Source organism: Lactobacillus sp. YT155, from assembly GCF_030504545.1.
GTDB lineage: Bacteria > Bacillota > Bacilli > Lactobacillales > Lactobacillaceae > BQUT01.
Genome location: NZ_JAUKWP010000006.1, coordinates 1 through 57,671 on the forward strand (window position 1 = coordinate 1; position 57,671 = coordinate 57,671).

The following is a 57,671-nucleotide window of genomic DNA, read 5'->3' on the forward strand; positions in this document are numbered from 1 at the left end:
CACCAGTAGATCCAACAGAACCAACCAAGCCAACAAAACCAACAACTAAGACAATTGTGAATACAATCGTTAAGAAAGTATTACCAAAGACTGGTGAAAATAATGCCTTGAACATGGCACTATTAGCTAGTGGAGTAGTCTTATTATCAAGTGTAGTTGGTTATACAATCTACAAGAATAAGAAAAAAGTAAACTAATCCAAAAAAGCCTTTATTTAATTAAAGGCTTTTTTTATAAGCTTAAGCAATGTCATTAANTAATGCCTTGAACATGGCACTATTAGCTAGTGGAGTAGTCTTATTATCAAGTGTAGTTGGTTATACAATCTACAAGAATAAGAAAAAAGTAAACTAATCCAAAAAAGCCTTTATTTAATTAAAGGCTTTTTTTATAAGCTTAAGCAATGTCATTAAAAAATGAAAAGGAGAGAAGATATGAAAAAAACTCTACTATCTCTATTTATTCTTATCGCTGGAATATTTATTGGATTCTTTGGAAATAAAATATATCAACAAAGTACTGTTGATAAAAATAATTCTGATTATACAATAGTTAAAGGTCCAACCCGTAAAAAAACAATCACCTATAAAGAGGCTGATAAAGACACTTCTTTTTCTTTTCAAAATAAAGAAGGGCAGCTTTGCGTTGTTGTAAAACATAATAATACTTTTATGCTTTACCAACTAAAAGATCCTAATAACTAGTTTTGTAAAGAACAGCAAAAAGTATTCACCTCGTTGTGAATACTTTTTTGTTGCGTAAATTTAAGCAATCTAATTAAAAATATTCTAGTTAATGGTAAAATAAAAAGAATATAGGACTGGTAAATATGAAAACATTAGCTTTTGACACTTCAAACACACAATTATCAATTTCAATTGATGCAGACAATCAACAGTTGGCATCTTTTTTTAGTGATGAAAAAAAGACTCATAGTGTGACACTGTTACCAGCAATTAAACAGTGCTTACAAGAAGCTAATCTGGATATCAAAGATATTGACGAAATCATTGTTGCTCAAGGCCCAGGGTCATTTACCGGAGTGCGAATTGCTGTGACTACAGCTAAGACTCTTGCTTGGACACTTGATGTCGATTTAAAAGGTGTTTCTAGCCTGGCTCTAATTGCTTCAAATATTAAGGATGAAGATAAAATAATTGTGCCTTATTTTGATGCCAGAAGAAGTAATGTTTTTGCGGGAGCCTATCAGTTAGTCGATGGGAAATTGATAGAATGTGTGGCTGATGGTCATTATGTGATTGATGACCTGATTGAAAAATTACAAGAGTTAGAAAATGAAGTCGTCTTTGTTGGTCCAGAAATCGAAGAATTAACTACCAAGGCAAATACTAAATTAACAAAAGTTGAGTTTTCTAGTGATAACGATCCTGATGCTCATAATTTAGTGAAATTAGCTGAACAAGTACAACCGGTTGAAGATATTGACGCATTTATTCCAACTTACTTGCGATATACCAAGGCGGAATATGACTGGCTAAAAACTAAGCATAAGGCAGATGACGATGGTTATGTTCAACGAGTTTAAGAAGATATTTCAACGTCCCTTTAAATTAGCTGAACAGCAGATGATTATTGCTGATAATCAGTATCAAATACGGACAGCTAAGTTGATGGATTTAGCTAGGCTTTACGAACTGCAAAGGGCAGTATTTGCTGGCGAAGAGCCGTGGACCAAGCAAACTTATATTGCTGAACTTACCAATCGCCGTTCGCTATATTTAGTTGTGGAAATTCACGATGAAATTGTTGGTTTTGCTGGAATATCGAAAAGAAACAGACATGAAGTTCATATAACAAATATTGGAATTGACCCTGACTTTCAACATCAGGGTTTAGGGTGCTTTGTGCTAGATAAGTTTTTCAAAATGGCACGTGACGGTGACTATCAAAAAATCACCTTGGAAGTTGATATAAATAATCAACATGCTATTGATTTGTACAAAGCTTTAGATTTTTACGAAGTCAAACTCGAACGTAATTACTATGATAATGGCAACGATGCCTTAACGTTATGCAAGCAAATAAACAAGTAGGAGAGAATCTTGAAGGATACCTTGATTTTAGCTTTTGAATCCAGTTGCGATGAAACAAGTGTCGCAGTTATCAAAAACGGTAAAGAAATACTATCAAACATTATTGCAACTCAAATCAAAAGTCATCAAAGATTTGGCGGGGTTGTTCCTGAAGTGGCCAGTCGCCACCATGTTGAACAAATCACCGTCTGTACAGATTTGGCTCTTAAAGAAGCTAAAGTTACCTATGATGATTTAGATGCCGTAGCGGTGACGTATGGACCAGGATTGGTAGGATCATTATTAATCGGTATTATGGCAGCTAAAAGTATCGCTTTTGCCCATAGTTTACCTTTGATTAAGGTTAATCACTTAGCTGGACATATTTATGCCGCTAATTTGGTTAGTGACTTACAATATCCATTCATGAGTTTGATTGTCTCTGGTGGACACACTGAAATAGTTAAAGTCAGTGCTCCAGGAGAATTCGAACGCCTTGGTGATACTCGTGATGATGCTGTGGGCGAAGCTTTTGACAAAATCGGGCGGGTATTAGGTTTGAAATATCCTGCCGGTAAACAAATCGATGAAATGGCACAATTAGGAAAAGATACCTTCAATTTCCCCCGAGCAATGTTGCAAGAAGACAACTTAGACTTCAGTTTTAGTGGTCTAAAAAGTGCTTTTATTAATACAGTTCATCATGCTGATCAAATTGGCGAAGAACTAGATAAGAATGATTTGGCAACTAGTTTTCAAGAATGTGTGATTGATATTTTGACCGAGAAAACTTTTAGAGCTTTGAAAGATAATCCGGTTAAGCAATTAGTAGTTGCTGGTGGAGTGGCAGCTAATAGTGGACTTAAAAAAAGATTCACTGATGAAATTAAGAAGAGAAATCTGGACTTAGAATTAATTGTCCCACCAATTCGTTTGTGCGGCGATAATGCAGCGATGATTGGTGCAGCAGCACAAGTTGAATTTGAAAAAGGAAACTTTGCCGACTTGGACTTAAATGCCGACCCAAGTCTGGATTTATAAAAAGACTTAATCGATGAGATTGAGTCTTTTTTTATATATAATTGACGTAAATGGATAAGTTCGTGAGGAGGGATAAGAATGAAGAATAATATTGTTTCTGAAAAAGAGTTTCAAGCTGATTTTTCGAAGATATTAGAAGAATTGCCTAATAAAAACGCTCAGACTTTGTACTGGTCATTGGTAAAAACTAAGCTAGGCTCGATGGTTGTAATCAGTGACGATGAGAAGATTTTCCTATTAGAATTCGTCAATAATGAAAAGTTGACAAAAGAAATTCCTGCCTTTAAAAAACGACTAAATGCAAAGATAACTAAGCGAAAAACTGATGTAATTCAACAATTACAAAAAGAATTAGATGAATATTTTGCGGGTAAAAGAATAAACTTCGACTTACCAACTCAACTGGTAGGAACAGATTTTCAAGAAAGTGTCTGGAAGGAATTAACTAAGATTCCGAGTGGTCAAACAATTTCTTATAAAGATTTAGCAAGGGGAATTGGAAATCCCAATGCGACTAGAGCAGCTGCAAATGCCACCGGTAAGAATCCCGTTGCACTAATAGTTCCTTGTCATCGAGTCATCAGTAATGATGGTAGTATAGGTGGTTACGGTGGTGGACTTGATAGAAAAGAATGGTTACTTGAACATGAAAGAGAAGTAAAAAAATAGACAACCGAGGGGTTGTCTATTTTAATTTGTTGAAACACTTAATTCACTTAATTTTACTCAAACTATACGGTAATTCATCTTTACTATAATTTCTTGGATGAGGAACTATTCCTAATCGAAATTCTATATTTCCACCTCTCATCAAGTCATCGTGATTGAAATATAAATTTGTATATTTTTTATTATTCAAAGTTATATCATCGATAAAAAGTTGTTGTTCTTGATTTGGAGTAGAAGAGATTTTAAGGCTTTTTCCACTTGATAATTTGATAGTAACTTTATCAAATATCGGCATACCAACTACATATTGTTTGCTTCCAGGAGTTACAGGGTAAAAACCTAAAGAGCTAAATATAAACCAGCTTGCCATGCTTCCGTTGTCTTCGTCGCCAGGATAACCAGTTACTGAATCGTCGAAAAAAATAGTGGTTAATTGTTTTAGAAGTGGTTGAGCCATTTCTGGTTTTCCAATGTAATTAAAGAGATAGGGTATGTGGAAACTAGGTTGGTTAGAAATTGCTAGTTGTCCTAACTCAACAGCAGCCATTTCACTCATTTCGTGAATTTCTCGATTGTATTTACCAACGCCAAACACAGGTGATTGGTTACAAAGTTCTATTAATCTTTGAGAAAAGCTTTCTGTTCCACCAAATAGTTGTACTAACCCAGCAAAATCATGATATACAGAATAGCTATTTTGCCAGGCACTTCCTTCAGTATAGTCGGTGCCCCATTCGTAAGGGTTGAAATTATCTCTAAGCTGGTTCTTACGATTTTTTGCAACCATAAATTTAGATTCTGGATCGAAAATATTCCGGTAATTGAGAGACTGTGTTCTGTAATATTCAAAGTCTTTCATTTCATTAAGTATATATGCTACTTGAGAAATGCAAAAATCACTGTAACAGTAGTCTAAAGTGTGGTTAACTGATTCATCGTAATCCATCGGAACAAATCCGTATTTTAAATAATCTTTAGTTCCGCTTCTACCGTAGTTAGTTTTTTTGCTCTCGACAGTGGCGGTTTTTTTCATTGCTTTGAATAACTCTGGAAGAAATTTACGCCCTATATCCTTCGTAGCAGCGTCTGCAATAACAGCATCAACTAAAGTTCCTGGCATAAGCCCTCTTTCGTCTGGAGACAACCATTTAGGCAAAAATCCAGTTTCCTTATAACTGTTGAGTATTCCTTCTAAAATTTCCTCATATTGGTCTTGAGCAATTAATGAAAACAACGGATAAACGGTTTTATATGTATCCCAAAATCCATTGTTGGTATATAGCTTTCCTCTTCGAATTTTTCTGTTGAATGTATCAAAATGGATGGAATTACCATCTTTATCAACTTCATAAAACTTTTGAGGAAAAAGAAAGACTCTATATAGGTTATGGTAAAAAGTTGATACTTGAGTACTATCGTGATGATTAATAGTTATTTTATTTAATTGATCTTCCCATGCGTCTTCTCCATTCTTTAGATAGTCTTGCAAACTCCAATCTATTTCCTTACTTAAATTAAACTTTGCTTGTTCCTCAGATATATAAGAAGTTCCGAACTTTATAGTTTGATCATTGTAATTTTTAAAAATGATTTTGAATATTCCATATTCTTCTTGTGAAATATTTTCTATAGTGAATTCAGAGGAAAAAGAGAAATTAAAGAAGAATTTAAAATCAGGATCTTCAGACTCCTTGTAATTAGATAAGTATCCTGAGATGGATTTTTTACTATTTTTAGTTACTTGATACTTGCCAGGTATGTACATCAAGAGCCCAAGTTCTTGTGTTGAAGAGTTATCTAGATGTAAAAGCCCTCCATAACAACTAGGAATTAATTGTGAAGTTACTTGATATTTTGATTCGATTATCTTTAAGGTGTTTGGTTGAAAAACACTTTGCTTAGGATTGTAGGAAGTTTGGACAGATTCAAAATCATATTTATTTAAATCTCCACTAAAAGGGAGCAATAAAAAACTGGAAAAATCTTCCATCCATGGACTTGGTTGATGAGTCAATCTAAATCCTTGAAACATATTTTCTAGAGGGTTGAACCACCATTGGTTATCTGAATTTGTTTGTGGACAAAAGTAATTCATTCCAAAAGGAACTCCAGTGTAGGGGAGACAATTGCCATTTGAAAAATACATATTATTATTTGTCCCTTGCCGAGTATCAATTGAATTTATTAGCATGATAAAAAATCCCTTTTATTTATTTTGAAGAGCGAATTTAATTTATTTTCTTGGGAAAGATATTCCTTCCGATATTTTTGCCGGAATAAGAACTTTTTTCTCTGGAAGTGTTTTTTTAGCAATTAATTGCATCACCATTTCCACCGCTTTTTCACCAATTAATTTTTCATTTTGCTTAATATGTGTAAATTCTGGAAGTCCATATAAAGTAGGAGGAGAGTCAAAGCAAATAATTCTCACGTCACTTGGAATTTGTTTATTTAATGATTTGGCAGCATATTTAATGGTTTCTGCCACCTCATAACTTAGAGCAAAAAATGTTTTTACGGTAGGGTGTGCATTCATAAAGGTAGCAACATTATCTATATCGTCATCGGTTATACTAGTTGCTTTTGTATTGATATTGTTAATCCAGTTTTCTTGTGGAATGTTTATCATATTTTCTGCACTGTAATTTTTAATGGCTTGGAGTCTGTCATTTTGGACCGTATCATTGGTTGCACTATAGCAAACTGCAAGATTTGAACTGGAGGTGGCTGATATATAGTCCAAAGCCTTGTAGATTGCGTCAATATTGTCTGTACTGACTGAGTATTGATTATATATTTGAATATTCAAATCGATAAAAACCACTGGAAAATCATCAATAACTAATTGAACTAATTCATTATTTAAAAATTCTGACCTTGACGGAAGTATTATTATTCCGTCAACTTTACTTTTCTTAAAATTGTTAATTATTTTCTTTTCATTGTTAATGTCATCGTGGGACAAGCTGAATAATAGTTGAGCTTTGTCAGCTATGGTGTCTTCAATAGATTTAACTAAATCAATTCCATAATGAGGAAAGAAATCAGTGAAAACTAATCCTATTTTTCTTTTATTGTTTTCAACATTTTTTTCTTGTTGAATTATAGAAGCTCCGTTTGGATTTACAAAAGTTCCCTTTCCTTTTTGGCGCACAATAAGCTGCTCTTCAGTTAACGACTTAAGAGCGCTATTTATTGTTATTTTACTTACGGAATATATATTAACTAACTCTGCTTCGGTAGGTAATTGAGAGCCAATGCTATATTCATTGGTAAGGATCTTTTTTTTGATGTCCTCGGCAATTTTTTTATATAGTGGTTTGTTCATGAAATACCTCACAATTTTGGTAAAAGTATTAACGTAATTACTCTAATATACGTACTTTATTATTACATAAAAAATATATATTGGAATAATTTGTATATTTAACATATCACATATGTTAAATATTGTAAACATTAAAATCCCTTTGAAATAAGGATTTAAATAAAATTAAAAGAAATTTTGTATAATAAAAATTAATTTGACATGTTAAATATAGGGTGGTATTCTTACGGTGTAATTTTGGAAACGCATACAAAAAAGGGAGGATATATATTTTGAAAATCAAATACCTTGGTACAAGCGCTGCGGAAAGAGTTCCAGCTGTTTTTTGTAAGTGCAGAGTCTGTGAAAATGCAAGAAAGGTAAAGGGAAAAGAGTTAAGGACACAAACTCAGATTTTGTTAGATGATGGGGATTTGATGATAGATTTTCCGGGGGACACCTATCATCATCTAATGAAATATGATCTCGATATTACAGATATCGACTCACTCCTTTTAACACATTGGCATTCTGATCATCTCTACGCTGAAGACTTGGCGTATCGAATGGACGGATATGCTAATGGCATCACTAACAAGTTAGATATTTATGGAAATGAGTTTGTACATGGTTTTTACAACCGGGCTTTTGAATTAGAAGGAAGAACTGATAAAAGTAAAATTGAATATCACGAAATAAATCCTTATCAAAAGTTCCAAATTAAAGATTACACTATTTATTCTTTACCAGCTCAACACGGTAACTTTCAAGAAGATTGTTTTATATATGTAATTGAAAAAGATGGGAAACAAATGTTTTACACACATGATACTGGATATCCAACTGAAGAAATGTGGAATTTCTTGAAGAAAAATAATTTTAAATTTGATTTTGTTTCAATGGATTGTAATGAACAAGGAAAGAAAAACTATAGTGCTCATATGAACATTGAAAAGAATCAAGAAATGATTAGACAAATGAAAAAGCTCGGAATGTGTGACGAAAAGACTGTTTTTGTTGCCGATCATTTTTCCCATAATGGTGGCAGTACACATGAAGAGATGAAGCAACTATTCTCAGATAAAAATGTAATTATTGCATACGATGGTTTAGAAATTGAATTTTAAAGAAAACGCTTAGTTTGATAGGAGATGATGACTATGGATGAACCAAAAGTTAACTCTGTAAATGGATATATTAAAAATAAAATTAATAGTTGGAATTTTAGTAAGAAGCAGTTATTGGAATTCATGCTTATTACTGGTAGCGCAATTTTTATGTGGACACCTATTCAAGTTAAAGATGTCCTTTATGAACCTTTTAGAGCGCATTTAGGCATTACAAATACTCAATTTGGATTACTTTTTAGTATAAACGGATTTGTTCAGATTTTTGGATATTTATTACTTGGTTGGATCTTAGATAATGTAAATGTAAAAAAAGTAATTGCATTTGATATGACAATTTATGCTGCTATAGGAATGTTTTTAGCATTTTCAAAAAACTTACCATTTCCTCTGTTATTAGTAATTTTTGCGGTATTTGGACTTTTTGGAGATGCATTGTATTGGCCACTTATTCAAAAAGCTACAAAGCATATTGGAGGTAGAAATAATCAAGGAAAAGCCTTTAGTTTACAGGGATTGTTTCGAGCTTTAGGTGGGGCACTCATTAATAGTTTAAGTGTGTTGATATTTACCACAATTGGTGGAGTTTATTTTGGAATTGGCGTAGCTATGATGGTTAATTGTATAATGTCAATTTCTTTCGCTATTTTCCTATACATTAAAATGCCAAATGATTTTTTGAAAGATGATGAAATAATTGAAGAATCTGAAAATGAAGTAAATGATAAATCATCAATAAAAAAAGTCCTAATTGTATTGAAATATCCAGTTGTTTGGTTAACTGGATTAGGATCTGCTTGTATTTATGTAGTTGGTATTGGTGTATATACATACTACTTACCATTTCTTCAACATATTTACTCAGTACCTGTATCAGTAGTTGGAATGATAGGTTCTATCTCAGGTCTTTTAGGAATGGTAATTGGACCTATTTCGGGAATTGTGTCAGATAAATTCTTCAAGAATAGCGCTTCTTGGATGTCAATTTGCTACTTGATACTTATAGGAACTATTTTAGGTGTTATGGTTATGCCTAAAGGAAACAGCTTTGTTATGTATGGAGTAGTAGGATTAGTATCATCAATGATTGGTGTTATTTTAGTTAAGTCAATCTACTACTCCCCACTAGGAGAATATGGAATTGATGATAATATCTCGGCCACAGCTATGTCTGTTGCGTCTTTTATAGGTTATAGCCCTAACTTCTTCGCTTATCCGTTGATTGGAAGTATCCTAGATTCATATGCAACTGGAAAAGCTTATAGAATAATATTTATAGTTTTCTTAATTTCAGGAATTTTAGGATTTATTATTAATTTAATCAATTCATATCAAATTAAAAAACATATAAAAAAACAAGCTAATGCATAACATAGTAGGTGAATCAATATGGTAAATAAATACACTAAAGAACAAATTTCTAACCTTGTTAAAAGTAAATATGCAAAACATCCTAAAATAGTATCTATGTTTGAAAATTGTTTCAAAAACACACTAGAAAGTACGATTACTTTCAATAGTGACGGGACTACTGCTTTTATGATTACTGGGGACATACCAGCTATGTGGCTGAGGGACTCTACCAATCAATTAAGACCGTATTTATTTACAGCAACAACTGATGAGAATCTAAAGCTAACTATTTTAAAAGTACTAAAGAAGCAATTCGAATGTATTTTACTAGATCCATATGCAAATGCTTTTAATAATGAGGCTAATGGTAAAGGACATCAAACTGATTTTACTGAGATGAAGCCAAGTATTTGGGAGAGGAAGTATGAAATAGATTCACTTTGTTATCCTCTCCAACTTAGTTATTTATTGTGGAAAAACGTCGGTGTTACAAATCAATTTGATTCACAGTTTTTGGAAGTGCTAAAAAAAGTAATTGAAGTTTGGGAAATTGAACAAAATCATAAAAAAAATAGCAAATACACATTCGAACGTTTGAATGGAATTGAAAGTGATACATTAGCCTTTGACGGAAAAGGTACTGAAGTTGCTGAAACGGGTATGACCTGGTCGGGATTCAGACCAAGCGATGATGCTTGTAGATTCGGTTATTTAGTACCATCTAATATGTTTGCAGTCGTAGTTTTGAATTACTCAGTGGAAATACTGTATGATTTTTTTTCCGAACAGAAGGAACTAATTGCCAGAATATTACATCTTAAAGCTAAAATTGAAGTTGGTATTGATAAATATGGCAAGGTAAATACAGAAAAATTTGGAGATTTATATGCCTATGAAGTTGATGGACTAGGTAGATATAATTTAATGGATGATGCTAATGTTCCAAGCCTTCTATCAATTCCTTACTTAGGCTTTTCGGCAGATAAGAAAGTTTATGAAAATACTAGAAACTTCGTTTTAAGTAAAAACAACCCCTACTATTTTGAAGGGGAAATTGCTAAAGGAATTGGAAGTCAACACACACCCAAGAACTATATTTGGCATATAGCACTTGCAATTCAAGGGTTAACATCTAATAAGAATGATGAAATTGAAAGAATTATTAGTTATTTTGAAAACACAGATGCCGGAACTAACTTAGTTCATGAAGGGTTTAATAAAGATAATCCATCTTTATATACCAGAGAATGGTTTTCATGGTCTAATGCAGTATTTGTAGAATTCATACTTAGCACTATTGGAATTGAATTAACATATTGAACAATCATTTGGAGGAATATAAATGGTTTCAGAAATTTTATTAGGTGGTATAGAAGCAGGTGGAACAAAATTTGTCTGCGCTGTTGCTAATAAGGATTTAGAAATAATTGAAAAAAAGAGAATAGCTACAACGTCACCACAAGAAACACTTAAAAAAGTAAAGAATTTTTTTGATAGTTATAAGATAAGTGCTTTGGGTGTAGGTGCTTTTGGGCCAATCACGATTAATAAAAAAAGTACTGATTTTGGAAAAATTGGTTCTACTCCAAAAAAAGGATGGGAAAACTTTAATATAGTAGAAGCGCTCCAAAAAAATATAAAAGTACCCGTTTACTTAAGTACGGACGTAAATGCAGCTGCTTTAGGAGAAAAGACTCTAGGAGCTGGAAAAGATAAAGCAAACTGTATATACATTACAGTGGGAACTGGAATTGGTGCAGGAGTGATAGTTAATAATGAAATCTTCTCGGGTATGCATCATCCTGAGATGGGTCATATTTATATAAAAAGGCTGGAAAGAGATAGTTACGAAGGTAATTGCCCTTACCACAAAGATTGCTTCGAAGGAATTGCGGCTGGTCCAACCGTCGAAGCCAGAACTGGGATGAAAGGTCAGGATTTATCTGATGATAATCCAGTTTGGGAAATTATTTCTGAATATATTGCAGAAGGGTTAGTGAACTATACATTGTCATTCTCTCCAGAGATAATTATCTTAGGAGGAGGAGTGATGGGGAAAAAATTCTTAGTCGGGTTAATAAGACAAAAGTTTAATGAGTTGATGAATGACTATGCATTAACCCCTAAGATTAATGATTATATAGTTCCATGTGCTTTAGGAAATGATAGTGGTATATTAGGATCACTGATACTTGCTCAAGAAGGTGAGTAGATAAATAAAAAAACATCTACATTTTGTAGATGTTTTTTATATTTCTTCCAATTCTTCACTTTTTTCTGCCCATTTTGTTTCTAAATCGGGTAATTTATCCCGGAGTTCATCAAGTTCTTTTTTGAAATTAGACATTTTTTCGTAGTCATTAACCAGTTCTTCATCAAACATTGAATCATTTATTTCGTTGATGCGAGTTTCAATTTGATCAATTTGTTTTTCAAGCTCATCAACCTCTCGTTGGACTTTTCGAACTTGACTTTGCTTTTGTTTACTTTCTTCATAACTGAGTTTTTGTTCGGATTCTTGTTTATGGATAGAAACTTGAGCAGCAGAATCTGTTTCTTGATGTTTCTTTTCCAAATAATAATCGTAAGCACCAAGATAAATTTTGCTACCTTCTGGTGTGATTTCAACAATTTTAGTAGCAAGAGTATTAAGTAAATAACGGTCATGTGACACAAAAAGTAAGGTTCCGTCAAAATCAATTAGAGCATCTTCAAGTACTTCTTTACTGTCGATGTCCAAATGGTTAGTCGGCTCATCCATGATTAAGAAATTATCATGTTCCATATTGAGTTTAGTCAATGATAGCCGAGCGCGTTCACCACCAGAAAGTGACGATACAAGCTTAGTGACATCATCACCTCTGAATAGGAATGAACCGAGAATATTACGAACTTCTTGTTCAGACATTAGGGGATGTTCATCATGGATTTGTGAAAACACGGTTTTCTTATTATCTAGATTTTCAATATTTTGGTCATAATATCCAGTATCAACATTAGCACCAAAGAAAACTTCGCCGCGTAATGCAGGAATGATTTTCAAAATGGTCTTTAGAAGAGTAGATTTTCCCACACCATTTTTTCCAATAATTCCAATTCGTTCTTCTTTTTTTACATCAAAATTAATCGGCTCTGACATTATGTGTTCAGTATCATAACCGACAGCTAAGTCTTTAACTGCAAGAACTTCTTTTCCACTCGGCTTATTGGCAGAGAACCGGAATTTTGCGGAACTCATATCACCTTCAGGACGTTCTAGACGTTCCATTTTTTCTAATTGCTTACGACGACTTTGAGCGCGCTTGGTAGTGGAAGCACGAACGATATTCTTATCAACAAATTCTTGCAACTTCTTGATTTCTTCTTGTTGTTGTTGATAGTTCTTCCAAGCAAGTTCTTGATTCTTCTTTTTTTCTTGTAAATAAAAACTATAGTTACCAGAATAATGAGTACTCTTATGATGGTCGATCTCCACGACTTCATTAACAACTTTATCTAAGAAATATTGGTCATGAGACACAATTAGCAAGGCACCATCATAACCACGCAAATAATTCTCTAGCCATTCAAGGGTTTCAATGTCTAGATGGTTAGTCGGTTCGTCTAATAGTAATAAATCATGATGTTCTAATAACATTTTGGCGAGGGCCAAACGAGATTTTTCCCCACCGGATAAAGTAGAAATTTCTTTGTCATGAGTACTTTCTGGAAATGAAAATCCCGCTAAGACAGAACGGATTTCAGCTTCATAGCCGTAACCATTGTTATTCTTGAAGTCATTTTGAAGTTGATCATAATATTTTAGTTGTTCAGGATCATCAGTCATATTGGCTTCGAGTTCACGTAATTCTTTTTCTTGATCTTGTTGTTCTTTGAAGACAGACAACATTTCTTGATAAATGGTCTTAGAAGTATCTAGACCTGATGATTGTTCTAAATAGCCAATACTAAGATTCTTTCGCTTAGAAATTTCACCTTCATCGGTAGGATTAATTCCAGCAATTATTTTTAGGAGTGTGGACTTACCGACACCGTTACGACCAACCAAGCCAATACGAGAATTGTCTTGAATTGAGAAGGTTATATTAGAAAATAATTTTTCAACGCCGAAGAATCTAGCAGCATTATTTACTTGTAATAAAATCAAAATATTTTCTCCTGGAGTTTTATCTATGTATAATACTAACATCAATACACAAAAATTCACAAAGTTTATAGTATTGGATATTGTTTTTTTACTAAGGATTAGATAAGATGAGTTTGTGAATTAGTGAAAAAATAAATTAGTGAGGAGCATTAAGACTATGGAACAAAAAATCCCAAAAGCAACAATTCGTAGATTACCTCTTTATTATCGTTATTTTCAATATTTAGATGATGCAGATACTAAGAAGATCTCCTCAGCTCAATTAGCCGAGACCACTAAGATTGATAGTGCCACTATTCGCCGTGATTTTTCATACTTTGGAGAGTTGGGAAAACGTGGATATGGATATGATGTTAAAGAACTACTAGCGTTTTTTAAGAAACTACTTAATCAAGACAAGCGCACTAACGTTGCTCTAATTGGGGTGGGTAATTTGGGACATGCGCTTCTTAACTATAATTTTTCACAAACTAATAATGTGCGTATCGCTGCAGCGTTCGATATCGATCCAAAAATTGTCGATACAGTCCAGAGCGGTGTGCCAGTTTATCGCATGGAAGAACTACATAATCAATTGAGTTTACAACAAATAGACACTGTTATTTTGTCAGTTCCTGTTGAAACTGCACAAACAACGGCTGATGAATTAGTAGAATCTGGAGTCAAAGGAATTTTGAATTTCACGCCAATTCGTATTTCAGTGCCAGATGATGTTCGTGTTCATAACGTCGACTTAGCCAATGAATTACAAACATTGATTTTCTTCTTGGATAATATGAATCAAGAGTAGAATCTAGGAATTAATCGTTAAAATTTAAGCGGGGCAGAATTCATAGAATTCAGTTCCGTTTTTTATTGCAGTGGGGATGATTATTAATTGAAACCAATCTTAAAAAGGATGCGACCGCAACTTTTTTACCAGTGTGTAATTAAGTTGTCTGCGTTCATAAATAATTGCGAATGCTATGATTACATCTGTAAGGGGTTTCAGAGAAGGGAGGTAAAGGATTCTTGCCGAAAACTGAGTTAAAAATGGGGCAATATATTTTAAGTCATGAAAAAGTTCATTATTCTGACTTAACGACTGAATTTAATATTTCGCGACCAACTGTGACAAAGTATCTTAATCTATTGTCTGAGAGCATTGCTGATACCAATGTTAAGTTGGTTCGTGATAAAACTTCAGGAATCTATTTCGAGGGCGACACTACCGATTTACAAAATGTTTTGAATGAAGAAACAGAGTATATTGTTCCTGATACTCCGGATGATCGACAAATGTTTATCATTGCTAGGCTAATATTTAGAAAAAATCGTGTCACGATTAATCAGTTATGCCAGCAATTATACGTTAGTAAAAGAACGGTTGAATCCGATTTAACAAAAGTTAGAAACTTTATTGCTGATAATGGTGGGTCTTTGATTAATAACAATGGTTCACTAAGTGTTGTATTACCAGAAAAAATTAAGTATCCATTCTTAATCGATGTGATCCATAAGTTCTGGGGTAACAAGTTAATGACCAGTAACCATGAGAATGTCATTTTTCCACCGATGCTCAATCAATATTTTGAGCAAGGTCAGACCAAGCAAGTTTTTAAAATTGTTGATGAATTTATCAGTCAGCATGACTATAAATTAACGGATTATGAATACGAAACCCTGGTTATATATTTGATTCTGCAATTGTCGCTTTCAAAAAATAGCAACCAGAATCAAGATTCTCCAACACAATTAGAAACCGAGACACTCGAATTAAGTAAAAAATTTCATTACGTCTTTCATTATCATTTGAATATTGAGCAACTCACATATTTGAATAACTTTATTATTCTAATTAAATTGGAGAATCGTATTCCAATTATTCACAATGAAGACTTCTCCGATTTACGAGAGAACATTCAAGAATTGTTGGATGATGATTTTGATGAGCAATTATTGGAAGGACTTTACCAACATCTATCTGGTGCTTTAAGAAGATACAAGTTTGGTATGAAAGCCAGCAATCCTTATATAGAACAGATCAAGAGAAAATTTCCGCTGTCATTTGAAGAAGCCTTGAAACTAGTTTCAAAATTAGATCGGAAATTAGATACTGATTTGAGTGAAGATGAAGTGGCTTTTGTTGCTTTACATTTCGAATCACATTTTGAGCGAAAAAGAACACCTGATGCTCCAGTTACTGCTGTAATCGTATGCAATACCGGAATTGGTACATCAAGATTGTTAGAAGAAAAAATCAATCAAAATATGAGAGATCAAATTACTATTGAGCGAATTTTGCGAAGTTACGAAGTGGGCGATTCAAACATTAGTGAGGATTTGATAATCTCAACCGTACCACTAGAGAATATTGAAAAACCACATGTTCTGGTCTCGCCGTTTCTAACTGATCGTGACAAACAAGAAATTAAGCGAAATATTGATTTGATTAATTCTCAAACAGAAGCTTTTGGTTATTTCTTGTCATTGTTTAAAGATAATCTGATTTTTATTGAAGATGAGAAACTAGATTATCAAGAAGCAATTCAAAAGATGACTACTGCTGCGATTGAGAGTGATTTGGCAAATAATGATTTGACTAAAGCTGCAATTAGTAGAGAGAACATCTCAAGTACGGCGGTGGATAACATTGCCTTACCACATGCCGATACACAATTTGTTAAGCAGCCGTTCATCGCCATTATGATTTCCAAAAAAGGAATTAAGTGGATGAATGAGAATGTCAAAGTTGCCTTTTTCATGGGAATGAATGATCAAACAAGTTTATATATTCGAAAAATTTATCATTATCTCAATGAGATTATTGAAGATAAAGAAAGAATATACGAATTAGAGAATTCCCAAAGTACCACTGAAGTTTTAAAAATATTAACTGGAGATAAATAAATGTCTAACGAAGTATTATTAAAAGATTGCGTTCTAGTTGATTTGAACGTTAGTCCTGCAGAAAAAAATGCCGCTTTAAAAGAAATATCTAACCAATTAGGTAATGCTTTAAGTGTGCCAGCTACACAAATTGAAGAAGGATTGTTGAAACGTGAAGAAGAAGGAACCACTGGCTTCACTGATGGTTTCGCTATTCCTCATACTCAAGTTCCTGATTTAAAAGATGTCAGAATTGGTGTGGTTACTTTTGAGAACTCAATTGCTTGGGAATCATTAGATGGTCAAGATATTGAGATTGCTATTGTGTTATTAACACCTCAAGCAGAAGGTAATCAAGAACACTTGAAATTACTATCACTACTTTCAAGAAAACTTATGAACGAAGATTTCGTGAAAGAAATTAAGGAAAATAAACACAATCAAGACGCACTATTCGACTTAATCGCTGAAATAGTGAACAAATAAAAGGGAGAGACATTATGACAAAAAGTATTGTCGGTGTAACAAAATGTCCCGTAGGGATTGCCCATACATATATGGCAGCTGAGAAACTAGAACAAGCTGCAAAAAAAATGGGTTATGAAGTAAAAATGGAAACACAAGGTGCTTCCGGAACAGAAAATGAATTGACAGCAGAAGATATCAAAAACGCTGATTTCGTCGTTTTTGCAGCTGATGTTGCTGTTGATGGTATGGATCGTTTTGTTGGTAAGAAGGTCATCTTTGGTGACACACCAGCAGCTATTAAAGATTCAGAAGAGTTAATTAACAGAATTAAAGATACACCCGTTTATAACGGTGCTGGTTCAAGCAAGAGTGAAGATGACAGTGAAGAACCAACTCAAAAATCAGGTCAACAAAGACCAGCAGTTAAACAATTATTGAATGGTGTATCACACATGATTCCATTCGTTGTTGTTGGTGGATTGTTCATTGCTCTATCAATTGCTATTGGTGGACATGCTACAGCTCAAGGGATGGTAATTCCTGAAGGAACTATCTGGGCTAAGATGAACGCTATTGGTGTTTTTGGATTCACATTGATGATTCCAATTCTTGCTGGTTATATTGGTGATGCTATCGCCGGACGTGCTGCATTAGCACCAGTTATGATTTCAGCTATGGTTGCTAACTCACCAGATATTTTAGGAACAAAAGCTGGTACAGGATTCTTAGGTGCTATTCTTATCGGTTTCGCTGGTGGATATTTAGTTAAATGGATGAACAGTTGGAAAGTACCAAAGGACCTACGTCCAGTTATGCCAATCTTTGTTATTCCATTGTTGGGAACCGCTATTTTATCAGGATTATTCGTCTTCTTATTAGGTGGACCAATTTCTTGGTTGATGACAGCTCTACAAGATATGCTAACCGCACTTGCTAAGAACCCATCAACAAGTATTATTCTTGGAGCTATTATCGGTGTCATGGTTGCTTCAGATATGGGTGGCCCAATCAACAAAATTGCCTTCCTATTCGGTGTTGCTTCAATTACCGCTAACGCTCCACAAATCATGGGAATCGTTGCCTGTTGTGTTGCCGTACCACCATTGACAGTAGGTGTTGCTGCATCAACACGTGGTAAATTATTCAGTAAAGAAGAATCATCAGCATCAATCCCAGCTATCTTGATGGGACTAATCGGAATTACCGAAGGTGCAATTCCATTCGCTGCTGCAAATCCAAAACGTGTCTTCCCAAGTATCATGATTGGTAGTGCTGTTGCCGGAATTATGGGAGCAATCTTCAAGATTACTGACGTTGTACCTCATGGTGGACCAATTGTTGGTGTACTAGGTGCAACAAACAACTTAGGATTATTCCTATTATCAATTGTAATTGGTGTAGCTGTAGGATCACTATTGTTGATTTTTCTACAATCAAGAGCAGTTAAAAAAGCAAAATAAGAACGTGTAAAAAAGTGAATGCTAAGAAAAATGGCACTGAATTCTTTGAATTCAATGTCATTTTTATTTAGACGAAATTTTTGTTAACTTGAACGCGTTTCAAAAGTTCACTCTTTATTTTTATTTGTATTGTTTTTTACTAGTTCTTTTTCAAGTCTTTCAAAATCAGGACTTCCAAATTCGTGACCAATTGGTGGATAAAGATTAACTACTTTTTCGTTAATTACTCCACCGTGATAATCTTTGAATAATTCTTCTATAGTGATTTGATTTTTTTCAGTCATGCAGTTATCCTCCATAGAATGTGTGCTTATATGGTAACACATCAAAAAAGAGAAGACTCAATTTTTAACTTTCTAATAATTATTGGTAAACTATAGCTATTAAATAAATATAGGAAGCTGATATGACAAAAGACTTTGAATACGAACAAATGTTAAATGGTGAATTATACAAAGCCATGCAAATTAAACCTGAGAACCGTTCCGATGAGGGTAAGGCGATTGCACAACAAATTAATAATCTTCCCATCAACAACACAAAAGAAATTGTTGAGATGGAACGCAAGTTATTTAAGAGAACTGGTAAGAATCTCTATATTAATCCACCAGTGCAAGTCGACTATGGCCGTCATGTTGAAATTGGTGATAATTTTTATGCTAACATGGATTGTATTTTTCTCGACGTTAACAGCATTATTATTGGTGACAACGTTATGGTTGGACCAAGAACTAGTTTCTTAACAGCAGGACATCCGACTGATCCAGAAATTCGTGTTGATGGCTATGAGTTTGGTTACCCGATTAAAGTTGAAGACAATGTTTGGATAGGTGGTAATTGTACGATTATTGGTGGCGTGACAATTGGTAAAAATTCAATTGTTGGTGCTGGTGCAGTGGTGACAAAAGACGTTCCTGCTGATTCTATTGTCGGTGGCAATCCGGCACGAGTAATTCGCAAAGTTGGTATTGAAGATAAGAAAAAATGGGCAAGACAAGTTGAACAATATCATAAGAAATTAAATGCCATGAATGAACTTAATTAGTTCAATTTTTCTAGTTGTAGAACACTGTCACAATGGTAAACTAGAAAGGTAAATAATATAGAATAAGAGGATACAAATTTGGAACCTTTATTTTTAAAACCATATTTTCAACCCAAAATTTGGGGTGGACGTAAGTTAGAACAAATATTTAATTATGATTTGCCAGAAGGCGATATCGGTGAATGTTGGGCGATTTCTGGACACCAACATGGACAAAGTACTGTTATCAATGGTGAATACGCTGGAACAAAGTTGGGTGATTTGTGGAATGAACACCGCGAATTATTCGGCAATGCTCAAGGAGAGGTTTTCCCATTATTGACAAAAATTCTTGACGCTGAAGATAGCTTATCAGTTCAAGTTCATCCTGATAATGTCTATGCTAAAGAACATGAAGGTGAACTAGGAAAGACAGAATGTTGGTACATTATCGATGCTGACGAAGGTGCAGAATTAATCTTCGGTCACAATGCTAAGACTCATGAAGAGTTGAATGAAATGCTAGAAAGTGGCGACTGGGATGACTTATTGAGATACGTACCAGTTAAAAAAGGCGACTTCTTCTATGTGCCATCAGGAACCGTACATGCTTTGAACAAAGGTATCATGGTACTTGAAACCCAACAAAGTTCAGATACAACTTATAGAATGTACGATTACGACCGTGTTGATAAGAAGACTGGTGAAAAACGTGAATTGCACATCAAGCAATCAGAAGACACAATTACAGTTCCACATGTTGATCCAAAAATTAACATTGAAACAGAAAAAGTTGGTGCTAGCACAATCAATACGTTCGTCCGCGCACCACAATCACCATTCTTTGCAGTCTATGAATGGCTGGTAAAAGACGAATTGAACTTGCAACACAAAGATGGTAAATATACTTTGGCATCAGTAATTACTGGTTCAGGTAAGCTAACTGCTGATGGTAAAGACTATGATTTGAAAAAAGGTGACCACTTCCTAATTCCAGCCCAAATCAGTGACTGGACAATCAGTGGTGACTTGCAGTTGATTGCAAGTGAAAGTGAAGAAAAATAAGGGAAAATAGTATGCGGTACGAAGACCTAATCTTTAATGATTAGGTCTTTTTATTTTCAATTTAATTTTTTAGTTATTAAAATTGTAAGAGTGTTCAATTAAATTCTAATATGATAATAAATTATTTGGTCTTCTTGGAATGTGAAAGCAGAAATATAATTTCATTGGATGGTGATAAATGTGAATAAAAATGAATTAAGTAGTAAAGAGAGAAGAATAGTTATTTTAATAAGGCTATTTAATCATGAACATTTAAGCTATCAGCAATTGTCGGAAGAATATTATGTTTCCAGAAGTAGTATTGCCAATGATATTTCTTTTATAAAAGAAATATTAAGTCAGGAAAATTTGAAATTGAATTTTGATAATTCTGGAACATTTTTTGCAGGAGGTGAAATTCAAGTACAGAAGATTTTGAATAAACTAATCATCAATCATCCTGAAAATGAAAATTTAGTTCTAAAAAAAGATTTATTGGATCAAGTTGAGAATAATTTGAAATCATCGATTGAGAAATTGAATGTAGAGATTCCCGGTGGATTTATCAAAAATATAGTTATCTCGATTTCGGTGATGATTACTAGGTTGCAAGCAGGAAATAAGATTATTTTTGGAATCAATTCTGAATTAGACGATACATTTTTAAACTTTGATAACTATCCGTTGATTTATGAACTATTAGATCAAATGGGATTAAGAGATGAGTTTAATTTTAGTAATGACGAATTAAAATATCTTACTTATACAATTCTTGGAAGCGGACTCTCATTATTTATGAGTGAAGGAAAAATTCCAGTTTCTTTTGGTAATGAAGTTAAAAAACTAATATCTAACGTTGGTAAAGGTATTACGGTTGATTTTTCAAAAGATGAAAAACTAAAAAATGATTTAATTGTTCATTTATATCAATTAGTAGTGCGCGTTAGAGGTCAAATAGTTGTTGTGAATCCAATGCTCGAGTCAGTTAAACGTAATTATTCTGCTTTGTATGGGGTAGTTTGGCTGGCTTTAGATGAGTTCAGTAAGAAATTTAAAATCAAAATACCAGATGACGAAGTCGGATTTATAACTATACATTTTCAAGCTTCGTTAGAAAGAACACAACGTACAAAGAGAATTTTATTTGTTTGCCCAAACGGAATTGGAACTAGTTCTTTTGTTTCATCAAAAATAAAAAGAGTAATGCCAAATATTGACAGTATAGAAATAGCATCTATGAATAAGTTAAAAAAAATGAATTTAAAAAATGTTGATTTGATTATTTCAACTGTTGAATTGAATGACTTAAAGACTCCAATTGTCAATATTTCTCCGATGGTTACAAAAAAAGATTTGATGAGAATAATGAGCAGTTATATAGATTTGATAAATAACAAGAAAAGCTACAAACAAAACTTTGATAGTGAAATTATAAAAAAAGTTTATTTCAAAAAGATAAGTACCGAAAAAGAAGCTGTTGAATTTCTTGTAAATGAAAGTGAAGACAGTGTGATTGATAAAGTAAAGTTTTTAGACTCGATATTTGAGCGAGAAGAATTACAGTCAACCTATCTAGGTAACGGTTTTGTCATACCACATGGAAATCCCGAATATGTTAAGTCGTCATCTGTTTCTATAGTAGCACTAGATGATCCTATTAAATGGGGAAGTCATTCGGTAGATATCGTAGCGTTATTGATGATAAAAGCTGAAGACTCATCCAAGTTGGAAGGCGTGATGCAGTTTCTTATGAATGGAATTGATGATAAGAATTGGTTTATATCAAAATTGATGGAAGTGATAGATTAATGAGTACAGTTAGATTATTACCAAGTGAAAATATAAAAATAGTAGATAAGCAAATGGACTGGAAAGAAGCAATCAGTCTTGCTGCAAAACCCTTACTTGAAAATAATAATATCAGTCAAGTTTATATCGATAACATGATTGAGAGTGTTGAAGTTAATGGTCCCTATATGGTTTTAAATGATTACTTTGCACTTTTACACGCCAAACCAGGTGTAGGTGTTAATGAGCAAGGAATGAGTCTTATGGTAACAAAAGACGAAATAGATATGCTGGGGAAGCCAATTAAAATATTTTTAGTTTTAGCAGCAGAAAATAGTGACAGTCACTTGAAGAATCTTCAAAAACTAATGGATATCTTCATGAACGAACAAAACTATCAAGACATTTTAAAAGGTGATAAGAAAAGAATTAATAAAATTTTTGGATAGGAGTATATTATGAAAATTTTGGCTGTTTGTGGGTTTGGTGTAGGAAGCTCTATGGTACTAAAAATGTCGTTAGACAAGGTTGTGAAAGAATTAGGTATTGATGCTACTGTAGAAAATACAGATATTTCAACAGCAAAAGCAACTGATGCGGATGTTTATTTCACAAGTCATGAATTATTACCTGAACTTCAAGAATCAACTAAAAACCCTGTTTATCCAATTAAGAAGTATATGGATACAGCAGAAGTAAAAGAAAAACTAAACGAATATTTGAGTGAGAAAGGATAATACAATGGATTTTATTACAGAAAATATCTTAAAAAACCCTCCAATTTTGCTTGGGCTTATTGCAATGATTGGTTTATTACTACAAAGAAAACCGTTTTCTGAAACAATTAAAGGTTCCCTAACGGCAGCATTTGGAATGGTTATTTTGACTGCTGGAGTCAATATGATGACAGGAACAATTGCTCCTATTAATACGGCTGTTCAGACGCAATTAGGCTTGTCAGTATCTAAGGGATTATCTGATGTGACATTTACTGCTAATTACGGAGGATCAGTTGGATTAGCTATGTTTTTTGGATTAATTCTCCACTTACTAATTGCTAGATTCACACCAGTAAAAACAATCTTCCTAACTGGACATATGTTATGGTGGTTCCCATTTGTATTTATTGCCGCAGGGGTCGAAGCTGGATTAAAGGGTACTGTTTTAATCGCTTTCGGAGCTGTTTTCTCAGCTTGTTATTGGTCATTCATGCCATGGATTATGCGTAAGTATGTTTGGGATGCAACTGGTGATGACTCATTCTTAATTGGTCATCCAACCGGGATTCTTTCGTTACTATCCGGATTCATTGCTAAAAGAGTTGGTAACAAAAAGAAATCAACAGAAGATATTAATGTTCCTAAGAATTTGTCTTTCTTCAGAGAAATTTCAATTACAGGTGCATTAGTAATGTTTCTTATGAATATTGTTGTTGGAATTATTGCTCCAGTATTAGTACCAAAAGGCGGTAACTTATTCATGTTTTCAGTAAATGCCGGACTAAACTTTGGTGCTGGACTTTTAATCATGTTATATGGTGTCCGTTTACTTATTAATCAAATTATTCCTGCTTTCCAAGGAATTGCTGAAAAAGTTGTTCCTGGTGCAAAACCAGCATTTGATATTCCAATTTTGTTTAACTATAAACCAAATGCTGTAATTATTGGATTCATCGTTGCAATGATTACTTCAACAGTATTAATTGTTATTTCGAATACATTTAACATATTTGGTGTAATGATTGTTCCCTTAGTTATTACTAGTTTCTTTGAATGTGGTGGTGCTGCTGTAATTGGCGAAGGACAAGGTGGTTTAAGAGGTGCAATTATAGGAACCGCAACTGCATCAATCTTGATGGTTGCATTAGTTGGTATCTCCGCTGCAATTTTCCACACGACTATTCAAAACTGGATTCTCATTTTCGGTGGTAATGACTTATCATTATGGGGAATTATTGCCAAATTATTTGGATCGCTATTTGGAGGTATTTAGATATGCTCCAATATTTTGAGAAAGTAAGTTCACTTTTAAAAGAAGTTGAAACTAAAGAAAAAAAGAATATCAAACTAGCTATTGATGCATTATATGAAGCCAATGTTAATAAAAATTCTATTTATATTTTTGGTGCTAGTCATGCTGGGATTTTGGCTGAAGAAATGTATTATCGAGCTGGCGGAATGATGAATATCAATGCAATTTTTGGACAAGAAGTAATGCTTGATAGAAGTCCAATTACTTTTACTAGTAAGATGGAAAGACTGGAGGGGTATGGAACTAACTTGGCATCTACAGTCGATTTTCAAGCAAACGATATCTTAATTTTACATTCTGTCTCTGGTAGAAATCCTGTAACTTTGGAACTTGCGATTGAAGCAAGGAAAAGAGGCGTAAAAGTAATTTCTATAACTAATTTAGAATATTCTAAGACTGTTACAAGTCGCCACTCTTCAAAAAAAAGATTGTTTGAGTTATCAGATATTGTAATTGATAATCATGGGGATGTTGGGGATGGAAGTTGTGAAGTTCCTGGAATGAAACAAAAAGTTGGACCAACATCTACGGTTGTGGGAGCTTCAATTCTAAATTCAATTATTGTTGAAGTTTCTAAGTTACTTGTTGAAAATGGAAGTAAAGCTCCGGTATTTTACTCTGCTAATATTGATGGCGGGGATGAATTGAATAATGAACTGTTTAATGAATTCAAACAAATGATTCATTATAAGTATTAAATAAAAAAGCAAACAAGTTAATCTTGTTTGCTTTTTTATTTAAAAACATTTTCCTACACTAGGAAAATTTCTTATTAATTTGTTTTATCACAAGCTATTAATATAAAGATAAGCTTTAATGTAAGCGATTACAGAAACATCAAATAGGAGGAAAGAAGAATGACAAAAGTCTTACTCGTTTGTGGTAGTGGTGCATCAAGTGGATTTATGGCAGCTGCTGCAAGGAAAGCTGTTAAGAAAGCAGGTAGCGAAATTGAATTCAAGGCGCGGAGTGATTCAGAATTGGGAGAATTCTTAGAGGGAACAGATTTACTATTAATTGCCCCACATTTGAAATACATGCTTGATGATGCTCAAAAAGATGCAGATAAATACAATGTAAAAGTTGCTATTATTCCTCAAAAAGTTTATGGAGCCCTTGATGGTGATGGACTCTTGAAGTATGCAGAAGAGCAATTAAATATAGGATAGGTGATTTAAATGCAAGAAAATAATCGTGACACTTTAAATGAAATTTCAATGCAAGTGATTTTACATGCAGGAAATGCTCGTGATATTGCAATGCATACTTTGAGTAATCTGGAAAAGAAAGAACCAGATTTTAATGAAATTGATTTGTCATTAAAAAAAGCACATGAAGAGATAACAAGTGCTCATAAGAAACAAACAGATATGCTACAAAAGGAAGCTAATGGTGAAGAAATACCATATTCTGTGTTGTTTGTTCATGCGCAAGACACATTGATGACAATTCAAAGTGAAATACTACTTATTGAACGTTTAGTTCCAATTTTTAAGTCTATAAAGGAGATTAATCATGATGAATAAATTTATTGCTTGGATGACGGATAGTTTTGCTCCAAAAGTTAATAAGTTAGCTAAAAATCCATGGGTTGCTTCTGTTCAAGATGCAATTTTGGCTGCTATGCCAATGATTTTTATTGGATCATTCGCCACAATTTTATCGGTTGTTAAAGATTTCTGGAAAGGTTTCCCAGACTTTTCTCCATTGAGTGCATTTAGTTTTGGGCTCTTTTCATTATTCTTTTCATACCTACTTCCTGAGGCAATTATGAATCACAAAGGTCATAAGGACGTATCAAAGCAAGCTGGGATTGCTGGGATGGCATTTTTCTTACTTATGATTTTCCCAACATATACTAACGCAGGAAACTTAGTATTAAATCCTAATGAGCTTGGAACTGGTGGAATGTTTACAGCTCTTGTTGCCGGATTATTTACAGGATTTGTTATGAATCTTGCTTCAAAATATCAAATGTTCGGTAAAGATTCAGCACTTCCAGACTTTGTAGCTGTTTGGTTCAATACTCTTATCCCAATTATCATTCTTTTGATTATTGGATGGTTGAGTACGTTTGTATTCAAATTTAATTTAAGTACTGCAGTTACTAATTTCTTTGATCCGTTAGTTAAAATAGGAGGAAGTTTCTTCGGATTCGTTATTATAGTATTCTTAGGATATTCATTCCTTTATTCTTTTGGAATCTCCAGTTGGATTATTTATCCAATTGAAATGGCGATAGCATTACCATTTATTTCTGAAAATGCAAAAGCATATGCTGCTGGTCAACCAGCTACACATATCTTTGTTGAAGAAGCTATTGGAATTTTTGTAATTGGTGGTGGTGGAGCCACGTTAGCACTATGTATTATGATGGTCTTTATGGCTAAATCTGCCAGAATGAAAATGATTGGAAGAGCAGCAATTATTCCATCAATATTCAATATTAATGAGCCTGTTGTGTTCGGAGCTCCTATTACATTTAATCCATTGTTAATGATTCCAATGTGGATAATGGGATTATTAGGACCAATTTTAACGTGGATTGTGATGAAACTTGGATTAGTTCCTATTCCACACCATGTTTTTGATTTATGGTATCTACCTGCACCAATTTTTGCATATTTCTCAACTAATTCATGGCAAGGTTCTGTCTACTGTATTGTACTATTTATCATTTCTTGGGTAGTGTACTATCCATTCTTCAAAATTTACGATAAACAAGAATTAGCTTTAGAACAGGAAACAGCATAGAAATAATCAATTTTAAGTATTTGTTCGTGCAAGGTGTTATTCAAAATAACGGACAGGAAAACGAACGGATGAATTCATATGGTTAAGGTAAACAATACTGAAATAATTGAATTTTTAAAGCAACATCCTGGATGGCATTCGGCTAGGGTATTGGCACAACAATTTGAAGTAACTACTCGTAGTATTAGGAGTCATGTAGCTCAAATCAACGATGACAGCGCGGTAATCTTGACTGGCCCACTGGGATATAAGCTAAAACAGGAAAAAATTAGTTTGGATGCTGAAAGTGAAAAGATGGATATATCATCGGAAATTTTCTATCTTTTGTTTACTTCGCTTAAACACAGTATCTCGCTTGCAGAAATCATGAGCGTTACTAATTATTCGGAAGCAACAATTCGTAACGAAATTACTAATTTTAATAAGTTGCCTAATCAAACAGCTAGTATTTCAATCAAAAATAATTTGATAACTTTAAATGGTGAAGAAGATGAAATCAGAAAAACTTTCCATCAAATAGTTGGAGAGAAAGTTGCCTACAATGGTTATGAAGGTGAATCAAGTATGCAAAAATTGATTCCCGATATTCCAATTGAGGTTTTAGAAAATATTATCATGGATACCGTTGGTCAAAATGACCTGGTTATTAATGGTTATGAATTTGATGATTTACTACTGCATTATGTCATTTCAATTAATCGTATTTTGAATGGGAATAGCTATAGTACCTTTGTAGAAAATAATGATTTGAAAAAACGCCCAGAGTATCAGATTACCATTAAGACAACCGACAAAATTTCAAAAAAATTCCATATTAAGTTTAATAAGTTTGAAATCCAAGGATTAACTTTAGCTCTTATAGGTAAGATGATTGCTAAAAATACTGAGGAAAAAGATCTTTTAGACTTAAGAAAATATGTGTCTCAAGAAATAATGCAAGAATGCTTACAAACAATTAAAGATGTTGATCGTGAGTATAACTTACATTTAAATAATCGGAAATTTATTGTACGTTTTGTAATACATATCAGTAATATGTTGAATCGAATAGAATACAAATCAAACCAAACAATTGAGAATTTTAGATATTTGCCAAAGCAATATCCATTTCTTTATGACGTCGCGTTGTATGTTATTGATGATCTGAATAAGCGATTGGGCATCAACATTAGAGAAGAAGAAAGTATCTATATTATGTTACACATTGGGGCTTTCCTAGATAAAGATAGTGAGGAATTGATTAACACTATTGTTGTGGTTCCTGAATACTATAATTCTACTGGAAGGATAGTAGAACGGATAAAAAAAGAATTCAAAGGTAAAATACATATCTCACGAGTAATTGATAAATTTACTCAAAGAGATTTAGAAACCACCTCAAATTTAATAATTTCAACCGTTCCAATCAAAACAAAAACGAATTTTGTAATTAATATCTCTCCAATGTTTAGTAACTTAGATCAAATGGTAGTTCAAAATAAAATTGATGAGATAAAAAATGAAAAATTTATTCATGATATCAGTACTGATTTAAATAGATTTTCATCTTCTGAATTATTTCTTTCTAACACAAAATTTACTGATAAGGATACGGCATTGAAGGCATGTTTTGAACTGCTAGAAAAAAATGATTATGTAAATGACGATTTTCTTAGTCAAATCAACAAAAGAGAAGAGATGGCACCGACTAGTTTTGGCAACGTTGCTATACCACATACAATGAATATGAAGGCAAAAAAAACAGGGATAGTTTTTCTTGTTAATAATCAAGATATTAACTGGGATAGCCAACATTCGGTAAGAATAGTGATTATGATAGCAGTAAATAATGCAGATACAAATGCGTTCAGCAAAATTTTACAGGCACTAATTGATGTCGTCTCAGTAAACAGTAATGTACAAAAATTATCCAATTACAAAAATTATCAGGAGTTTATGGATGCATTGATTGAAATTTTAAAGACAATAAAACCAATAGATATATAGATGGAGGGTATTTTTATGAGTATAAATTTATCAAATAGTCCAACTTCATTTCCAAAAGGATTCCTTTGGGGTGGGGCAATTGCAGCAAATCAAGCAGAAGGTGCTTGGCAAGCAGATGGAAGAGGACCGAGTCAGGCTGACATTATGGAATTACCTGAAGAATATAGTCGATTAGGATCTTTCGGTGGATACGTAACACGTGACGATATAGAAAAGGCTTTGAATGACAAAACCGGTAATTATCCACGAAGAAGAGGAATTGATTTTTATCATACATTTCCAGAAGACTTAGAATTGATGGCCGAAATGGGATTTAAATCTTTTAGAACTTCATTTAGTTGGAGCAGAATTTTTCCAGATGGTGATGAATTAGAACCAAATGAAAAAGGACTGGAGTTTTATGATCGGCTAATAGACAAGATGAATGAATTAGGAATCGAGCCAGTAATGACAATTTCACATTATGAAATTCCGATTACTCTAATTACTAAATATGGTGGCTGGACTAATTCTAAATTGATTGAGTTCTACGATCGCTTTGCTAAGGTGTTGTTAGATCGTTATCACAATAAAGTCAAATATTGGATTACTTTCAATCAGGTAAATGATGTTTATGATTGGGGAGAATTCGCTGGACTTGGAATTCTTAAAGGTGAATATGAAAATCAAGATGAAGCAAAATTCAAAGCGGTTCATAATCAATTTGTAGCAAGTGCTATGACAACAAAATATGCGCATGAGCATTATAAGAATGTACAAATTGGGATGATGCTAGGTGTTACTGGAACATATCCTAAAACAGATAAACCAGAAGATATTATGGCAGCTTATCAATTGAACAATCTCCATACTTATTTCTTTTCAGATGTTTTGGCTGGAGGAGAATATCCTGGATATATGAAGAGATACTTTCATGATAATGGAATCAAGGTTGAAGCAACAGAAGAAGAACTTAAGTTGTTAAAAGAAAATACTGTTGATTATATATCATTTAGTTACTATTCAAGTAGTGTTGTTAGTGCGGACAAACCATTTGAATTACAAGATAACGAAAATCTTGAAGCATCAGTATGGGGATGGTCGTTTGATGCAATAGGATTCAGATATGCCTTTGACTCACTTTGGGATAGATATCATTTACCATTGTTCATTGCTGAAAATGGGCTTGGGGCTGAAGACACGGTAGAAGATGGCAAAATTCATGATGATTATCGAATTAAATACTTGCGTAGTCATGTTGAACAAATGAAAGAAGCTATCAAGGATGGAGTAGAAATATTTGGATATGCATCATGGGGTCCAATAGATATTATCAGTTATTCTCAAGCTGAAATGAGTAAGAGGTACGGATACATTTATGTTGATCTTGACGATAAAGGAAATGGATCTGGTGAGCGACTCAGAAAAGATAGTTTTTACTGGTACAAAAAAGTTATTGAAAGTAATGGAGAAGAATTAGAGTAGAAGAAAAAAGCTAAGCGGATGCTTAGCTTTTTTAGTATGAAGACTATTCCATTATTTTTTCTAATTCAATTCCAATTCTTTTGATTACTCCTGTGACTAATGCGTTACCCATGAAGAACATTCTCATTCTATCTGAAACTTGTTCCTCAGACCCATCAGCAAGTTTTTTAATCTTGGTCCAATCGTCATCAAAATTTTGTAATCGTTCAGCTTCAATTGGAGTAATAAGTCTGTATCTACCGTTTCGCTTGAGAAAATGAGTTGATCTATTGACTGTTCCTTCAGAGGTAAGCATAGTTCTACTTGGCAATTCTAGATTTTCGGTTGGCGACATTCCACCTTCAGAATAAATGTACTTGTGGCCATCGACGCTTGTACGCTGGATTCTTTTTGGTCCACGGAGATATTCAAATTTCTTTAGTTTTTCTTCATCAGTAATATAGAATTTCTCGGGAATATCTTTTTCATTTTGAAGATTTTTTTCTAAAGGAATAGGTTTTTCATTTTCAATTGGTTTGGTATCGATAGTAAAATATTTTCCATGACGCATCACGCCAGTATTCCAGACAGTTCCACTGAAATTATCAGAAATGTTAACAATATCATCAGACAGTTCGTAATAGGCTTTGCGATTTTTAAAGGGTAATTTTTCTATTGGGAACTGTCTAGCAAATAATCCCTTATTGAAAATATAGTCATCATAAGTATCTTCATTTTCTAATTCTGCTTCGAAAATAGTATCCATCCTTTTTGCGAATGGTAAATCGTTTCGATATACAAAGAAGTAAACGCGACGTCTTCTTTGACCAAAACCGTATTCTGCTGCATTGATTACTCTCCACTCAACTGAATAGTTGAGTTTATTAAATGCTGCTAACATAATGGCAAAATCTCTACCGCGTTGAGAGGAAGGTGATTTTAGAAGACGATCTACATTTTCTAAAATTAGATACTTAGGATTGATTTGTTCGACCGCTCTGATTATTTCCCAGAAAAGAACACCTTTTTTTCCTTCGATTCCCATTTCGTGTTTTTTACTTCTAGCTACTGAATAATCTTGACAAGGAAAACCACCGACAATAATGTCAGCGTCCATTTCTTTAAATCTTTCATTAGAAATTTCGGAAATGTTCTCATTTATATTTTCTGAATCAGGATAGTGATAGTCATATACTTCAAATGCATCCTGGCTTTTTTTTCCTGGTTCCCATTGATTGGCCCACAAGGTCTTATACAGGGATGGATTTGCGTGTTCTAAACCAACACGAAAACCTCCCACACCTGCGAATAATTCTAATACTTTCATTTCTTTTGGCATAATGATACGAACACCCTTTCGTTATCTTTATAGTATACATTAAATTACGTATTCGATCAAGTTTTTTGCAGTGGTATAATTACCTTATTATAAAGTAACTGGGAGACAGGGTTTGCCTATGTACAAAACAAAAGAAGAAGTTCATAACAGAGCACTAGAAATCGTTGGTAAACAAATGAATGAACTAGTTGAAATAGACACTGAGTCTAAAACAAAAAACTATGTTGGTGACGCCTTTGAAAGCTGGTTTGGTAAAAGTAAAGATAGTGCTAGTCAGCCTGATTTGCCTGAAGCAGGAGTTGAGCTAAAAGCCACCCCATTTAAGAAAAATAAAGATGGAAAATATAGCGCTAAAGAAAGACTGGTTCTCAATATTATTAATTACATGAATGTTGTTAATGAAGATTTCGAGAATAGTCATTTTCTGTATAAGAATGGAACAATTGAATTGGCATTCTATGAATATCTAAAAGATATTCCTCGTGATAAATGGACGATTAGGGAAGTAGCCCTATATGAAATGTCAAAAAATCCTGTGGATTTTGCAATTATCAAACAGGATTGGGAAAAAATTAATCAATATATAAAAGATGGTAGAGCTCATGAGTTGAATGAAGGAATAACTCAATACCTTTCGGCATGTATCAAAGGAGCAAGTTCAAAATCCGTCAGAGAACAGCCGTTTTCAGGTATACCAGCTAAACAGCGAGCATATTCACTAAAAAGTGGATATATGACATCGTTACTAAGAAAATATATTTTTGGTGAAGAGTCTAACGAATCGATTATTAAGAATAAATTTGAAATTGAAAACTCAAACTTAGAGAAAATTATTCTTGAAAAATTCAAACCATATTACGGGATGAAAATTAATGATTTGAAAGAAAAATTTGAGATTAAGAATAGCAAGCAGGTTAATTATTTAATTGCTGGCGCAATTTTGAACTTGAAAGGCAAAGTTAGTGGATCAAAATCATTTGAAAAGGTAGATGAGTTTGAAAAAGCTAATATTGTTTTAAAAACCATTCAGTTTAATAGTAAAGGAATTAATAAAGAAAGTATTTCATTTCCAAATTTTAAGTTTTCTGAACTTGTCAAGGAGTCATGGAATGATGAAGATGGAATACCATCGGCCACTTTACACAATTTCTTTTTGGAGACAAGATTTATGTTCTTCGTTGTTCGAGAAAATAATCAGGGTGAGAATGTTTTTGAGGGAATAAAATTCTTCTCAGTTCCGGAAGAAGATATTGAAGGACCGATTAAAGAAGTGTGGATGGAAACAGTTGATACTTTAAAACAAGGAGTTCAATTAACTGGGAAGCAACAAAAAAATGGGAAATGGCAAATAAAGAATAACTTTGTTAAGCATTCTGATAATCGGGTCATACATATAAGGCCACACGCAAAAGAGAGAGATTATACTGTTAACGGTAAGTATGCTGATAAGTTACCAACTAAGGCTATGTGGACAAACAAACCTGATGAGAGTTATTCAGATGAATGGATGACAAAACAATGTTTTTGGTTGAATAGTGGCTATATAAGAAAATATTTAGAAAATATTTCCGAATAAGATATTATACGGATTTTTTACAATTTAGTGTAGAAAAACAAAGGAGAAAAGAGTTATGGAGATTAAAGTATTTGATATCGGAAAAGAAATTCATGAAGAAAGCCTAGTAAAAGTTGATAAAACTAATATAAAAAAAATATTTGACAGAATATTTTCACCTAAAAACACTGATCATATAAAAATTGATTGTTCAATTGATAATGAATCAATTCTTAAACAATATTGTTTGAATACTGATACGTACGACATTTCGGAATTTTCTACAAAATTACAATTGGCGGAGCAAAAGAATGATGAGACTAGGAACGAACAAATAACAGAAGGTTATCTATTTATTAAACAAGACAAAGGTGAACTTTGCCTTTTAAAATTAGAAAATATAGAGGTAATCGATAAAGAAGAAAATTATAAAATGAAAACATCTTTCTCAACGGAAGCCAATTATTATAAAGGATGTATTTTAAAAGAAAAATCGCAAAAAGTTGTTATTATTGATAAAAATAAATCAGTTGCAAAATATTGGATGAAGAAATTCTTACAAGTTACACCCGTAAGAGATAGTTATCAAAACTCTACTGAACTTATTCAATTGGTAAACAATAATACTCTTTTTGCGGATGCCATAAAGAAAACTAGTGAATTTCAGCAAATCAATGACAAAGTTGTAGATTTTATTTTTGAAAACAGGCAATTCGATAAAACTCTTTTGCTTAATGAACTAAAAGCCAGTAATCTTATCAAACAAAAAAATTTAGAAGATGTTTATTCAGATGCCTCTAAAGATGTAGACGCAGATTTTGAAATCTCAAATAAGGCATTAACAGAAGGATTTAGAAAGGTGATTAGTCTTTCAAAGAAAACAAAAATAGTAACTCTTGATTATAAAAGACTTTTTAAAGCAGGAATAATCTCATATGCGGATGGGAAAGTCATAATTAATGTGGAAAACGACTTTATCGAGAAATTGCCCGAGGAGTTAAGAAATGAAAAATAGTGGCAAATTTGAAGGCACTTCATATGTATTCGACTACTGTGACAAAAATAATAGAAACAATGAATTAGATAAGTATATTGATGATAATACGCTTTATAATCAAAGTAACTTGTTATTTCTGGAAGAAGAATATATAGACGGAACACATCAGTTTTCAAAAGTTACAGATAAGTTCAAAAAGAAAAAATTTGATAAAAATTTAAAATTATATTCTGAATCTGAAAAAAAAATAAAAAGCGTTCCAGAAGCATACACAAAGGATTCTGAAATTTATAAAGATGTAGTATCTGAAAACAATATTGAAAGACTAAGTAACTCGGACTTAAATATATCGGTTAAACATTTTAATATATATACATTAAATAAAGAGAAAGTTAACTTTATACAAGAAATATATATATTGATTTTTTTGGCAAATATAACAAAGTATGATAACAATGGCCATTTTGAATTTATAGTCAAAAACGATAAGGCGAGTGTTTCAAAAAAAATTGATTTTAATAAGATAGAAAAAGGCCAATTGTTTGAAATTTATGATTGGGTCGCAGAGTCTAAAGAAAATGTACAGACAAGATTAAATATAATTCGTCAACTTATTTTAGAAAAAGGAACTTTTGAGATAGATGAAAAAGTTAGTTTACAATCTGCAAAATCTGCTTTTAATAGGATAATAGGCGAGGAAACTGAAAGATATTTCATACAAGTAAATATTTTAAAAGATGACTTTTTGAAGTTAAACGAACAAGTTAGTAAAAACAACCAATCTCTACATTTGAAATTTTTAAGTTGGCTTAGTGCAGTAGGAATTTTTATTTATGATCAATTAAAAAACGATGTTGATGTTAACCCATTATATAAAATATTTATTGAAGTGAATGATAGAACAAGAATATTTGTGATGTTATTTATAATAGCGCTAGTTGTTATCGGCCTTATTTTTTGGATTGAAGTATTAAATCTTAGGAAAGAATTTAAAAAGATACAAGATTTGTACATTAAAAATCACTTTTTTGAAGAAAAAGACTTTGATAATTATATTGAACAACCTAAAATTAATCGCACTTATTGCTTCATATTTTTCTTATTACTTATAATACTTATTTTTAGGATTTTTCTTTAAAAATTAGATTTTTTAAGAACTAAATTTCAAGTCCTAAGAATAAAAATAAAAAAACGCCGCATTCAGCGACGTTTTTTATTTACTCTGCACCCAACTCAAAATACTTCGTGAGAATGGTCCGACGACTAATAATTGTAATGGTAGGGCAACGATGAATCCGGGAATGAATCCAGTGATGAAGTGGCTCCAACTTAGTTGTTGGTGTAGCAATAAGTTATAGACACTCATTCCTAAGACCATGCAAAAGCACATCAACGTCGTGAATAAGAAGCCTTCTTTTCTGTTTCTTGGCATATATAAATCCTCTTTCTTAAAAATGTCACAAGAATTACCCTAGCATATAAAAATTTTCTTCGTAAGCATTTTTTTTATTTGTGTAGACAAAGTTTGTGAAAATCTTTATCATAATTATTAACTACTTAAATATGGGGAGTAAATAATTATGGATAAAACAAAGAAACTCAAAATTGAATGGGTTCAATTAATCTTTTGTACCATTTGGTTTTTAGGTGCTGCATTGGTCTTGGCTGGTTATTATGGTGGATTCTTGGATGAAAGTTTCTCAGTTCCTCGTGTCATTGCATGGCTGTATGACCTTGCTGGTGTTCCAATTGCATCAGCGGTTCAACTAATTATCACCGCTTTAGGAATTTTCTTTAGTTTCAAACGTGTTCCTGTTGAAACAAAAGTAGAAGCAGATCCTGAATAAGGTTTCAAAAGAATATCTTCTGATATTCTTTTTTTCTGCGATTTTTCGTACATATTACTTGCACTCCCAATTCAAAATGATACAATTAAATTTGTGATTAGCACAAAGAAGTTTAGAGTGCTAAAACATGAATAAAGAATTTTAACTTTTGGAGGTAGTAACGTGTTAAAACCATTAGGTGATAGAGTAATTATTACAGTAGACTCTGAAGAAGAAAAAACAGTTGGAGGCATTGTTCTTGCTAGCAATGCTAAAGAAAAACCTCAAACTGGTACCGTAGTATCAGTTGGTGATGGTGCTGTTTTAGAAAACGGAACAAAAGTTCCAATGACTATTTCTGCCGGCGACAAAGTTATGTTCGACAAATACGCTGGAACAGAAGTTAAAGATGAAGATAAAACATATTTGGTAGTACATGAAAAAGACATTATAGCTATCGTGAAATAAAGAACGAGAACATAAGCGGAAAGTTCTGTTACATGGAACTCGTTTCAATAATAAGTAATTAATAGGAGAGTGCATATTAACATGGTTAAAGAAATAAAATTTTCTGAAGACGCTAGAGCAAGAATGCTACAAGGTGTCGACAAATTAGCTGATACTGTTAAAACAACAATTGGGCCTAAAGGTAGAAACGTGGTTTTGGAACAATCATTTGGTAGTCCAGAAATCACAAATGACGGTGTAACAATTGCCAAATCTATCGAATTAGAAGACCATTTCGAAAACATGGGAGCAAAACTTGTCTCTGAAGTTGCTTCAAAGACTAATGATGTTGCTGGTGATGGTACAACTACTGCGACAGTTTTGGCTCAAGCAATCATTAGAGAAGGTATGAAGAACGTTACAGCTGGCGCTAACCCTGTCGGTATTAGAACTGGTATCGAGAAGGCTACTGAAGCTGCAGTAGCAGAACTTCACAAGATTTCTCATGATGTTTCAAACAAAGATGAAATTGCTCAAGTTGCTGCTGTTTCTTCAGCAAGCGAAGAAGTTGGTAAGTTAATTGCCGACGCTATGGACAAAGTTGGTAACGATGGCGTTATTACAATTGAAGAATCAAAAGGTATTGAAACAAGTTTAGACGTTGTTGAAGGTATGCAATTTGATCGTGGTTACTTGTCACAATATATGGTAACTGACAATGACAAGATGGAAGCTGACCTTGAAAATCCCTACTTGTTAATCACTGACAAGAAGATTTCTAACATTCAAGATATCTTGCCAATGCTTCAAGAAATTGTTCAACAAGGTAAATCATTATTGATTATCGCTGATGATGTTGATGGTGAAGCTTTACCTACATTGGTATTGAACAAAATTCGTGGAACATTCAACGTGGTTGCTGTTAAGGCTCCAGGATTTGGTGATCGTCGTAAAGAACAACTTGAAGACATCGCTACATTAACAGGTGCTACAGTTATTACTAGTGACCTTGGTTTGGAATTAAAAGATGTTAAATTAGAGCAACTTGGACAAGCAGGTCGTGTAACTGTAACTAAAGACAACACAACAATCGTTGAAGGTAGTGGCGACAAGAATGCTATCGGCGAACGTGTGGAAATGATTAAGAAACAAATCGCTGAAACAACTTCAGACTTCGACCGTGAAAAACTTCAAGAAAGACTAGCAAAACTTGCTGGTGGTGTAGCAGTTATCAAAGTTGGTGCTGCAACTGAAACAGAATTGAAAGAACGTAAATATCGTATCGAAGATGCCTTGAATGCAACACGTGCTGCTGTTGAAGAAGGATATGTTGCTGGTGGTGGAACTGCCTTGATGAACGTCATTGATGCAGTTGCTAAACTAAAAGAAGAAGGCGATGTTCAAACAGGTATCAACATTGTGCTACGCGCACTAGAAGAACCAGTAAGACAAATCGCTATCAATGCTGGACTAGAAGGCTCAGTCATTGTTGAACATATGAAGAACGAAAAGAACGAAATTGGTTATAACGCTGCGAACGATACATGGGAAAACATGATTAAAGCAGGAATTATCGACCCAACTAAAGTTACTCGCTCAGCATTACAAAATGCAGCAAGTGTTGCAGCCTTGATGTTGACAACCGAAGCTGTAGTTGCTGACAAACCAGAACCAGAAAAACCAGCAATGCCAGCCGATCCAACCGGTGGCATGGGCGGAATGATGTAAATTAGAGAGTGAGACTTCACGTACAGAAGTTGAGCACTAAAGAAAATAGCAGTGAAATCCTTTAGGATTTTCTGCTATTTTTATTTAGGCACAAACTTTTGTGAAGTCGAACTCGTTTCAGAAGTTGAATTTTATTTTTGATTTATACGAAAACTTTTGGCTTTTGGAGTACGTTTCACTACCAGTGAAAATTTTGTCCAGAGTTTTTCACTCTCTGTTATAATATTAGTATTACGGAAAGGGTCAATTATGCGCTTATTATTTGTTGGAGATGTCGTTGGTAACATTGGGATAAAGACCGTTGAGACTTACTTGAAACAACTGAAATCTGAGTTAAGTCCACAACTCACAATTGTGAATGGGGAAAATGCCAACGGCGGTAAAGGAATTAAAGAAGAAGACTTCAAAAGAATTCTCAATAGTGGAGCTGATTTAGTGACTTCCGGAAATCATATTTGGGATAAGCGTGAAGTTCTTGATTTTATTGATGACACAACCAACATGTTGCGCCCACTTAATTATCCCGGTGATGTACCTGGACATGGATTCAAAACGATCAACGTTAATGGACAAAAGGTTACAGTTTTGAATTTACAAGGAACGGCCATGATGCAACCAATTGACAATCCTTTCTATGCATTTGATGACCTCTACAAGGAACATTCTGATGAATGGATTTTTGTTGATTTTCACGCTGAAACTACCAGTGAAAAAATTGCCTTCGGACAATATGTAGATGGCAGAGCTAAGGCAGTTGTTGGTACTCATACCCATGTTCAAACTAACGATGCCCAGACTTTTCCTAAAGGAACTGCTTTTATCACTGATGTTGGGATGACTGGTTCATTAGACGGAATTCTTGGTGTGCAGAGCCAACGAGTGATTCAGCGCTTCTTGACTCAACGTCCTTCCAAATTTGATGTTGAAGAAGCTGGTCGTGTGCAAATCAACTATGTAGTCGTTGATATCAATGATAATAAAAGTACTATTAAAGCAGATTATATAAGATCTTAAAGGTGAAAAAATGCCTCAGAAAACTAAAGAAACACCAATGATGCAACAGTATTACGAAATCAAAAGTAAGTATCAAGACGCCTTCTTGTTCTATCGAGTAGGTGATTTTTATGAGCTCTTTGAAGAAGATGCTGTTAAGGGTTCACAAATTCTAGAATTGACATTAACCGCTCGTAATAAGAGTGCTGATGAGCCAGTCCCAATGTGTGGTGTGCCCTATCATGCTGCCGATACTTACATTCCTATCTTGGTTGATCATGGTTATAAAGTTGCTATTTGTGAACAAGTGGAAGATCCAACCGAAGCTGAAGGAACCACAGTTAAACGTGAAGTGATTAGAGTTGTAACACCAGGAACAATGATGGATGTCAAAGCTGAAGACAGTGGCGACAATAACTACATCACAGCCATTACTAAGAATGATAATAATTTTGCAATTGCTTATGCCGACTTGGCTACTGGTGAAGTTAAGGCAACTCACTTAACGAGTACCACTGAAGTTTTGAACGAATTACTTACTTTGAATACCAAAGAATCAGTGATGAGTTTCAATGACTTACAACTTGAAGAAGCAATGAAAAAAGTCGGTATTCTAATCACACCGATTGAAGAATTTGCTGATGCCTCAGAAGTTAATTATGTTATTCAAGAATTGACTGATGATACTGAAATTCAAGCTGCTAAATATCTGGTCAGCTATCTTTTAGATACTCAAAAACGTTCTCTTAATCATTTGAAAATTGCTCAAAGTTATGAAGCTAATTCCTATCTCCAAATGGATTACTCTGCCCAAGATAATCTTGAGTTATTCAAATCACTTCGCACAGGTAAGAAATACGGTTCATTATTATGGTTACTTGATGAAACCAAGACAGCCATGGGAACTCGATTATTGAAGCAATGGATTGCTCGTCCAATTATTGATAAGTCTGAATTATTACACCGTCAAGACCGTGTTCAAATTTTGATGGATAATTTCTTCCAAAGAGCTAGTTTGCAAGATTATTTAACTAAGGTATATGACTTAGAACGCCTTGCCGGCCGAATCGCCTATGGAAATGTTAATGGTCGCGACTTACTACAATTGAAGTCATCGCTAGGACAAATTCCTTTGATTCAAGAAATTTTACGAGATTTAGATACTCCAGAGTTTAATGATTTTGCCGCATCACTTGAGAATTGTGGTGACATCTACAAGTTAATTGACGACGCTATTATTGAGGATGCTCCACTTTCAATCAAAGATGGTGGTGTTATTAAAGATGGTTTCAATGAGCAACTTGATCAATATCGTGATGCTTCATCTAACGGTAAACAGTGGATTGCCGACTTACAGGCTAAAGAACAAGAAATCACTGGAATCCATAGCTTGAAGATTGGTTACAATAAGGTCTTTGGTTACTATATCGAAGTTACAAAGGCTAATGTTGGCAATCTTCCTGAAGGACGTTATGAAAGAAAGCAAACCTTAACCAATGCTGAACGTTACGTGACTCCTGAATTGAAAGAAAAAGAACGAATTATTCTAGAAGCAGAAGAAAAATCTAGTTCACTTGAATATCAATTATTTGCTGATTTAAGAGAAACTATTAAAAAAGACATTACTAAGTTACAAAGTTTAGCTGCTAAGATTTCAGAATTAGATATCTTGCAGAGTTTTGCAACCATTGGTGAGAACTATCATTTAATTAAACCAGAGTTCTCTGACAAACGAGTGATTGATATCGTTAATGGTCGTCATCCAGTAGTTGAAAAAGTTTTAGGTCCTAACCAATATATTCCTAATGATGTGAAAATGAATGAAGATGACCACGTAATGATTATTACCGGACCTAATATGTCTGGTAAGAGTACTTACATGCGGCAGATGGCGTTGATTGCAATCATGGCTCAGGTAGGAAGTTTCATTCCAGCCGATTCAGCAACCTTACCAATCTTTGATCATATTTTCACTCGTATTGGTGCTGCTGATGACCTTATTTCTGGGGACAGTACTTTCATGGTTGAAATGAAAGAAGCTAATGATGCCTTGAAGAATGCCACTCCTAATTCACTATTGGTGTTCGACGAAATTGGTCGTGGAACAGCTACTTACGATGGGATGGCCCTGGCTCAAGCGATTATTGAATATATCGAAAATAATGTTCAAGCAAAGACCTTGTTCTCAACTCACTATCATGAATTGACAGACTTAGATAAAGAATTCAGTGGTGTTAAGAATGTGCATGTTAATGCAACCGAAGAAGATGGCACTTTGGTCTTCTTGCACAAGGTTCTCCCAGGACCTGCTGATCAATCATATGGTATTCATGTTGCCAAATTAGCAGGTTTACCAGCACAAGTTTTGATTCGGGCTGAAGAAGTCTTACATCAACTAGAAGCTAATAGTGGTAACTATGAAGAAAAAACGGTGCCTGAGAAAAAATCAGAAGTACACGAAACTGATGAACAACTATCCTTGTTCACTGAAAACACTACCGTTACAGAAGAAGTTAAATCTACTAACTTAATGGATTTAACGCCAATGGAAGCTATGAACTTAATTTATAAATGGCAAGAAGAACTAAAATAATTTCGAAGAAAGGAGCTCATCTTGAGTAAGATATACGAATTATCAGAAGAATTAGCTAACAAAATTGCTGCTGGTGAAGTAATTGAACGTCCTGCATCTGTAGTTAAAGAGCTGGTTGAAAACTCGATTGATGCCCATGCAACTCAAGTAGAAATTGATATTGAAGATGCTGGGTTGAAGAGTATCGAAATTATCGATAATGGTGATGGCATTGCTGAAGATGATCTTGAGCTCGCTTTTCATCGAAATGCCACCAGCAAAATCAAAGGAACTAACGATTTATTTAACATCAAGACTTTAGGTTTTCGTGGTGAAGCGTTAGCTAGTATCGTTGCAGTTGCTAAAGTTGAAATGCTTACCAGCACTGACGGAAGTAGTGCCACAAAAGTTGAATATGAGGGCAACAATTTACTATCTAGACAAACCGCTGCTCGTCCAAAAGGAACAACTATTCAAGTTCACGATTTGTTCTTTAATACGCCAGCGCGCTTGAAGTATTTAAAGAGTCAAAATACTGAGCTGAACAAAATTATCGACATCTTGAACCGTATCGCTTTAGGGCATCCGGAAGTTGCTATTACGCTTAAGAACAATGGTAAGAATTTGATTCGTACTCCGGGTAATCAGAATCTTGACCAGACAATTGCGGGGGTTTATGGTCGTGAAATTGCCACTAAATTAGTGAAGTTTAAGGGTGAGAATCTTGATTATCAAATCAGTGGTTACACATCTTTGCCAGAACTAACTCGTGCCAATCGAAATTATATTTCGGTAATTTTAAATGGTCGTTTCATTAGAAATTATGCCTTAACTAGTGCAATTATTCGTGGCTATGGGTCGAAGCTAATGATAGGTCGTTTTCCAATTACCATTTTGAATATTCAAATGGATCCAGTGTTAGTAGATGTGAATGTTCATCCAACTAAGCAAGAAGTTCGTTTAAGTAAAGAAAATGAACTAGCAAATCTAGTTAGTGAAGCAGTTGATGAAGCAATTAGTCAATTGAATTTAATTCCTGATGCCATGGAAAACCTTCAAGCAACCAAAAGAGTTGCTAAACCTGAATCAATGCCACTGGAATTTGACTATAATAAAGAGCAACCAGTTGAAACCAATCAAGTAAATGAAACTTCAACTCCAGTGGTTGAAGCACCTAAACCAGTCTTAGATGAAGTTGTTAATACAACGCCAATCTTCGATGATCCCTCAAGATTGCAACAATGGGACCAACGTTTAAAAGAAGAACTTAATGAAGAAAAAGAAACTTATCAAAAATTCCCGCAACTTCTTTATATAGGGCAAGCTCATGGGACATATTTAATTGCTGAAAGTGAAGACGGAATATACTTCGTCGATCAGCATGCGGCTCAAGAGCGAGTTAACTATGAGAAGTATCGTAAAGAGATTGGCGAGGTGGCAGCAGACCAACAGAAACTATTAGTACCAATTGTTCTAGAATATCCAAATTCTGACAGTGTCTTAATAAGTGATAAACTAGACTTGTTTAAGGAACTAGGATTGAATCTTGAGAGCTTTGGACAAAATAGTTTTATGATTCAGAGTCATCCAACTTGGTTCAAGAAAGGCCAAGAAGAAGGTACCGCTAAGGAATTAATTGATTATGTTTTGAATGATAAGAATATCTCAATTGCCAAATTCCGTGAAGATGCTGCTATTATGATGAGTTGTAAGCGAGCTATTAAGGCAAATCATCATTTAGATGACCAACAAGCTAAAGTTCTCTTAGAGAATTTAGCCAAAGCCAAAAACCCATTCAATTGTCCTCATGGACGTCCGGTTTTGGTACAATTTACAAATAAAGATTTAGAAAAAATGTTTAAGAGAATTCAAGATTCTCATGAAAGTCGGAGCATATAAATGTTTGAATATTTAAATGGGGAAGTTACCGCTGTCTATCCTGGCTATGTCGTGCTTGATGTTAATGGTGTAGGATATAAGTTAACTGTAGCTAATCCTTATCGCTATGAGTTAAAACAATCGGCAATAATCTACGTGGAACAAATCGTTCGTGAGAATGAACAATCGTTATACGGATTCTTTGACTTGGAAGAGAAACAACTTTTCCAAAAGTTAACCAGTGTTTCAGGAATCGGACCTAAGTCAGCAGTTGCTATTCTTGCTGGAAACGACACTTCGGGAGTCTTTTCGGCAATCGAATCTGGAGATGTTAATTACTTAATTAAATTCCCAGGTGTTGGTAAGAAGACGGCACAACAAATTGTCTTGGACTTACAAGGAAAACTTGAAGTTAGTGCCAGTCAAAATAGTAATGAGATTGATTTATCAGCTTCATCACAACTTAATGATGGCTTAGAAGCCTTGATTTCACTTGGTTATTCAACTAAAGATGTTAAAAAGATTACTGATAAGTTGAAAGAATCTAATGCAACCACTGCTGATGAGTATGTGCGTGAAGGCTTGAAACTATTAATGAATTAAGAAAGGAGGTCCTGATATGAGTGAAAATATGGATGAACATTTAACTGATTTGAATCCTAATGATGAAGAAGAAGTTCAAGAAGAAATCACTCTTCGTCCCAAGAAACTTGATCAATATATTGGTCAAGAAAAAATCAAACATGAAATGAATGTCTATATTCAAGCGACCAAAAATCGTGGTGAGGCATTAGATCATGTGCTTTTATATGGACCTCCTGGATTAGGTAAAACAACGTTAGCGATGATTATTGCTAACGAGTTGGAAGTTCAAATTCACACTACTACTGGTCCTTCAATTGATAAAGCTGGTGACTTATTGGCGATGTTATCAGAGCTACAGCCAGGGGATGTCTTATTTATTGATGAAATTCACCGTCTACCTAAAAATGTCGAAGAAGTTTTGTATTCGGCAATGGAAGATTTCTATATCGATATTGTGGTTGGCCAAGGTTCTGAAGCCCATCCAATTCACTATACCTTGCCACCATTTACTCTGATTGGCGCAACTACTAGAGCCGGACAATTATCGGCTCCCTTGCGAGATCGTTTTGGAATTGTCCAACGAATGAATTATTATACCAACGAAGAATTGATGCAGATTGTTCAACGTTCAGCAGATGTTTTAGGTATGGAAATCGTTCAAGAAGGGGCTTATGAAATTGCTCGCCGTTCACGTGGTACACCTAGAATTGCCAACCGCTTATTGAAGCGCGTTCGTGATTTTGCCGAAGTATCTGGGCAAAATGTTATTGACGAGCAAATTGCTAAGAGTTCACTTGACCAATTACAAGTTGATAGTAATGGTTTAGATCAAGTCGACCGGAAGATTTTGAAGATGATGATTGAACTTTATCATGGTGGACCACTAGGTCTTAAAACAATTGCTGCCAACATTGGTGAGGAACAAGAGACTATTGAGGCGGTTTATGAGCCATATTTAATGCAATTAGGATTTTTAAAAAGAACACCTCGAGGTAGGATGGTAACCCAAAAAGGCTATGACCATTTGGGAATTCCCTATCCCCAAGATTAGGAGAATAGATGTTAAGTACTGAAGATTTTGACTATAATTTACCTGAAGAATTAATTGCACAAACACCAATCAAGAATCGTGATCAATCACGTTTGTTGGTCTTAGATCACAAAACTGGTGAATATGAAGACCACCATTTTTATGAAATTATTGATTACTTAAATCCCGGTGATGCAGTGGTAATGAATGATAGTAAGGTTTTGCCAGCAAGATTATATGGAACTAAGACCGATACCGATGCCCACATGGAAGTGTTGCTCTTAAATAACATTGAAGGTGATAAGTGGGAAGTTTTGATGAAACCTGCTCGTAAGGCTCCTGTTGGCACCGAAGTAACTTTTGGTGACGGACAATTGACTGCCACAGTACTTGAAGAACTTGATCATGGTGGTAAAATTATCGAATTTCATTATGATGGAATTTTTATGGAAATTTTGGAACAACTTGGTGAAATGCCATTACCTCCATATATTAAAGAACGTCTTGATGATCCAGATCGTTATCAAACCGTTTATGCTAAAGAAATTGGTTCGGCAGCAGCACCAACTGCTGGATTCCATTGGACCAAAGACTTACTCCAAAAAGTTGAAGATAAGGGAATCAAATTAGTTTATTTAACCCTTCATGTTGGTTTAGGAACATTTCGTCCAGTGTCAGAATCAGATGTTGAAAAGCATAAGATGCATTCTGAATTCTACCGATTAGATGAAGAATCAGCTCAAACACTCAGGGATGTTAAAGCAAATGGTGGTAAGATTGTTGCTACTGGAACAACATCAATTAGAACTTTGGAAACCATTGGCACGAAGTTCAATGGCGAGATTAAGGCTGATAATGGCTGGACAGATATTTTTATTAAACCTGGTTACGAATGGAAAGTAGTTGATCACTTTATAACTAATTTCCATTTGCCAAAGTCAACTTTGGTGATGTTAGTAGCATCATTTACTGGAAGAGAAAATATTTTGAATGCGTATCAACATGCAATTGATGAGGAGTATCGTTTCTTTAGTTTTGGCGATGCAATGTTTGTGAAGTAAGAATATGAATACTAAAAAAAAGACTAGAATCCATTCGATTCTAGTCTTTTTTTATTTGGGTAGAAGCGAGTATGTTTCGAAAATTCCAAAAATTTTCTAAAATATCAAAAAATGATTGTAACATTAGAAACATATTAACAACTATCATTATTTACGTGGTAAATAATTTACCACTCATTTAGGGAAATCTAGGGGGATTTTAAAATGAAGATAAGAACTAATAAATTGTTCACTCTTTTAATATTGAGTTTTGTAACAATTATTATGGCCTTTGGAAGTATTACAAATGTTAATGCTGCCAGTTCAACCATATTTAATGGTGAATGGCCACTAGGGAAAACTGAAGATGTCAAGGATGGTCTTCAAGTAGGTACATATATGAGCTTAAACGGAGAAAACTCATTCTTCTCCACAAGGGACACATTTATGAAGGCACATTCAGATTTGGATGTCACTTCTAATCCAAGCTCTGTTGACCAAATTGCGCATATGAAAAATACTACTGGAGACGATAAGGATGTAACAGTTGATTATTCGTTGCCTGCTCAATCAAGCAAAGCAACATCTACTGATAAACAATTGGCTGTATATAATGGATCAGAATTGAAGGCTCCAGAAGGAATGACGATTAAATACTCATTCAATAAAAGCGCTTATGGTGATTGGGATGCAACTAAGGCAAATCAATTAACCTCAATTCAAGTAAAAGGTACTTTGAAAGCTGGTTCAGAATTTAAAATAACCATGCCACTTAAATTACAACTTGAAAACTTTGATATTGAACAAGCTTATTTTCCTGCTTCTGTTTTAGAAATAACTTATGATATTGAAGCTGGAGCATCTGGAATGGGTTACCTTCAAGTTCATTTAACTAAACCAATTAAGAGTGATTATAAAACTTCTAGTCAACATTACTTAGGTGTGTTAAAGAAAAATGCTGATGGTGCTTATATAAAGGCACCGGAAAAAATTCAGAAATTATTACCAGTTCAAAATTCTGCCAATGAGATTTATTACGATAACTTTGATGTTTATGATTATTTTAATGGTAAGATGCCTAATGAATCTAATCTTTATTATGGTGGGCGTTTCTACATTAATCTGAAAAATATCCAAGATAGTATCAGAAACGATGGTTACTCGACGTTAGTTGATTTAAATGATACTTCAAAACTACAAGAATTTTATTTTTCTGGTTACGTAACAGTAAATTCAACACCAAAAATTGAAAATGATGCTCTAAAGCCTGGCCAACTCCATGTAAGTTTGCGTGAAGTTGTTAATACTAAAGACTATACTTTGCCATTGAATAGCAAATGGGATAATACCAAAGATGTAACTGTTTATGATCATTTGGAAAAAACTGTTGCTGTAAACAGTAAAGATGTCAAAATTACTGGTAAGGTAGATACTTCAAAAGCTGGTCAATACAAAGTTAAATACACTTATTTACCAGATAATGTAAGTAATACCCAAGTTGTGACAGTCCTACCTGGACCACATACAGACAAACCAAGTAATAACAAACCAAGCAAAAAAGTAACAGTTGTTACTAAGAAATTACCAAAAACAGGTGAAAAAGACACTTCATTAATGGCAATTTCAGGATTAGTATTACTTAGCGGTTTGACAGCTGCTTATGTTTTGAACCGTAAAAGAGCATAATAACTTTTGTTTAGAATATAAATACTAAAAAAGACCGATGGGAAGTTCATTCCTATTGGTCTTTTTCTTTAGAAACTTATTTTGTAAGGTGGAACTCAATTCAAAATAAGTTGCGTAACTTATTTATGGTAATAGTTTTGCGTTCCGTCGTCCCTCGTCTTAAAAACGAAATGGAGATGATTGAGTGCAAAAAAACGTTGAAAGGAATAGTAATGAGTATCTTTTTAGTGCTCATTTTGATCGATTATTCGATTAAGCATCTAGCAAATGATTTACTGGACTTAATTGATCGCATCAAAAAAGACTACTTGAACAAGTAGTCTTACCAACCAGCGCAATTCTGTTACCAAAGATACGGTGTGCTATCACCGTGTCTTTTTTATTGCTAATTTAATTGTAGCACAAAGTGCAAAAATGGCGTTTTTAAATTTCAATTTTTCAAAAATTCCAATTTTTTTTGGAAAATTCAAAAAATGATTGTAACAATTATACTCAGTTACCCTTTATTATAATTAGTGCGGTATGTATTTACTGCTCGTTTTTGGGAAATATTAGGGGGAACACAATATTCGGTTGCTACGAACTAAATGTAGCTGAGGAGAAATAGCTGACACGAAAGCTATTTGAATATAAGATACACAAATTTTCAATTGCCTATTTAGAAGATATATCAAAGGGGGATAATCTTTTGATTAGACAATAATGTATAAAATGGGAAGCATACTGATTGTAGATACCGCAAGAAGGTACTAATTAATAGTAATTCTATGTGATTCATTTATTTGAATAGAGACTAAACAGTTGAATTAGTCACTAAATTGTACTACATTTTAAATATGTTTCGGGGTAGGAAGCACTCTCAAGTATTCATTACAAGGGTTGTGCTTTTCTTTTGGTTTAATTAAAATAGTATATCTGAGCGATTCCAATTTTTTTGTGTCATTTGAAAAAACACTTGGAGAAATATTTACTTAGTTAATATTATAATTAGTACATTATGTGGGTGAATTAATGGAATTAGACAGTCTTTTAGAAAACGATGATCGTTATAAATTATTTATCTATCAACTGCTTCAATTGAGCCATAATTCAGCCTATTCAGTCAATGAATTGAGAAACCAAATTGAACTATCAGAATTTAAGTTTAATAAACTGATTGAAGGGCTAATTAAAGATACTAAAGAACTAAAATCCACAATAGAGGTTGATGATAATAAATATATTGTCTCTGATGACTTATCTTCAGAGGATTATCAAATATTAAGATTGATGTACTTTAAAGCATCAGTTGCCGCTAACTTCTTAGTTAAAGTGGGCTTATTTGAAAACCTAACCACATCTGAATTTGCCGAAGTCAACTACATGAGTTCGTCGTCTGTCTATAACCTACAAACCGACATAAATGATCTACTTTCAGAATTGAACCTGAAAGTGAAATCTTCAAAAATTATTGGACCAGAAAAAGAAGTTCGTAGTTTTTACTTTAAATTACTGTTTGAATACTTCGGGGGAATTGAATCGCCATTTCCAAAGCGAACAGCTGAATCAATTGAAAATTATTTAGCAGAAATTGAAATAGTTAATCCTTCCAAAGTGAAAATGGCACAGTTGAAAATTTTGTTGGGAATTCAAATTTGTCGAATCAGAAATGAACACGACATTAACGAGTTAACCAACATACCAATTGTTGAGCTTTCTAATAAGAAGAAGTTTTTCAACGACAATGAGCTGCAATATCTATCACTCTACTTAATTCTTAATCGCTTAGTTGATATCGATGTGAAGGAAGTTCAAGACAAGATAGAAGCTACTGAATTGGAACAACGATTCACATCCTTGTTAGAAGATAAACTTCATGCTTCTAAATTGGAATCTTATCGTGAATTAAGTAGTAAAATCAGTATCATTTCGCAGAGATGGCACAATTTTTACTTAACTAGCACTACTTTTATCTCTATTTCACAGTTTAGGTTTCTCGAACAAAGTTATCCATTCTTACACAAATTAGTTCACGAATTTGTTGAAAAATTGAATCGAGTGGATGATCGCAAACTTTCTAATACCGACAAGTTGAGTTTGTATTATGATTTCATGTTTTGTTTGTTGTCGTTTAAAGAGATTCAAAACTTCGAGAATGCGGTCAAAGTAGTAGTTGATTTTTCAGGTGGGGATAATTACAACAGTTTCATCAAAGAAAATATCGCGTATTTTAGATATTTAAATATTCAAATCGTAGATAGTTTAAGCGATGATATCGATATTTACATTTCCGATTTTAGTAATTCAGATATAAATAGCATACAGATGATTTGGAAAAGTCCGCCAATCGATAGTGATTGGGCACAATTCGCTGACACTGTAATCATGCTAAAGGGGAATAGAAATGAATAAGAGAAGATATGTTTACGGGTCAATTGTCGGAGTTTTTCTGATAAGTCAGGCGACTATTGGGCTTCATAATAATTCTGAAGACAACAAAGAAATAAAGACTCAAATTGAGTTGACTGATTTTCGTAGAAATAGCAAAAAACTCGAAAAGAAAGTCACCGCAAGAGTTGATGATAAAGATGTAAAAAAAGTTGTCTATAAATACAAAAAGAAAAAAGATTTCCATAAAGTTCAATCGGTAGTAACGAGTGTCCAAAATGGTGGACATTCTGGTGGTGGTCCTGGTGGGTTTATCGGAAGTGAAGCTGCTCAAGTAGCTAAAGCTTTGTCAGGGAAATTCCTAATGGGACAAAGTAGTGACGACTTTTTTAGTCAAAGTAGTCAGTTAGATATTTAGGGGAAATTTAAAATGCGTAAAAAGGGAAATTACATTAATTTGTGGGCGCTTTTAAAATACTTATTGATATTTTTAACAGTCACCTCGCAATTTATGATGACTTATAATACCTATGTTCAAGCAAGTGAGCAAAGTATTGGCTCGTCCCAAAAAGGAAAATTAAAACCTCAAGCTAGTGACATAGCCAATGGAACTATTGGGACCTCATCTTGGCGAATTGATGATCAAGGGATTCTTTATATTGGTCCTGGGGTTATGCCTAATTCAAATGCTAGCGATAATATGCGTCCATTTAAGGACTACGCCGATAAGATTAATAAGATTGTTATTACTGACAAGCTTGTAGCCGGTGATTTAGTTGTAATGTTTCAAGGACTAAACAAAGTTACTACTATTGATGGCATGTTAAATCTGGATACTTCACGTGTAAGAAATATGTACGGAATGTTTCAGAATATGACATCACTTAAAACACTTGATTTGTCTGGATTTGATACTAGTAATGTAACTAGTATGGCAAACATGTTTAGTGAGGATCGTGCCTTAACTTCCGTTGATGTAAGTAATTTTGATACTTCCAATGTTACTAATATGGCAAACATGTTCTTGAATAATCCTAGTTTAACTTCAGTTGATGTGAGTGGCTTTGATACTAGCAATGTTACGGCATTCCAGGCAATGTTTGCTTATGATAATAGCTTAACTTCAATCGATGTTAGTAACTTCGATACCAGTAAAGCAACTTCTATGGGAAGCATGTTTCTTGGGAATGATTCATTGAAATCAGTTGATGTCAGCAATTTCGATACTAGTAACGTAACCGATTTTAGTGCAATGTTTGCCTATGATGCTTCATTAAAATCAATAGATGTAAGCAGTTTTGATACTTCAAAAGCAACCAATATGAATACGATGTTTTATTATATGAAGAAGCTAGAAACATTGGATTTGAGTGGGTTTGATACCAAAAACGTCACCAGCATAAATGGGATGCTTCAAAATAATAATGTTCTTAGACAATTGAAATTGGGAAAGAAATTCAAATTCCGTGACACTACCGCAAGCCTACCAGAGATTGTTAGAAATAGTGTCAATACTGGTAAATGGATTAATCTAGGTGACGGCGAAGCAGATACTCCTCGAGGTAGTAACATTTGGAGTTCAGCTGAATTGATGAAAAACTATGATGGAAGTAAGGATGCTGATACTTATGTTTGGCAGACAGTTGGTAAAAACATCACAGTTAGATATGTTGATGAATCTGGAAAAACTTTGTGTGAAGATGTTGTCTTATCCGGTAACGTTGGTGAGAATTATTCCACTGAACAAAAGAAATTTGCCGGATATGAATTTAAGGAAGTTCAAGGTGGAGAAGCTGAGGGGAAATTCTCCAACCAAGAACTGGTTATAACTTATATATATAGTAAAAAAGCGTCACAAATTAAAGTTCATAATTCCATAATTTATACTGGTGACAGTTGGAAACCACAAGACAATTGGGATCAGACGATTGATGAAAACGATGAATCAGTCAGTTTTGAAGAATTTCAAAGAAACGGATTGATTAAAGGGAATGTCGACACCAATAGAATCGGTGAATACAAAATACAATATCGATATCATGGCGTTACTGCTGAAGCAACAGTTACGGTTTTGCAAAACCAACAAATATTGACTGGCTCAAATCTAGTTAAATATGTTGGTGATACTCTTCCCAATGATTCAGAATTTAAAGCTTTGGCAAGGGATAAAAAAGGCCAAACCACTGGTGTTCATTTTGATAAAACCAAGATTAATATGAACGAAGCAGGTCGATATGATGTCTTACTAACAAGTGATGATGGACAAATTAAGACAGTAACTGTTGAAGTAAAAGATAATCAACAAAAAGTAACTGGACAAGATGTGACCAAGTACGTTGGTGATAAAATGCCTGCGGATTCAGAATTCAAGGCTTCAGCCACAGATAAGACCGGTGAAGAGGTTGCAGTTTCAATTGATAAGTCGCAAGTGAATATGACACAAGCTGGCGATTATAATGTTGAACTTAAAACAGCAGATCACCAGACTAAGTTAGTTAAAGTACATGTAAAAGCTGACCAAAGAAAAATTCAAGCTCAAGATGTCACAATTAAAGTTGGATCTAAAATGCCAGCTGATAGTGAGTTTGCAGCTAAAGCAACAGATAAAGATGGGAAGAATCTTCTATTAACAATTGATAAGTCAAAAGTTAATGTCAATCAAATCGGGGACTACGAGGTATTGATTAAAGCCAGTGATGGCCAGACAAAGACTGTGAAAGTTCATGTCAAAAAAGAGCAACAACAAATTGATAAGAAGTCTACTGTTATTGTTAAGTATGTAGATGAACAAGGACATGAAATTGCTAATGATGAAGTCATTAGTGGTACTGCAGGATCAAAATATACATCTGAAGCTAAAGAGATTGCTGGCTACGAATTAATTGAGAAGCCCAGAAATCAAACGGGGATTTTAGTAGCAGATAACAAAACAATTATTTATCAAAATGTAAGAGAGTAAGAAGTGCATTAAGCATCCGGGGGGAATTGCGAAATGAATCACATAAATATGGTAGATCGCTGGTTTATTCATCAGAATAAAGTCTTACGAGAACTTGAGACAATAACTGGCAAACAGGGGATTTCTTTTTTTCAATATGAGGTATTAGTTCACTTTGTGAATGAAGAATTTAGTACAATTTCTGATCTTGGAGAAGCGTTAGAAATATCTAAGTCTTCAATGTCACGGGCGTTGAAAATATTACAATCCAAGAAACTGATAAAAAAAGTTTATGGGACTGAAGAAGATCAACGGCGAGTGGTAATTGTACCTACTGATGAAGCAAAGAAAGCAATTGAAGAAATAGAGTTGGAAATAAGTAAATTAAATATAGCCGATGAATTATAAAGAGTTGTGAAAAACAGCTCTTTTTTTGTGTTCAAATATTCACGATTTAAAATCATACAGAAATTATATAGAGGGTGATAACTATAGGGTGTTAATATAAAATAATTTATATTATTTGATGACGAAAAATATGTCAGAAAAGCTATTATATAGGGGATTTCAAATAAGAAAATGTTAAAAATGTAAGCGAAAACACAAATAATTATTGCATTAAATATAAAAATAGTGATAACATTTTAGCCGTAATTAGAGAGAAAAAATTAAAAAGTATAGAGGAGAAGAAATGAAAAAAAAGACAAAAACAAATTTATTAACTTATTCCGCACTGACTTTATTAATATCTGCCCCAGTCTTAAATAGTGTACAAGCATTTGCTAGTTCTAGTTCGAAATCAGATAATGCGAGTGCCATAAATCATCGAAAAATCGCACCTAAGAGTAATATTGCTAATAAAACGAATAAGATACCAAGTGTGACATATCCACTCCCAGATACTAATGGCGATCTCGGAAACGAAATTATGGAGAAAGGGATAAACAGGGCTAAAGATGAGCAAGAATCAGAACTACAAGAACAGTTAAGCAGTTCTGACTGGAATACAATACGAACTATGAATGTTAAATTCACGAGTTTTCAGAGTTCTCAATATGATGACGGCTTCAGGTCTGAAATTCCTTACGGAAAAATATATTTAGGAGTTATTGATGCTAAATCAAGACAAGTAATAGGGAAAACATTAATATATGATTCGGTAAAAGACCAAGATGGAATACCGACATCGGATGAATTGAAGGGAATGAATGAAACAGAAAGAAGTAGATATATTCTTCACCAAATTAAACCGCTTCAAGACAATATTTATATAAAAGATCAAGAAACATATAAGCCGGATTTGTTTAAGTCACAAAATGGAAACAATCTAGGAGTTATTTATGATGGAATGACGTCTGATTATCACGAAAACTCCACATCGTTAAAATTACTAAATATCGGGCCTGCAGATTCTTCAACAGTTGGAAATGTGAAAGATGTCGACAGTAGTATGTTTAGTAACTACGAAGCTAAGTGGGGTGATTTGACAACATCTTATCGTTACTGGCGATTAGGAATGAATCTTGATGATAAATCAACTGGAAATCCGTATACTTTAAGTGCTGTTGCAAGCTTAAAAAACTCAAGCAACGAAATATTTACTGTTGGAAATGACACGGATTCTAGAATAACTAATCCAATTCAATTGCTAAAAGATACAATAACTGTTGAGGGTGAGAATGGGGAGGTACAAACAGTTCCTACAGACAACGCCCAAGTTAGTTGGTATAAGAAACCTGACACAACAAAAGTAGGTACAAATAGTGCCATTTTACAACTTTCATATAATACGTCACCTGAGGGTACGCAAGGTATTACTTATCTTAGAGTGCCATATGAAGTTAAGAATCTTCAACCAGTTACGGTGAGATATATTGATGAAGAAGGAAATTCAATTCATGACGATCAAATAATCACTGGTAATTCTGAAGGAGAAGCGTACGATGCTTCAACTCCACAATATAAACTTGATGAAATTAAATATAACAATGAAAACTATCACTTAGATATTAATAAATTACCAGATAACGCTTCGGGCATTTTTGGGGGAGACCCTATTACAGTCACATATACCTATAAGCGCAACCAAACTGCGATGGTTGTTCATAATTCTGAAATCTATGTTGGTGATGAATGGAAACCTCAAGACAATTGGGATAGTACTTTAGATATGGATGGTAACTCAGTTGATTTTGATGAAATTGAAAGAAATGGAAAAATTGAAGGTGAAGTCAATACGCTAAAACCAGGAGTCTATGAAGTCACATATTCATATCAAGATTCGTCGGCAAAAGCAATTATTATTGTGAAGCCCACTTTGAACACGCCAACAAAACCAGTAAATCCAAATACGAACACGCCCACAAAACCAGTAAATCCTAATACGAACACGCCAACTAAACCAGTAAATCCAAAGACAAACACACCAACAAATCCAGTAAATCCATATACGAACACGCCAACAATACCTGAAAATCCATATACGAACACGCCAACAATACCTGAAAATCCATATACGAACACGCCAACAATACCTGAAAATCCATATACGAACACGCCAACAATACCTGAAAATCCATATACGAACACGCCAACAAATCCAGTAAATCCAAATACGAACACGCCAACAAAACCAGTAAATCCAAATACTAATACACCAACAAAGCCGGTCAATCCAAATACGAACACACCAACAAAACCAGTAAATCCAAAGACAAACACACCAACAAAACCAGTAAATCCAAATACTAACACTCCAACAAAACCAGTAAATCCAAATACGAACACGCCAACAAAACCAGTCAATCCAAATACGAACACGCCAACAAAACCAGTAAATCCAAATACGAACACACCAACAAAACCAGTAAATCCAAATACAAACACACCAACAAAACCGGTGAGTCCAAACACGAATACCCCGACAAAACCAGTTAGTCCAAACACTAATACACCAACAAGACCGGTGAGTCCAAACACTAATACACCAACAAAACCGGTAAATCCAAATACGAATACACCAACAAAACCGGTTAGTCCAAACACGAATACCCCGACGAAACCAGTTAGTCCAAAAACAAACACACCGACAAAACCAGTTAGTCCAAATACTAATACGCCAACAAAGCCGGTCAATCCAAATACTAATACACCCACTTTACCTGCAGATCCTTCGTCATCCATACCAAAGAATGATGATAATAACTCAAAGAAATCATTACCAAAAACAGGTGAAAATATCTCACTCAGTTCAGTAATGTATTTAGGTGGAGTACTAGTTTTACTATCAGCACTATCTCTAGTGGCTAAGAAACGTATTTACTAATGCTGGAATAAAAAAGAATTAACAAAAATGTTAATTCTTTTTTTGTGTCTAAAAACCTAATCATACCAACGAATACAAAGAATTGACTAGTCAAACTGTGAAGTAGTTCACAGTTTCTTTGCGAGCGATTTCCAACATTAAATTTTTGTAAGCGTTATCTTAAGCTCGTAAACAAATACAAGGAGGTATCACGATGACAAGTCCCATTCATGTATTTTCTGAAATTGGAAAATTGAAGACAGTAATGTTGAAACGCCCAGGTAGGGAAGTTGAAAACATTACTCCTGATATTATGTATCGTTTGTTATTTGACGATATTCCATATTTACCAACTATTCAAAAGGAACATGATTTCTTTGCCAAAACTCTTCAAGACAATGGTATCGAAGTTGTGTATCTAGAAAACTTAGCAGCAGAAGCTATTGATGCTGGTAACGTTAAGGAAGAATTCTTAGACAAGATGCTTTCAGAATCAAATATCAAATCTGATTCAATTAGAGAAGCTTTGAGAGAATATCTTCTATCAATGGAAACATTAGACATGGTTGAAAAGATTATGGCTGGTGTCCGTACAAATGAAATTGATGTTAAATCAAAAGCCTTGATTGATTTAAGTGCAGATGATGAATATCCATTCTTTATGGACCCAATGCCTAACCTTTACTTCACTAGAGACCCTGCAGCAGCAATGGGTGATGGTCTAACAATTAACAGAATGACATTCGAAGCTCGTCAAAGAGAATCAATGTTCATGGAAGTTATTATGGCTCACCATCCAAGATTTGGTACTGGAGAAGCTAGTGTATGGCGTGATCGTAACCA

Annotated in this window: 51 protein-coding genes (1 of these 51 running past the window's edge); 45 read left to right on the forward strand and 6 right to left on the reverse strand. The window is 33.9% G+C overall.

The window, feature by feature from the left end; genetic code table 11:
• The 6 genes from Q2T76_RS07190 to Q2T76_RS07215 form a co-directional block, all read left to right on the forward strand.
• A partial coding sequence (locus Q2T76_RS07190; RefSeq protein WP_302084860.1) for an LPXTG cell wall anchor domain-containing protein occupies window positions 1-197 on the forward strand: 197 nt, incomplete at its 5' end.
• Window positions 198-434: 237 nt separating this feature from the next.
• A complete protein-coding gene (locus Q2T76_RS07195; protein WP_302084861.1) occupies window positions 435-704 on the forward strand; it encodes a hypothetical protein in 270 nt (89 codons plus the stop codon).
• Between the two features lie 125 nt (window positions 705-829).
• Complete coding sequence (gene tsaB / locus Q2T76_RS07200) at window positions 830-1,546, forward strand: tRNA (adenosine(37)-N6)-threonylcarbamoyltransferase complex dimerization subunit type 1 TsaB (protein ID WP_302084862.1); 717 nt, start codon at window positions 830-832, stop codon at window positions 1,544-1,546.
• Complete coding sequence (gene rimI / locus Q2T76_RS07205) at window positions 1,530-2,054, forward strand: ribosomal protein S18-alanine N-acetyltransferase (RefSeq protein WP_302084863.1); 525 nt, start codon at window positions 1,530-1,532, stop codon at window positions 2,052-2,054. Before tsaB ends, rimI begins: the two co-directional genes overlap by 17 nt.
• 6 nt (window positions 2,055-2,060) lie before the next feature.
• Window positions 2,061-3,074 carry a tRNA (adenosine(37)-N6)-threonylcarbamoyltransferase complex transferase subunit TsaD gene (tsaD, locus tag Q2T76_RS07210; protein WP_302084947.1) on the forward strand — a complete coding sequence of 338 codons (1,014 nt, stop codon included), beginning with the start codon at window positions 2,061-2,063 and terminating at the stop codon, window positions 3,072-3,074.
• A gap of 78 nt (window positions 3,075-3,152) precedes the next feature.
• On the forward strand, window positions 3,153-3,743 hold the full coding sequence (locus tag Q2T76_RS07215) for a methylated-DNA--[protein]-cysteine S-methyltransferase (protein ID WP_302084864.1): 591 nt from the start codon (window positions 3,153-3,155) through the stop codon (window positions 3,741-3,743).
• 43 nt (window positions 3,744-3,786) lie between these two features.
• Here the strand turns inward: Q2T76_RS07215 and Q2T76_RS07220 are convergent, their stop codons facing one another.
• Together Q2T76_RS07220 and Q2T76_RS07225 are read right to left on the reverse strand one after the other, a co-directional pair.
• Window positions 3,787-5,934: a GH92 family glycosyl hydrolase gene (locus Q2T76_RS07220; RefSeq protein WP_302084865.1), complete on the reverse strand. Its 2,148-nt coding sequence runs from the start codon at window positions 5,932-5,934 to the stop codon at window positions 3,787-3,789.
• 42 nt (window positions 5,935-5,976) lie between these two features.
• Window positions 5,977-7,071, reverse strand: a complete 1,095-nt coding sequence (locus tag Q2T76_RS07225) for a GntR family transcriptional regulator (protein WP_302084866.1) — start codon at window positions 7,069-7,071, stop codon at window positions 5,977-5,979.
• 416 nt (window positions 7,072-7,487) lie between these two features.
• Between Q2T76_RS07225 and Q2T76_RS07230 the strand changes: the two genes are divergently transcribed.
• The 4 genes from Q2T76_RS07230 to Q2T76_RS07245 are packed head-to-tail and all read left to right on the forward strand — an operon-like array spanning window position 7,488 to window position 11,742.
• Window positions 7,488-8,177: an MBL fold metallo-hydrolase gene (locus Q2T76_RS07230; RefSeq protein ID WP_302084867.1), complete on the forward strand. Its 690-nt coding sequence runs from the start codon at window positions 7,488-7,490 to the stop codon at window positions 8,175-8,177.
• A gap of 33 nt (window positions 8,178-8,210) precedes the next feature.
• Window positions 8,211-9,548, forward strand: a complete 1,338-nt coding sequence (locus tag Q2T76_RS07235) for an MFS transporter (protein WP_302084868.1) — start codon at window positions 8,211-8,213, stop codon at window positions 9,546-9,548.
• A gap of 18 nt (window positions 9,549-9,566) precedes the next feature.
• Window positions 9,567-10,850: a glycoside hydrolase family 125 protein gene (locus Q2T76_RS07240; RefSeq protein WP_302084869.1), complete on the forward strand. Its 1,284-nt coding sequence runs from the start codon at window positions 9,567-9,569 to the stop codon at window positions 10,848-10,850.
• Window positions 10,851-10,872: 22 nt separating this feature from the next.
• Window positions 10,873-11,742 (forward strand): ROK family protein, encoded by an 870-nt coding sequence (locus tag Q2T76_RS07245; RefSeq protein ID WP_302084870.1) that lies wholly within the window; start codon window positions 10,873-10,875, stop codon window positions 11,740-11,742.
• A gap of 36 nt (window positions 11,743-11,778) precedes the next feature.
• Here the strand turns inward: Q2T76_RS07245 and Q2T76_RS07250 are convergent, their stop codons facing one another.
• Window positions 11,779-13,677 carry an ABC-F family ATP-binding cassette domain-containing protein gene (locus Q2T76_RS07250; RefSeq protein ID WP_302084871.1) on the reverse strand — a complete coding sequence of 633 codons (1,899 nt, stop codon included), beginning with the start codon at window positions 13,675-13,677 and terminating at the stop codon, window positions 11,779-11,781.
• Window positions 13,678-13,834: 157 nt separating this feature from the next.
• Between Q2T76_RS07250 and Q2T76_RS07255 the strand changes: the two genes are divergently transcribed.
• The 4 genes from Q2T76_RS07255 (at window position 13,835) to Q2T76_RS07270 (ending at window position 18,473) form a co-directional block, all read left to right on the forward strand.
• The gene (locus Q2T76_RS07255) at window positions 13,835-14,467 is read left to right on the forward strand and encodes a redox-sensing transcriptional repressor Rex (RefSeq protein WP_302084872.1); all 633 of its coding nucleotides are present in this window, start codon (window positions 13,835-13,837) and stop codon (window positions 14,465-14,467) included.
• Between the two features lie 221 nt (window positions 14,468-14,688).
• Entirely contained in the window at window positions 14,689-16,566 is a 1,878-nt protein-coding gene (locus Q2T76_RS07260) for a transcription antiterminator (RefSeq protein ID WP_302084873.1), read from the forward strand.
• A complete protein-coding gene (locus Q2T76_RS07265) occupies window positions 16,567-17,031 on the forward strand; it encodes a PTS sugar transporter subunit IIA (RefSeq protein ID WP_302084874.1) in 465 nt (154 codons plus the stop codon).
• A 14-nt stretch (window positions 17,032-17,045) separates the two neighbouring features.
• Window positions 17,046-18,473, forward strand: coding sequence for a PTS fructose transporter subunit IIC (locus Q2T76_RS07270; protein WP_302084875.1), 1,428 nt, complete (start codon window positions 17,046-17,048; stop codon window positions 18,471-18,473).
• Window positions 18,474-18,580: 107 nt separating this feature from the next.
• On the opposite strand, the gene Q2T76_RS07275 is transcribed toward Q2T76_RS07270, so the two are convergent.
• The gene (locus tag Q2T76_RS07275) at window positions 18,581-18,757 is read right to left on the reverse strand and encodes a hypothetical protein (protein ID WP_302084876.1); all 177 of its coding nucleotides are present in this window, start codon (window positions 18,755-18,757) and stop codon (window positions 18,581-18,583) included.
• Between the two features lie 122 nt (window positions 18,758-18,879).
• Here Q2T76_RS07275 and Q2T76_RS07280 point away from each other — a divergent pair, with 122 nt between their 5' ends.
• From Q2T76_RS07280 to Q2T76_RS07335, 12 genes are all read left to right on the forward strand, one after another.
• Entirely contained in the window at window positions 18,880-19,518 is a 639-nt protein-coding gene (locus tag Q2T76_RS07280) for a sugar O-acetyltransferase (RefSeq protein ID WP_302084877.1), read from the forward strand.
• A 78-nt stretch (window positions 19,519-19,596) separates the two neighbouring features.
• The gene (gene manA / locus Q2T76_RS07285; protein WP_302084878.1) at window positions 19,597-20,562 is read left to right on the forward strand and encodes a mannose-6-phosphate isomerase, class I; all 966 of its coding nucleotides are present in this window, start codon (window positions 19,597-19,599) and stop codon (window positions 20,560-20,562) included.
• A 180-nt stretch (window positions 20,563-20,742) separates the two neighbouring features.
• Window positions 20,743-22,350 carry a PRD domain-containing protein gene (locus Q2T76_RS07290; RefSeq protein ID WP_302084879.1) on the forward strand — a complete coding sequence of 536 codons (1,608 nt, stop codon included), beginning with the start codon at window positions 20,743-20,745 and terminating at the stop codon, window positions 22,348-22,350.
• The gene (locus Q2T76_RS07295; RefSeq protein ID WP_302084880.1) at window positions 22,350-22,778 is read left to right on the forward strand and encodes a PTS sugar transporter subunit IIA; all 429 of its coding nucleotides are present in this window, start codon (window positions 22,350-22,352) and stop codon (window positions 22,776-22,778) included. The genes Q2T76_RS07290 and Q2T76_RS07295 overlap by 1 nt, the downstream gene beginning before the upstream one ends.
• 9 nt (window positions 22,779-22,787) lie before the next feature.
• Window positions 22,788-23,066 (forward strand): PTS sugar transporter subunit IIB, encoded by a 279-nt coding sequence (locus Q2T76_RS07300; RefSeq protein WP_302084881.1) that lies wholly within the window; start codon window positions 22,788-22,790, stop codon window positions 23,064-23,066.
• Between the two features lie 4 nt (window positions 23,067-23,070).
• Window positions 23,071-24,321, forward strand: a complete 1,251-nt coding sequence (locus Q2T76_RS07305) for a PTS ascorbate transporter subunit IIC (RefSeq protein WP_302084882.1) — start codon at window positions 23,071-23,073, stop codon at window positions 24,319-24,321.
• A 2-nt stretch (window positions 24,322-24,323) separates the two neighbouring features.
• A complete protein-coding gene (locus tag Q2T76_RS07310; protein ID WP_302084883.1) occupies window positions 24,324-25,058 on the forward strand; it encodes an SIS domain-containing protein in 735 nt (244 codons plus the stop codon).
• A 159-nt stretch (window positions 25,059-25,217) separates the two neighbouring features.
• Window positions 25,218-25,529, forward strand: a complete 312-nt coding sequence (locus Q2T76_RS07315) for a PTS sugar transporter subunit IIB (RefSeq protein ID WP_302084884.1) — start codon at window positions 25,218-25,220, stop codon at window positions 25,527-25,529.
• Between the two features lie 9 nt (window positions 25,530-25,538).
• Complete coding sequence (locus Q2T76_RS07320; RefSeq protein ID WP_302084885.1) at window positions 25,539-25,886, forward strand: PTS lactose/cellobiose transporter subunit IIA; 348 nt, start codon at window positions 25,539-25,541, stop codon at window positions 25,884-25,886.
• Window positions 25,876-27,114: a PTS sugar transporter subunit IIC gene (locus Q2T76_RS07325; RefSeq protein WP_302084886.1), complete on the forward strand. Its 1,239-nt coding sequence runs from the start codon at window positions 25,876-25,878 to the stop codon at window positions 27,112-27,114. Before Q2T76_RS07320 ends, Q2T76_RS07325 begins: the two co-directional genes overlap by 11 nt.
• A 78-nt stretch (window positions 27,115-27,192) precedes the next feature.
• Window positions 27,193-29,100 carry a transcription antiterminator gene (locus tag Q2T76_RS07330; RefSeq protein ID WP_302084887.1) on the forward strand — a complete coding sequence of 636 codons (1,908 nt, stop codon included), beginning with the start codon at window positions 27,193-27,195 and terminating at the stop codon, window positions 29,098-29,100.
• 15 nt (window positions 29,101-29,115) lie between these two features.
• Window positions 29,116-30,564, forward strand: coding sequence for a glycoside hydrolase family 1 protein (locus Q2T76_RS07335; protein ID WP_302084888.1), 1,449 nt, complete (start codon window positions 29,116-29,118; stop codon window positions 30,562-30,564).
• A gap of 43 nt (window positions 30,565-30,607) precedes the next feature.
• Here Q2T76_RS07335 and Q2T76_RS07340 read toward each other — a convergent pair whose 3' ends face one another.
• Window positions 30,608-31,870 carry a DNA cytosine methyltransferase gene (locus Q2T76_RS07340; RefSeq protein ID WP_302084948.1) on the reverse strand — a complete coding sequence of 421 codons (1,263 nt, stop codon included), beginning with the start codon at window positions 31,868-31,870 and terminating at the stop codon, window positions 30,608-30,610.
• 130 nt (window positions 31,871-32,000) lie between these two features.
• On the opposite strand from Q2T76_RS07340, the gene Q2T76_RS07345 reads away from it, so the two are divergent.
• From Q2T76_RS07345 to Q2T76_RS07355, 3 genes are read left to right on the forward strand one after another with little or no spacing between them, the layout of a single operon-like run.
• Window positions 32,001-33,458, forward strand: coding sequence for a Sau3AI family type II restriction endonuclease (locus Q2T76_RS07345; protein ID WP_302084949.1), 1,458 nt, complete (start codon window positions 32,001-32,003; stop codon window positions 33,456-33,458).
• Between the two features lie 55 nt (window positions 33,459-33,513).
• On the forward strand, window positions 33,514-34,452 hold the full coding sequence (locus Q2T76_RS07350; protein ID WP_302084889.1) for a hypothetical protein: 939 nt from the start codon (window positions 33,514-33,516) through the stop codon (window positions 34,450-34,452).
• Complete coding sequence (locus tag Q2T76_RS07355; protein ID WP_302084890.1) at window positions 34,442-35,572, forward strand: hypothetical protein; 1,131 nt, start codon at window positions 34,442-34,444, stop codon at window positions 35,570-35,572. The genes Q2T76_RS07350 and Q2T76_RS07355 overlap by 11 nt, the downstream gene beginning before the upstream one ends.
• Window positions 35,573-35,647: 75 nt before the next feature.
• Here the strand turns inward: Q2T76_RS07355 and Q2T76_RS07360 are convergent, their stop codons facing one another.
• Window positions 35,648-35,866, reverse strand: a complete 219-nt coding sequence (locus Q2T76_RS07360; protein WP_302084891.1) for a hypothetical protein — start codon at window positions 35,864-35,866, stop codon at window positions 35,648-35,650.
• Between the two features lie 148 nt (window positions 35,867-36,014).
• Between Q2T76_RS07360 and Q2T76_RS07365 the strand changes: the two genes are divergently transcribed.
• The 16 genes from Q2T76_RS07365 to arcA all read left to right on the forward strand — a co-directional run.
• Window positions 36,015-36,281 (forward strand): hypothetical protein, encoded by a 267-nt coding sequence (locus Q2T76_RS07365; protein WP_302084892.1) that lies wholly within the window; start codon window positions 36,015-36,017, stop codon window positions 36,279-36,281.
• Window positions 36,282-36,443: 162 nt separating this feature from the next.
• The gene (groES, locus tag Q2T76_RS07370) at window positions 36,444-36,728 is read left to right on the forward strand and encodes a co-chaperone GroES (RefSeq protein ID WP_302084893.1); all 285 of its coding nucleotides are present in this window, start codon (window positions 36,444-36,446) and stop codon (window positions 36,726-36,728) included.
• An 81-nt stretch (window positions 36,729-36,809) separates the two neighbouring features.
• The gene (gene groL / locus Q2T76_RS07375; RefSeq protein ID WP_302084894.1) at window positions 36,810-38,435 is read left to right on the forward strand and encodes a chaperonin GroEL; all 1,626 of its coding nucleotides are present in this window, start codon (window positions 36,810-36,812) and stop codon (window positions 38,433-38,435) included.
• A 249-nt stretch (window positions 38,436-38,684) separates the two neighbouring features.
• Window positions 38,685-39,449 carry a TIGR00282 family metallophosphoesterase gene (locus Q2T76_RS07380; RefSeq protein WP_302084895.1) on the forward strand — a complete coding sequence of 255 codons (765 nt, stop codon included), beginning with the start codon at window positions 38,685-38,687 and terminating at the stop codon, window positions 39,447-39,449.
• 10 nt (window positions 39,450-39,459) lie between these two features.
• Window positions 39,460-42,021 carry a DNA mismatch repair protein MutS gene (gene mutS, locus Q2T76_RS07385; RefSeq protein ID WP_302084896.1) on the forward strand — a complete coding sequence of 854 codons (2,562 nt, stop codon included), beginning with the start codon at window positions 39,460-39,462 and terminating at the stop codon, window positions 42,019-42,021.
• 21 nt (window positions 42,022-42,042) lie between these two features.
• Window positions 42,043-43,899, forward strand: coding sequence for a DNA mismatch repair endonuclease MutL (gene mutL, locus Q2T76_RS07390; RefSeq protein ID WP_302084897.1), 1,857 nt, complete (start codon window positions 42,043-42,045; stop codon window positions 43,897-43,899).
• A complete protein-coding gene (ruvA, locus tag Q2T76_RS07395) occupies window positions 43,900-44,481 on the forward strand; it encodes a Holliday junction branch migration protein RuvA (protein ID WP_302084898.1) in 582 nt (193 codons plus the stop codon).
• Window positions 44,482-44,509: 28 nt separating this feature from the next.
• Window positions 44,510-45,514, forward strand: a complete 1,005-nt coding sequence (ruvB, locus tag Q2T76_RS07400; protein WP_302084950.1) for a Holliday junction branch migration DNA helicase RuvB — start codon at window positions 44,510-44,512, stop codon at window positions 45,512-45,514.
• Window positions 45,515-45,522: 8 nt separating this feature from the next.
• Window positions 45,523-46,554 (forward strand): tRNA preQ1(34) S-adenosylmethionine ribosyltransferase-isomerase QueA, encoded by a 1,032-nt coding sequence (queA, locus tag Q2T76_RS07405; RefSeq protein WP_302084899.1) that lies wholly within the window; start codon window positions 45,523-45,525, stop codon window positions 46,552-46,554.
• A 204-nt stretch (window positions 46,555-46,758) separates the two neighbouring features.
• The gene (locus Q2T76_RS07410; RefSeq protein WP_302084900.1) at window positions 46,759-48,219 is read left to right on the forward strand and encodes an LPXTG cell wall anchor domain-containing protein; all 1,461 of its coding nucleotides are present in this window, start codon (window positions 46,759-46,761) and stop codon (window positions 48,217-48,219) included.
• Window positions 48,220-49,230: 1,011 nt separating this feature from the next.
• On the forward strand, window positions 49,231-50,610 hold the full coding sequence (locus Q2T76_RS07415) for a helix-turn-helix domain-containing protein (protein ID WP_302084901.1): 1,380 nt from the start codon (window positions 49,231-49,233) through the stop codon (window positions 50,608-50,610).
• The gene (locus Q2T76_RS07420; protein ID WP_302084902.1) at window positions 50,603-51,004 is read left to right on the forward strand and encodes a hypothetical protein; all 402 of its coding nucleotides are present in this window, start codon (window positions 50,603-50,605) and stop codon (window positions 51,002-51,004) included. Before Q2T76_RS07415 ends, Q2T76_RS07420 begins: the two co-directional genes overlap by 8 nt.
• 12 nt (window positions 51,005-51,016) lie before the next feature.
• A complete protein-coding gene (locus Q2T76_RS07425; protein ID WP_302084903.1) occupies window positions 51,017-53,545 on the forward strand; it encodes a BspA family leucine-rich repeat surface protein in 2,529 nt (842 codons plus the stop codon).
• 33 nt (window positions 53,546-53,578) lie between these two features.
• On the forward strand, window positions 53,579-53,932 hold the full coding sequence (locus Q2T76_RS07430; RefSeq protein ID WP_302084904.1) for a MarR family winged helix-turn-helix transcriptional regulator: 354 nt from the start codon (window positions 53,579-53,581) through the stop codon (window positions 53,930-53,932).
• Between the two features lie 283 nt (window positions 53,933-54,215).
• Window positions 54,216-56,849: a bacterial Ig-like domain-containing protein gene (locus Q2T76_RS07435; RefSeq protein WP_302084905.1), complete on the forward strand. Its 2,634-nt coding sequence runs from the start codon at window positions 54,216-54,218 to the stop codon at window positions 56,847-56,849.
• A gap of 193 nt (window positions 56,850-57,042) precedes the next feature.
• Window positions 57,043-57,671, forward strand: the 5' portion of a protein-coding gene (gene arcA, locus Q2T76_RS07440) for an arginine deiminase (RefSeq protein ID WP_302084906.1). The gene runs 607 nt beyond the window's last position; only the first 629 of its 1,236 coding nucleotides appear in the window; the start codon lies at window positions 57,043-57,045; the stop codon falls past the right edge of the window.

Excerpts from the sequence above, each read along its gene's own strand:
- Q2T76_RS07340 (WP_302084948.1), bottom strand. The coding sequence starts at position 31,870 with ATGAAAGTATTAGAATTATTCGCAGGTGTGGGAGGTTTTCGTGTTGGT.
- Q2T76_RS07220 (WP_302084865.1), bottom strand. The coding sequence starts at position 5,934 with ATGCTAATAAATTCAATTGATACTCGGCAAGGGACAAATAATAATATG.
- Q2T76_RS07355 (WP_302084890.1), top strand. The coding sequence starts at position 34,442 with ATGAAAAATAGTGGCAAATTTGAAGGCACTTCATATGTATTCGACTAC.
- Q2T76_RS07245 (WP_302084870.1), top strand. The coding sequence starts at position 10,873 with ATGGTTTCAGAAATTTTATTAGGTGGTATAGAAGCAGGTGGAACAAAA.
- Q2T76_RS07415 (WP_302084901.1), top strand. The coding sequence starts at position 49,231 with ATGGAATTAGACAGTCTTTTAGAAAACGATGATCGTTATAAATTATTT.
- Q2T76_RS07310 (WP_302084883.1), top strand. The coding sequence starts at position 24,324 with ATGCTCCAATATTTTGAGAAAGTAAGTTCACTTTTAAAAGAAGTTGAA.
- Q2T76_RS07345 (WP_302084949.1), top strand. The coding sequence starts at position 32,001 with ATGTACAAAACAAAAGAAGAAGTTCATAACAGAGCACTAGAAATCGTT.
- Q2T76_RS07325 (WP_302084886.1), top strand. The coding sequence starts at position 25,876 with ATGATGAATAAATTTATTGCTTGGATGACGGATAGTTTTGCTCCAAAA.
- Q2T76_RS07315 (WP_302084884.1), top strand. The coding sequence starts at position 25,218 with ATGACAAAAGTCTTACTCGTTTGTGGTAGTGGTGCATCAAGTGGATTT.
- Q2T76_RS07235 (WP_302084868.1), top strand. The coding sequence starts at position 8,211 with ATGGATGAACCAAAAGTTAACTCTGTAAATGGATATATTAAAAATAAA.
- Q2T76_RS07255 (WP_302084872.1), top strand. The coding sequence starts at position 13,835 with ATGGAACAAAAAATCCCAAAAGCAACAATTCGTAGATTACCTCTTTAT.
- Q2T76_RS07225 (WP_302084866.1), bottom strand. The coding sequence starts at position 7,071 with ATGAACAAACCACTATATAAAAAAATTGCCGAGGACATCAAAAAAAAG.
- Q2T76_RS07240 (WP_302084869.1), top strand. The coding sequence starts at position 9,567 with ATGGTAAATAAATACACTAAAGAACAAATTTCTAACCTTGTTAAAAGT.
- Q2T76_RS07365 (WP_302084892.1), top strand. The coding sequence starts at position 36,015 with ATGGATAAAACAAAGAAACTCAAAATTGAATGGGTTCAATTAATCTTT.
- Q2T76_RS07425 (WP_302084903.1), top strand. The coding sequence starts at position 51,017 with ATGCGTAAAAAGGGAAATTACATTAATTTGTGGGCGCTTTTAAAATAC.
- Q2T76_RS07230 (WP_302084867.1), top strand. The coding sequence starts at position 7,488 with ATGATAGATTTTCCGGGGGACACCTATCATCATCTAATGAAATATGAT.
- Q2T76_RS07410 (WP_302084900.1), top strand. The coding sequence starts at position 46,759 with ATGAAGATAAGAACTAATAAATTGTTCACTCTTTTAATATTGAGTTTT.
- Q2T76_RS07380 (WP_302084895.1), top strand. The coding sequence starts at position 38,685 with ATGCGCTTATTATTTGTTGGAGATGTCGTTGGTAACATTGGGATAAAG.
- Q2T76_RS07275 (WP_302084876.1), bottom strand. The coding sequence starts at position 18,757 with ATGACTGAAAAAAATCAAATCACTATAGAAGAATTATTCAAAGATTAT.
- Q2T76_RS07300 (WP_302084881.1), top strand. The coding sequence starts at position 22,788 with ATGAAAATTTTGGCTGTTTGTGGGTTTGGTGTAGGAAGCTCTATGGTA.
- Q2T76_RS07320 (WP_302084885.1), top strand. The coding sequence starts at position 25,539 with ATGCAAGAAAATAATCGTGACACTTTAAATGAAATTTCAATGCAAGTG.
- Q2T76_RS07435 (WP_302084905.1), top strand. The coding sequence starts at position 54,216 with ATGAAAAAAAAGACAAAAACAAATTTATTAACTTATTCCGCACTGACT.
- ruvB (WP_302084950.1), top strand. The coding sequence starts at position 44,510 with ATGGATGAACATTTAACTGATTTGAATCCTAATGATGAAGAAGAAGTT.
- Q2T76_RS07215 (WP_302084864.1), top strand. The coding sequence starts at position 3,153 with ATGAAGAATAATATTGTTTCTGAAAAAGAGTTTCAAGCTGATTTTTCG.
- mutS (WP_302084896.1), top strand. The coding sequence starts at position 39,460 with ATGCCTCAGAAAACTAAAGAAACACCAATGATGCAACAGTATTACGAA.
- Q2T76_RS07360 (WP_302084891.1), bottom strand. The coding sequence starts at position 35,866 with ATGCCAAGAAACAGAAAAGAAGGCTTCTTATTCACGACGTTGATGTGC.
- rimI (WP_302084863.1), top strand. The coding sequence starts at position 1,530 with ATGTTCAACGAGTTTAAGAAGATATTTCAACGTCCCTTTAAATTAGCT.
- queA (WP_302084899.1), top strand. The coding sequence starts at position 45,523 with ATGTTAAGTACTGAAGATTTTGACTATAATTTACCTGAAGAATTAATT.
- Q2T76_RS07350 (WP_302084889.1), top strand. The coding sequence starts at position 33,514 with ATGGAGATTAAAGTATTTGATATCGGAAAAGAAATTCATGAAGAAAGC.
- Q2T76_RS07335 (WP_302084888.1), top strand. The coding sequence starts at position 29,116 with ATGAGTATAAATTTATCAAATAGTCCAACTTCATTTCCAAAAGGATTC.
- Q2T76_RS07265 (WP_302084874.1), top strand. The coding sequence starts at position 16,567 with ATGTCTAACGAAGTATTATTAAAAGATTGCGTTCTAGTTGATTTGAAC.
- ruvA (WP_302084898.1), top strand. The coding sequence starts at position 43,900 with ATGTTTGAATATTTAAATGGGGAAGTTACCGCTGTCTATCCTGGCTAT.
- Q2T76_RS07330 (WP_302084887.1), top strand. The coding sequence starts at position 27,193 with ATGGTTAAGGTAAACAATACTGAAATAATTGAATTTTTAAAGCAACAT.
- tsaB (WP_302084862.1), top strand. The coding sequence starts at position 830 with ATGAAAACATTAGCTTTTGACACTTCAAACACACAATTATCAATTTCA.
- groL (WP_302084894.1), top strand. The coding sequence starts at position 36,810 with ATGGTTAAAGAAATAAAATTTTCTGAAGACGCTAGAGCAAGAATGCTA.
- Q2T76_RS07295 (WP_302084880.1), top strand. The coding sequence starts at position 22,350 with ATGAGTACAGTTAGATTATTACCAAGTGAAAATATAAAAATAGTAGAT.
- Q2T76_RS07305 (WP_302084882.1), top strand. The coding sequence starts at position 23,071 with ATGGATTTTATTACAGAAAATATCTTAAAAAACCCTCCAATTTTGCTT.
- Q2T76_RS07280 (WP_302084877.1), top strand. The coding sequence starts at position 18,880 with ATGACAAAAGACTTTGAATACGAACAAATGTTAAATGGTGAATTATAC.
- Q2T76_RS07195 (WP_302084861.1), top strand. The coding sequence starts at position 435 with ATGAAAAAAACTCTACTATCTCTATTTATTCTTATCGCTGGAATATTT.
- Q2T76_RS07420 (WP_302084902.1), top strand. The coding sequence starts at position 50,603 with ATGAATAAGAGAAGATATGTTTACGGGTCAATTGTCGGAGTTTTTCTG.
- Q2T76_RS07270 (WP_302084875.1), top strand. The coding sequence starts at position 17,046 with ATGACAAAAAGTATTGTCGGTGTAACAAAATGTCCCGTAGGGATTGCC.
- Q2T76_RS07430 (WP_302084904.1), top strand. The coding sequence starts at position 53,579 with ATGAATCACATAAATATGGTAGATCGCTGGTTTATTCATCAGAATAAA.